The 57671-nt window shown below is 28.3% G+C and carries 64 protein-coding genes, 1 tRNA gene and 1 pseudogene (1 of these 66 running past the window's edge); 30 read left to right on the top strand and 36 right to left on the bottom strand.

What is annotated here, in order from left to right:
* The 3 genes from J4403_03285 to J4403_03275 all read right to left on the bottom strand — a co-directional run.
* Positions 1 to 1098, bottom strand: partial view of a hypothetical protein gene (locus J4403_03285; protein ID MBS3167207.1) — the start only. 1410 nt of this gene lie to the left of the window's left edge; only the first 1098 of its 2508 coding nucleotides appear in the window; its start codon is at positions 1096 to 1098; its stop codon lies beyond the left edge, outside the window.
* A 75-nt stretch (positions 1099 to 1173) separates the two neighbouring features.
* Positions 1174 to 2106, bottom strand: a complete 933-nt coding sequence (locus tag J4403_03280; GenBank protein MBS3167206.1) for a glycosyltransferase family 2 protein — start codon at positions 2104 to 2106, stop codon at positions 1174 to 1176.
* Between the two features lie 13 nt (positions 2107 to 2119).
* Positions 2120 to 2317: a hypothetical protein gene (locus tag J4403_03275; GenBank protein MBS3167205.1), complete on the bottom strand. Its 198-nt coding sequence runs from the start codon at positions 2315 to 2317 to the stop codon at positions 2120 to 2122.
* Positions 2318 to 2369: 52 nt separating this feature from the next.
* Here J4403_03275 and J4403_03270 point away from each other — a divergent pair, with 52 nt between their 5' ends.
* Entirely contained in the window at positions 2370 to 3089 is a 720-nt protein-coding gene (locus J4403_03270) for a 7-cyano-7-deazaguanine synthase (protein MBS3167204.1), read from the top strand.
* A gap of 272 nt (positions 3090 to 3361) precedes the next feature.
* Here J4403_03270 and J4403_03265 read toward each other — a convergent pair whose 3' ends face one another.
* The 6 genes from J4403_03265 to gatD all read right to left on the bottom strand — a co-directional run bounded on the left by J4403_03265 (position 3362) and on the right by gatD (position 8267).
* Complete coding sequence (locus tag J4403_03265; GenBank protein MBS3167203.1) at positions 3362 to 3553, bottom strand: hypothetical protein; 192 nt, start codon at positions 3551 to 3553, stop codon at positions 3362 to 3364.
* The gene (locus J4403_03260; GenBank protein MBS3167202.1) at positions 3550 to 3966 is read right to left on the bottom strand and encodes a DUF1003 domain-containing protein; all 417 of its coding nucleotides are present in this window, start codon (positions 3964 to 3966) and stop codon (positions 3550 to 3552) included. The genes J4403_03265 and J4403_03260 overlap by 4 nt, the downstream gene beginning before the upstream one ends.
* Before the next feature lie 21 nt (positions 3967 to 3987).
* Positions 3988 to 4569 (bottom strand): hypothetical protein, encoded by a 582-nt coding sequence (locus J4403_03255; protein MBS3167201.1) that lies wholly within the window; start codon positions 4567 to 4569, stop codon positions 3988 to 3990.
* Between the two features lie 74 nt (positions 4570 to 4643).
* Positions 4644 to 5489, bottom strand: coding sequence for an alpha/beta hydrolase (locus J4403_03250; protein ID MBS3167200.1), 846 nt, complete (start codon positions 5487 to 5489; stop codon positions 4644 to 4646).
* Positions 5490 to 5503: 14 nt separating this feature from the next.
* Complete coding sequence (gatE, locus tag J4403_03245) at positions 5504 to 6970, bottom strand: Glu-tRNA(Gln) amidotransferase subunit GatE (GenBank protein ID MBS3167199.1); 1467 nt, start codon at positions 6968 to 6970, stop codon at positions 5504 to 5506.
* A gap of 1 nt (position 6971) precedes the next feature.
* Entirely contained in the window at positions 6972 to 8267 is a 1296-nt protein-coding gene (gene gatD, locus J4403_03240) for a Glu-tRNA(Gln) amidotransferase subunit GatD (GenBank protein ID MBS3167198.1), read from the bottom strand.
* Between the two features lie 344 nt (positions 8268 to 8611).
* Between gatD and ftsZ the strand changes: the two genes are divergently transcribed.
* Positions 8612 to 9685, top strand: coding sequence for a cell division protein FtsZ (ftsZ, locus tag J4403_03235; GenBank protein MBS3167197.1), 1074 nt, complete (start codon positions 8612 to 8614; stop codon positions 9683 to 9685).
* 121 nt (positions 9686 to 9806) lie between these two features.
* Here ftsZ and J4403_03230 read toward each other — a convergent pair whose 3' ends face one another.
* From J4403_03230 to J4403_03215, 4 genes are all read right to left on the bottom strand, one after another.
* Entirely contained in the window at positions 9807 to 10979 is a 1173-nt protein-coding gene (locus J4403_03230) for a hypothetical protein (GenBank protein ID MBS3167196.1), read from the bottom strand.
* Positions 10969 to 12474: an AAA family ATPase gene (locus J4403_03225; GenBank protein MBS3167195.1), complete on the bottom strand. Its 1506-nt coding sequence runs from the start codon at positions 12472 to 12474 to the stop codon at positions 10969 to 10971. The genes J4403_03230 and J4403_03225 overlap by 11 nt, the downstream gene beginning before the upstream one ends.
* Positions 12458 to 14704, bottom strand: a complete 2247-nt coding sequence (locus tag J4403_03220; protein MBS3167194.1) for a hypothetical protein — start codon at positions 14702 to 14704, stop codon at positions 12458 to 12460. Before J4403_03220 ends, J4403_03225 begins: the two co-directional genes overlap by 17 nt.
* A 68-nt stretch (positions 14705 to 14772) precedes the next feature.
* Complete coding sequence (locus J4403_03215; protein MBS3167193.1) at positions 14773 to 15408, bottom strand: nitroreductase family protein; 636 nt, start codon at positions 15406 to 15408, stop codon at positions 14773 to 14775.
* Between the two features lie 46 nt (positions 15409 to 15454).
* Here J4403_03215 and J4403_03210 point away from each other — a divergent pair, with 46 nt between their 5' ends.
* Both J4403_03210 and J4403_03205 read left to right on the top strand, forming a co-directional pair.
* Positions 15455 to 17116 (top strand): ATP-dependent DNA ligase, encoded by a 1662-nt coding sequence (locus J4403_03210; protein MBS3167192.1) that lies wholly within the window; start codon positions 15455 to 15457, stop codon positions 17114 to 17116.
* A gap of 228 nt (positions 17117 to 17344) precedes the next feature.
* Positions 17345 to 18163, top strand: a complete 819-nt coding sequence (locus J4403_03205; protein MBS3167191.1) for a hypothetical protein — start codon at positions 17345 to 17347, stop codon at positions 18161 to 18163.
* Between the two features lie 15 nt (positions 18164 to 18178).
* Here the strand turns inward: J4403_03205 and J4403_03200 are convergent, their stop codons facing one another.
* Positions 18179 to 19195 (bottom strand): MiaB/RimO family radical SAM methylthiotransferase, encoded by a 1017-nt coding sequence (locus J4403_03200; protein ID MBS3167190.1) that lies wholly within the window; start codon positions 19193 to 19195, stop codon positions 18179 to 18181.
* Positions 19192 to 20013 carry a hypothetical protein gene (locus J4403_03195; protein ID MBS3167189.1) on the bottom strand — a complete coding sequence of 274 codons (822 nt, stop codon included), beginning with the start codon at positions 20011 to 20013 and terminating at the stop codon, positions 19192 to 19194. The genes J4403_03200 and J4403_03195 overlap by 4 nt, the downstream gene beginning before the upstream one ends.
* Positions 20014 to 20078: 65 nt before the next feature.
* On the opposite strand from J4403_03195, the gene J4403_03190 reads away from it, so the two are divergent.
* Together J4403_03190 and J4403_03185 are read left to right on the top strand one after the other, a co-directional pair.
* Positions 20079 to 20624 (top strand): arginine decarboxylase, pyruvoyl-dependent, encoded by a 546-nt coding sequence (locus J4403_03190; protein ID MBS3167188.1) that lies wholly within the window; start codon positions 20079 to 20081, stop codon positions 20622 to 20624.
* A 32-nt stretch (positions 20625 to 20656) separates the two neighbouring features.
* Complete coding sequence (locus J4403_03185) at positions 20657 to 21586, top strand: deoxyhypusine synthase family protein (protein MBS3167187.1); 930 nt, start codon at positions 20657 to 20659, stop codon at positions 21584 to 21586.
* On the opposite strand, the gene J4403_03180 is transcribed toward J4403_03185, so the two are convergent.
* Positions 21583 to 21726: a hypothetical protein gene (locus J4403_03180; protein ID MBS3167186.1), complete on the bottom strand. Its 144-nt coding sequence runs from the start codon at positions 21724 to 21726 to the stop codon at positions 21583 to 21585. The genes J4403_03185 and J4403_03180 overlap by 4 nt on opposite strands.
* A gap of 14 nt (positions 21727 to 21740) precedes the next feature.
* A complete protein-coding gene (locus tag J4403_03175; GenBank protein ID MBS3167185.1) occupies positions 21741 to 22322 on the bottom strand; it encodes a hypothetical protein in 582 nt (193 codons plus the stop codon).
* Positions 22323 to 22547: 225 nt separating this feature from the next.
* Here J4403_03175 and J4403_03170 point away from each other — a divergent pair, with 225 nt between their 5' ends.
* The gene (locus J4403_03170; GenBank protein ID MBS3167184.1) at positions 22548 to 22766 is read left to right on the top strand and encodes a hypothetical protein; all 219 of its coding nucleotides are present in this window, start codon (positions 22548 to 22550) and stop codon (positions 22764 to 22766) included.
* 2 nt (positions 22767 to 22768) lie between these two features.
* Here the strand turns inward: J4403_03170 and J4403_03165 are convergent, their stop codons facing one another.
* Together J4403_03165 and J4403_03160 are read right to left on the bottom strand one after the other, a co-directional pair.
* Positions 22769 to 23128: a hypothetical protein gene (locus tag J4403_03165; GenBank protein MBS3167183.1), complete on the bottom strand. Its 360-nt coding sequence runs from the start codon at positions 23126 to 23128 to the stop codon at positions 22769 to 22771.
* A gap of 13 nt (positions 23129 to 23141) precedes the next feature.
* Entirely contained in the window at positions 23142 to 24773 is a 1632-nt protein-coding gene (locus J4403_03160) for an AarF/ABC1/UbiB kinase family protein (GenBank protein ID MBS3167182.1), read from the bottom strand.
* A 95-nt stretch (positions 24774 to 24868) separates the two neighbouring features.
* Here J4403_03160 and J4403_03155 point away from each other — a divergent pair, with 95 nt between their 5' ends.
* The 4 genes from J4403_03155 to J4403_03140 are packed head-to-tail and all read left to right on the top strand — an operon-like array spanning position 24869 to position 28875.
* On the top strand, positions 24869 to 25450 hold the full coding sequence (locus J4403_03155) for a hypothetical protein (GenBank protein ID MBS3167181.1): 582 nt from the start codon (positions 24869 to 24871) through the stop codon (positions 25448 to 25450).
* Entirely contained in the window at positions 25440 to 27251 is a 1812-nt protein-coding gene (gene aspS / locus J4403_03150) for an aspartate--tRNA ligase (protein ID MBS3167180.1), read from the top strand. Before J4403_03155 ends, aspS begins: the two co-directional genes overlap by 11 nt.
* The gene (gene gatC / locus J4403_03145) at positions 27235 to 27522 is read left to right on the top strand and encodes an Asp-tRNA(Asn)/Glu-tRNA(Gln) amidotransferase subunit GatC (GenBank protein ID MBS3167179.1); all 288 of its coding nucleotides are present in this window, start codon (positions 27235 to 27237) and stop codon (positions 27520 to 27522) included. Before aspS ends, gatC begins: the two co-directional genes overlap by 17 nt.
* A complete protein-coding gene (locus tag J4403_03140) occupies positions 27523 to 28875 on the top strand; it encodes an Asp-tRNA(Asn)/Glu-tRNA(Gln) amidotransferase subunit GatA (GenBank protein ID MBS3167178.1) in 1353 nt (450 codons plus the stop codon).
* Here J4403_03140 and J4403_03135 read toward each other — a convergent pair.
* The 3 genes from J4403_03135 to J4403_03125 are packed head-to-tail and all read right to left on the bottom strand — an operon-like array spanning position 28865 to position 29998.
* Positions 28865 to 29275 carry a hypothetical protein gene (locus J4403_03135; protein MBS3167177.1) on the bottom strand — a complete coding sequence of 137 codons (411 nt, stop codon included), beginning with the start codon at positions 29273 to 29275 and terminating at the stop codon, positions 28865 to 28867. The two genes, J4403_03140 and J4403_03135, sit on opposite strands and share 11 nt — an antisense overlap.
* A gap of 41 nt (positions 29276 to 29316) precedes the next feature.
* Positions 29317 to 29793, bottom strand: a complete 477-nt coding sequence (locus tag J4403_03130; GenBank protein MBS3167176.1) for a hypothetical protein — start codon at positions 29791 to 29793, stop codon at positions 29317 to 29319.
* A 31-nt stretch (positions 29794 to 29824) separates the two neighbouring features.
* Positions 29825 to 29998, bottom strand: a complete 174-nt coding sequence (locus tag J4403_03125; protein ID MBS3167175.1) for a hypothetical protein — start codon at positions 29996 to 29998, stop codon at positions 29825 to 29827.
* 63 nt (positions 29999 to 30061) lie between these two features.
* Between J4403_03125 and J4403_03120 the strand changes: the two genes are divergently transcribed.
* A complete protein-coding gene (locus tag J4403_03120; protein ID MBS3167174.1) occupies positions 30062 to 30658 on the top strand; it encodes a 50S ribosomal protein L15e in 597 nt (198 codons plus the stop codon).
* Between the two features lie 2 nt (positions 30659 to 30660).
* Here J4403_03120 and J4403_03115 read toward each other — a convergent pair whose 3' ends face one another.
* Positions 30661 to 31557: a bile acid:sodium symporter gene (locus tag J4403_03115; GenBank protein MBS3167173.1), complete on the bottom strand. Its 897-nt coding sequence runs from the start codon at positions 31555 to 31557 to the stop codon at positions 30661 to 30663.
* 94 nt (positions 31558 to 31651) lie between these two features.
* Between J4403_03115 and J4403_03110 the strand changes: the two genes are divergently transcribed.
* The 8 genes from J4403_03110 (at position 31652) to J4403_03075 (ending at position 38117) form a co-directional block, all read left to right on the top strand.
* Positions 31652 to 31927 (top strand): hypothetical protein, encoded by a 276-nt coding sequence (locus tag J4403_03110; protein MBS3167172.1) that lies wholly within the window; start codon positions 31652 to 31654, stop codon positions 31925 to 31927.
* Positions 31924 to 32472: a hypothetical protein gene (locus J4403_03105; GenBank protein ID MBS3167171.1), complete on the top strand. Its 549-nt coding sequence runs from the start codon at positions 31924 to 31926 to the stop codon at positions 32470 to 32472. Before J4403_03110 ends, J4403_03105 begins: the two co-directional genes overlap by 4 nt.
* Positions 32469 to 33440, top strand: coding sequence for a hypothetical protein (locus J4403_03100; GenBank protein ID MBS3167170.1), 972 nt, complete (start codon positions 32469 to 32471; stop codon positions 33438 to 33440). Before J4403_03105 ends, J4403_03100 begins: the two co-directional genes overlap by 4 nt.
* Position 33441: 1 nt before the next feature.
* The gene (locus J4403_03095; protein ID MBS3167169.1) at positions 33442 to 34509 is read left to right on the top strand and encodes a hypothetical protein; all 1068 of its coding nucleotides are present in this window, start codon (positions 33442 to 33444) and stop codon (positions 34507 to 34509) included.
* A 40-nt stretch (positions 34510 to 34549) separates the two neighbouring features.
* Positions 34550 to 35314, top strand: a complete 765-nt coding sequence (locus J4403_03090) for an MTAP family purine nucleoside phosphorylase (protein ID MBS3167168.1) — start codon at positions 34550 to 34552, stop codon at positions 35312 to 35314.
* 67 nt (positions 35315 to 35381) lie between these two features.
* Complete coding sequence (locus tag J4403_03085) at positions 35382 to 35720, top strand: hypothetical protein (GenBank protein ID MBS3167167.1); 339 nt, start codon at positions 35382 to 35384, stop codon at positions 35718 to 35720.
* Between the two features lie 114 nt (positions 35721 to 35834).
* The gene (locus tag J4403_03080; protein ID MBS3167166.1) at positions 35835 to 37820 is read left to right on the top strand and encodes a transglutaminase domain-containing protein; all 1986 of its coding nucleotides are present in this window, start codon (positions 35835 to 35837) and stop codon (positions 37818 to 37820) included.
* Positions 37821 to 37859: 39 nt separating this feature from the next.
* Positions 37860 to 38117, top strand: coding sequence for a hypothetical protein (locus J4403_03075; protein MBS3167165.1), 258 nt, complete (start codon positions 37860 to 37862; stop codon positions 38115 to 38117).
* On the opposite strand, the gene proS is transcribed toward J4403_03075, so the two are convergent.
* On the bottom strand, positions 38083 to 39540 hold the full coding sequence (gene proS, locus J4403_03070; protein ID MBS3167164.1) for a proline--tRNA ligase: 1458 nt from the start codon (positions 39538 to 39540) through the stop codon (positions 38083 to 38085). The two genes, J4403_03075 and proS, sit on opposite strands and share 35 nt — an antisense overlap.
* A gap of 74 nt (positions 39541 to 39614) precedes the next feature.
* Between proS and J4403_03065 the strand changes: the two genes are divergently transcribed.
* Together J4403_03065 and J4403_03060 are read left to right on the top strand one after the other, a co-directional pair.
* Positions 39615 to 39688 (top strand) — tRNA-Arg (locus J4403_03065).
* Between the two features lies 1 nt (position 39689).
* Positions 39690 to 40052, top strand: a complete 363-nt coding sequence (locus J4403_03060; protein ID MBS3167163.1) for a nucleotide pyrophosphohydrolase — start codon at positions 39690 to 39692, stop codon at positions 40050 to 40052.
* Here J4403_03060 and J4403_03055 read toward each other — a convergent pair.
* The 5 genes and pseudogenes from J4403_03055 to J4403_03035 all read right to left on the bottom strand — a co-directional run bounded on the left by J4403_03055 (position 40049) and on the right by J4403_03035 (position 43728).
* Positions 40049 to 40984, bottom strand: a complete 936-nt coding sequence (locus tag J4403_03055) for a hypothetical protein (protein ID MBS3167162.1) — start codon at positions 40982 to 40984, stop codon at positions 40049 to 40051. The two genes, J4403_03060 and J4403_03055, sit on opposite strands and share 4 nt — an antisense overlap.
* Positions 40985 to 41019: 35 nt before the next feature.
* On the bottom strand, positions 41020 to 41913 hold the full coding sequence (locus tag J4403_03050; protein ID MBS3167161.1) for an FAD-dependent oxidoreductase: 894 nt from the start codon (positions 41911 to 41913) through the stop codon (positions 41020 to 41022).
* 154 nt (positions 41914 to 42067) lie between these two features.
* Positions 42068 to 42505 (bottom strand): hypothetical protein, encoded by a 438-nt coding sequence (locus tag J4403_03045; GenBank protein ID MBS3167160.1) that lies wholly within the window; start codon positions 42503 to 42505, stop codon positions 42068 to 42070.
* Positions 42498 to 43079: a nucleotidyltransferase domain-containing protein gene (locus J4403_03040; GenBank protein ID MBS3167159.1), complete on the bottom strand. Its 582-nt coding sequence runs from the start codon at positions 43077 to 43079 to the stop codon at positions 42498 to 42500. Before J4403_03040 ends, J4403_03045 begins: the two co-directional genes overlap by 8 nt.
* Positions 43080 to 43126: 47 nt before the next feature.
* Positions 43127 to 43728, bottom strand: a pseudogene (locus J4403_03035) (DNA alkylation repair protein).
* 51 nt (positions 43729 to 43779) lie between these two features.
* Here J4403_03035 and J4403_03030 point away from each other — a divergent pair.
* Genes J4403_03030 through J4403_03000 form a run of 7 tightly spaced genes read left to right on the top strand, consistent with a single transcriptional unit; the run spans position 43780 to position 49348 of the window.
* A complete protein-coding gene (locus J4403_03030) occupies positions 43780 to 44901 on the top strand; it encodes a GerAB/ArcD/ProY family transporter (GenBank protein ID MBS3167158.1) in 1122 nt (373 codons plus the stop codon).
* Between the two features lie 37 nt (positions 44902 to 44938).
* Positions 44939 to 45982: a hypothetical protein gene (locus J4403_03025; protein MBS3167157.1), complete on the top strand. Its 1044-nt coding sequence runs from the start codon at positions 44939 to 44941 to the stop codon at positions 45980 to 45982.
* A 38-nt stretch (positions 45983 to 46020) separates the two neighbouring features.
* On the top strand, positions 46021 to 46587 hold the full coding sequence (locus J4403_03020; protein ID MBS3167156.1) for a nucleotidyltransferase domain-containing protein: 567 nt from the start codon (positions 46021 to 46023) through the stop codon (positions 46585 to 46587).
* Positions 46584 to 47021, top strand: a complete 438-nt coding sequence (locus J4403_03015; GenBank protein ID MBS3167155.1) for a hypothetical protein — start codon at positions 46584 to 46586, stop codon at positions 47019 to 47021. Before J4403_03020 ends, J4403_03015 begins: the two co-directional genes overlap by 4 nt.
* 6 nt (positions 47022 to 47027) lie before the next feature.
* A complete protein-coding gene (locus tag J4403_03010; protein MBS3167154.1) occupies positions 47028 to 48614 on the top strand; it encodes a lysine--tRNA ligase in 1587 nt (528 codons plus the stop codon).
* A 42-nt stretch (positions 48615 to 48656) separates the two neighbouring features.
* Positions 48657 to 49052, top strand: a complete 396-nt coding sequence (locus tag J4403_03005) for a Holliday junction resolvase (protein MBS3167153.1) — start codon at positions 48657 to 48659, stop codon at positions 49050 to 49052.
* Positions 49049 to 49348 (top strand): hypothetical protein, encoded by a 300-nt coding sequence (locus J4403_03000; protein MBS3167152.1) that lies wholly within the window; start codon positions 49049 to 49051, stop codon positions 49346 to 49348. Before J4403_03005 ends, J4403_03000 begins: the two co-directional genes overlap by 4 nt.
* Position 49349: 1 nt before the next feature.
* Here the strand turns inward: J4403_03000 and J4403_02995 are convergent, their stop codons facing one another.
* The 7 genes from J4403_02995 to J4403_02965 form a co-directional block, all read right to left on the bottom strand.
* Positions 49350 to 50153: a hypothetical protein gene (locus tag J4403_02995; GenBank protein ID MBS3167151.1), complete on the bottom strand. Its 804-nt coding sequence runs from the start codon at positions 50151 to 50153 to the stop codon at positions 49350 to 49352.
* Position 50154: 1 nt separating this feature from the next.
* Positions 50155 to 53088, bottom strand: coding sequence for a right-handed parallel beta-helix repeat-containing protein (locus J4403_02990; protein ID MBS3167150.1), 2934 nt, complete (start codon positions 53086 to 53088; stop codon positions 50155 to 50157).
* Between the two features lie 71 nt (positions 53089 to 53159).
* The gene (locus J4403_02985; protein MBS3167149.1) at positions 53160 to 54191 is read right to left on the bottom strand and encodes a hypothetical protein; all 1032 of its coding nucleotides are present in this window, start codon (positions 54189 to 54191) and stop codon (positions 53160 to 53162) included.
* Positions 54192 to 54233: 42 nt separating this feature from the next.
* Complete coding sequence (locus tag J4403_02980) at positions 54234 to 54830, bottom strand: histidine phosphatase family protein (GenBank protein MBS3167148.1); 597 nt, start codon at positions 54828 to 54830, stop codon at positions 54234 to 54236.
* Between the two features lie 6 nt (positions 54831 to 54836).
* Positions 54837 to 55358 (bottom strand): hypothetical protein, encoded by a 522-nt coding sequence (locus J4403_02975; protein ID MBS3167147.1) that lies wholly within the window; start codon positions 55356 to 55358, stop codon positions 54837 to 54839.
* Complete coding sequence (locus J4403_02970) at positions 55346 to 56413, bottom strand: radical SAM protein (protein ID MBS3167146.1); 1068 nt, start codon at positions 56411 to 56413, stop codon at positions 55346 to 55348. Before J4403_02970 ends, J4403_02975 begins: the two co-directional genes overlap by 13 nt.
* 12 nt (positions 56414 to 56425) lie before the next feature.
* Positions 56426 to 56683 (bottom strand): hypothetical protein, encoded by a 258-nt coding sequence (locus J4403_02965; protein ID MBS3167145.1) that lies wholly within the window; start codon positions 56681 to 56683, stop codon positions 56426 to 56428.
* A 135-nt stretch (positions 56684 to 56818) separates the two neighbouring features.
* Between J4403_02965 and J4403_02960 the strand changes: the two genes are divergently transcribed.
* Positions 56819 to 57671, top strand: an 853-nt coding sequence (locus tag J4403_02960; GenBank protein ID MBS3167144.1) for a transposase, incomplete at its 3' end; no start/stop codon positions are given.

The raw sequence follows: 57671 nt of genomic DNA, 5'->3' as shown, positions 1-57671 counted from the left end.
CTCTAATTCGTTTACAAAAATTTTATATTCGGGCAGTTCATACGACAAGAAATTTTGACCTATTCTTTTAGGAAGCCCTTTAATAATTTGAGAGTCTTTTTTAACTACTAAGGTACCCCTAACTCTGTAAGAAGGTATACTTAACACAACCTTATCAGAATCCCCATATGCTTTTGGATTTTTAATAATAATACCATATTCCTCTCTATGGTCTTCATCTTTTGTACCTAAATTTACTAAACCATTTTGTCCACCAGTATAGGTTAATTCGTCTGCTTCAGCTAAATCAACATAGTTACCTAAACGAGATATCACATTATTTACTGTTACCCAGTTCATAGTTAAGTTATAAGTTGGATAAAGATTTATACTATTATAAAATTCATCACTATAATCTTGAGAAGCCAGCATAATTATTTTTAAGTAAATAATATTATTATAATTTTCTACAGCTAAAATAATCGAAGAATTAATTAATATAGGGTATTGATCCCGATCCCCTTTAACAGCTCCAGCAAGATATACTTTTTCATCATCAATATCTTTATAATAAATATATAATTCTGCAATATCAACCTTTCCAATTTTATTGTACGTGGATAACCAAATTTTATTTGTAGTAATATAATCTGGCTGTTCTCCATTTTTTATAATATTCTTTCCCAATATGGTTAAACCTGTTGAATCTGTAGTAGAAATTTCTATAGCTTCTGCAGAAGTAACTCCAATTGCATTATCTAAGTCTGCGGAATTTGTGTATTCGAAAGTATAAGTATTATAATCATCACTTTTAGGCTCTAAACTTTCAAAACAAATAGAAAGGTAATTATTTGGAAGATTTAAACATTCGCCCACACCAAGAGGATTGTCTTCACTATCATCCCAAACAAAATCATTTTTAATACTTATAGAAGTATCACTATTTTTAGAAGAAGAAGATTTAATATCCCAAACCCAATTAGGATTATTTGCATCTTCCCCAATATAAGCCTCGCCTGTTTTATAAGTTACACCCCTAACACTAACACTAAACATAATTGTTAACACAAAAACACAAACTAAACTCAAGAAAATCTTCACATTTTTATTATTATTCACTTAAAACACCCCTTCATTTTTAATATAAATATTAATTAATGATAAGAGAATAATACTACATATATATACTTTTTGTTAGTTTTTACCATCTAACAGACTTGTACTAGGAGTTTCTTCCTCTCTCCAACCATCTTTATATTTCTGTTTTTTGAATTTAGACTCATAAACAGCCAAGAACCAAACATACAATCTTAATATATATGGAAAAGGAATTAAGATTATAGTTCTAAAACTATTTGCATACTTAAACAAATAAACAAAAAACCATCTCACCCCCCTAAAAACCTCAGAAACAAATGTAGTTCCTTTTTTAAAATCCTTAGAAATCTCTAAACAATGAATATTCATGTGACCTTTAATATTTCTCTTCCTTTGAATTAAATAATCTTTTAAATTTTGAGGACAAAGAACATTTACATTGGCCTTTTCAGAATAACCGATTTTATATCCTTTTTTCCAAAAAATCATAGGTAGAATAGCATCTTCACATGCTTCTAAAGGAAAATCAGAAATAACTCCATTTCTAAATGCAAGTAAATATCCTGAAGTTTCAAAGAATTTTCCAGATTTAAATAATTTCTTTCTATTATAATTCATTTCTGTAAACAAATAATGTGCTAAAAATCCAAAACAACTTTTTTTATCATTCAAAGGAACTGGATGTCCACAAGCAATTCCAATTTTCTCATCTTTAAACATACTAACAATAGCATCGACAGAACCATTATTCAAAAACACGTCACCATCTGTAGTTATTATTATATCATTTTTATCTTTAGAATAATATTGCTCAATTAATAAATTCAAAGCATAAGATTTACCTTCACCAGGATCTAAAAAAAATTCAACTTTACCTTTAAACTTTTTCTTTAATAACTCTTCAATTTTAAAATCTGGATCAGAAACAATAACTTTAAAATTTTTCAAATCAACTTGTTTTAATACAAATTCAACTGATTTAACCATAGACTTTGGCTCTTTATAAGAAACAATAATTATTGTATGCATACTTCACCTTTAACTACAAAACCTCAACAGGATAATTTGAAGGTCTTATCAAAACTTTCAATTCTTTACTTTCAGACAAAGCTTCTATTCTGCACTTAACTACGCCATGTTTACCTATACTAGATAGTTCAATCTTACTAACGACTAAAACCCCTTCAGGCATTTTTATCTTTTCACCAACTTTAAGCTTTCCAGCCTCTTTCCTAACCATTAGCCTAAATCTTAGATATAACTTTATAAATATTTCTCAATATCTTTTAAATATGTCAAATATACCAAATGCAATCATTTTGCTTTCAGGAGGTTTAGATAGTTCTGTAACTGCTTTTTATGTAAAAGACAAATTTAAACCAAAAAATATAATCTGCCTTTTCTTTGATTATGGACAAAGAACTTTAAAACAAGAAGAGTCCTCATCAAGAATAATCTGCAAGCTAATCAATGGAACTTTTAAAAAAATAAATATTTCCTGGTTAAAAGAGTTTAATACTTCTATAATAAACAAAGATATTAAAAAAACCTCAAACTACACAGAAAAAGACCTAGGAAATATAAAAAAGACAAAACAAGAATTAGAAAATTGGTGGGTCCCTGCAAGAAATTTAATATTCATAAGTTCAGCACTTGCGCTTGCAGAATCTGAACAAATAAAAAAGAATATTCATTATAATATTTACACAGGTTTTAAATCAGAAGGACAAATTCCAATGAAAGACGCAACTCCAGAATTTTTAAGCTTAATGAACAAAATGGTTAAACACGCAACTTTAAAAGAAAATTATAAAATAATTGCCCCCTTAATAAATTATGACAAAGATAAAATTGTAGAAATTGGAACAAAACTAAAGGTTCCCCTTGAAAAGACATTTAGTTGTTATATTAGTAATAAAAATGGCCACTGCGGGAAATGTGAAGCCTGCATACTAAGAAAAAAAGCCTTCTACTGGGCAAATATTAAAGATAAAACAATTTATTTAAATTAGTTACATAATATAACCAATAAACAAGAATAAAAGATATTAATTATAAAATATGACAAAAAAGCTCAAATACTGCCCCTTTGTTATATTCCATAATAGAACTCAAAGAAATCTTAATACAAAATGTAAAGGGGCATTATAAAAATGCTCTTGAATCTGAAAGAAAATAAGAATATAATAAATAGCCTTTATCTTATAAGCATAAGAAAAAAGCAAAACCTATCTAGTTTATAGATTATAACCAATTAAGAATAATAATCTACTTCATTCTTTAATTAAGACATATCTATCCAAACAGGTATAGCTACAATCACTGCAATAATTAAATACAAATACCAATTTAAACTTAAAATTGGTGCCCATAATTTTGCAACCATTAATATAAATGCAGCAGATGCAATTTTTATTAACGATATATCATACCATTTCAATTTTCTAACTCTTTTTGCAATCCATTTAAAACTCATTTTTTAACACCTCTTTTTTTAATTAATTTTTTATTAGTTCTTATTAAGATTTTAATTTCTTCTAAGTCCTTTTGCATATCTTCGATTTCTTTCTCAGCCTTAACATTCACTTTATAATCATATTCAGCCCTTAATCTATCTCTTTGTGCTCCCCTATTTTGACTCATCAAAATTATTGGGGCCTGTAATGCTGCTAAACAAGATAAACCAAGGTTTAATAAAATAAAAGGATATGAATCCCAAGAAGAATTTATTCGCAAAAGAAGAACATTTGTTAAAATCCATAAACCAATAAAAATTAATAAACTAGAAATGAAAAACCAACTACCTGCAAAACCAGTCAATCTATCTGCTGCTCTCTGCCCAAAAGAGAGTTTATGCTTGAAGGGATGTTTAATAGATTTATAATTCATATTTATAAAAAAGAATAACTCTTATATAAATTTAGCCCTATCTAAACTAATTTTGCTATAGTTTTCATAACTTTTTACTAAATCATTAAAGATTTTACCATTTCTAAATAAGTAAGTCTCAATGGGTATATCCATTCTATAAAAATAATAATTTTTTCCAACTCCCACTATTTCAGGTATTTCTAAAAGAATATTAAGATTTTCATTAAGATTCATTTTTTCAAACCTAAAATGAGAATTTTTAGAATTTAACATAGATTTAATTAATTCTTCTTCTAATTTATTTCCTTTAGTTATAAATTTAATTCCTGAATTTTTAGAAAAATAACCGATTATACTATAAAATTTTTCAATGATTTTTCTTTCATCAACATTATTTTTTTTAACAACTCTACCCTTTTCAAAAATAAGATTTTCTTCAAAATAATCTTCATTTCTTATAATTCTATCTTTGTCCTGTATGACAATAGAAACTTTTGAAAAATTAAGAGCATCTTTAATATTTGCTCCTAATAAAGAAGAATTAATTTCTTCCCATTTCATAAACCTACTAGAATCCTCTTCCAACCAATATACTTCTTTAATTCCTGGAAATATTAACATAAAAAAAGAATTAATCCCTAATTTATAAAACTTTATAACTTATCCAAAATTTGCAATTCTTGTAAATCTAAAGTTTACAACTCTTGAAGAAAACCTTCCATAACTTTAACAGCAAGCTTTTTATCATCACTTGTCAAAACTCCATGAGTTGAATTACTTAAATATACAACATACTTTCTTTGAGAATTTACATTATTAAATATAACTTCTGCGCTCTCAACTTTAACAAGTTCATCTTTCTGAGATTGCAAAATGAGTATTGGCTCATCTATTTCTTGAAGTTTAATCTCACTTGTTAATTCCAACAACTCCTCAACACTAGAATAAGGCAAAGCATTATAACTTACCCTTTCCTTTTTAATTTCTAAATATTCATCAGAATTAATAACATTATAGGGTGTAAATAATTTAATTAAAGAAATAAATTTAATATAGGCTGACTGCAATTCTAATGGACTATTTAACAAAATCACACCTTTAAGATTATACTTCTGTGCAAAATATAAAGCTAATATACTTCCAGTAGATGTTCCAGAAATTATTGTTTTATCTTTATCCAGCATACTAAGAAGATGATCTACTTCACTAATCCATTCTTCATAACCTACTTTTGCCAAATCTTCAGGTGTAGTTCCATGCCCTGGAAGAAGTAAAGCATCAACATTATAATTTTTTCCAGCCAAATAAATCACTATATCTTTAAATTCTGCAGGAGAACCACCCAAAGAATGTAACATAACTATATTATCACCACCTCTATCAAAATGATAACTTTCTGCACCAACTAAAATCCCATCTTTGCCATATTTTTGTTGCTTTTCCCAAGATTTAATACTATAAATATTTACAGCTCTACTTATAATTATTAAAACCGCAAAAAAAGTAATAAGATATAATATTCTTTTAAATTTTTTTTTCAAATTTACCTCTAAAACTAAGATTTTAGAATTATTTTTATTAATTCTACTGCTCTCTTTCCATCAATTTTTCCTCTATACTTTTCCATCAATCTTCCCATAACCTCATTCATTTTTGGTTCTTTATCTTCACTTTCTAAATCTAAAATAATTTTTTTAATTTCTTTTTTGACTTCTTCTTCATCCACACTAAGATATTTTTTAGAGATTTCATCTAATCTTCTTCCAGTAGCGTTTAACTCAACCATAATCTCCAAAACCGCTTCTTTAGAAATCTTTCTATTATTATATAAATCTAATATTGAATAAATATCATATTTTATTTCTAAATTATATTTGGTTTTAATTTGTTTAGGATATTCAACTAATACTCTTGCAATAAATTCGGGTTCTATATTCTCTAATTTAGAAACATAATCTTCAAAATTAATTTTATTTTTTATTATCTCTTCAGCCAACACAGATGAAATTTTATATTTCTTTTCTAAACTTATTGTTTTCTCAGTTATCAATTCAGGTCTACTTATATTTTCTAACATCTCTTCACTTATTTTAATAGGTACATGATCTGTCTCGGGATACATTCTTGCAGCACCAGGCATAGGTCTTTGAAAAGTAGTTGTAAAATCGACATTAGCTTTTCTAACCTCGGCTTTTAAAGTTTTATTCTTTATATCTTCAATCTGCCTTTTAACCTCATTTTCAATAACTTTAGGCATACTTTTTAGTTCTTGAAAACCTTTAATTTCAATTCTTGGATGCCCCCTAATAGAAAGATTAACATCTTGTCTTATTGTTCCAATTCCTCTTTTTACTTTATTTGTAGATCTTAGAATCATTCCGATTATCGAAGCACATTCTTTTGCATGCTCAGGAGTTTTTATTTCTGGAGCAGTTGCAATCTCAACTAATGGAACACCTAATCTATCTAATCTATAAGTAATATAATTAGAATCTTCAGAAAGCTTTTTTGCTGCTTCTTCTTCTAAACAAACTGTATCTATATGAACATTTCCTAAAGAAGTTTTTATATATCCTCTTTTTGCAATTAACATTGTTCTCTGAAAACCAGAAGTTACTGAACCATCAACAACTGCTTTTCTCATTATTTGTATTTCATCAACTATTTCTGCATTGAATAATGTTGCAATTTCAAGTGCAATATTTAAAGCATATTTATTAATAGAGTGTGGCGGCTCTTCATCATATTCTACCAAACAAGAAGAACTTGAACAAGCTTCATATCTAATTACCTTATTTTTTTGCATCTCAAACTCTGCAACTATATCTTTCTCACCTTTCTCACTCAATACAGATCTAAACCTTCTTTCAAATTTGATATCTGCTTTGTTAGGATCATTAACTAAAGAAGGACATTTACAAAATAATTTATGTGTTTCTAACTGTTGATGTATTTCTAATCCAGCTTTAAATCCGAGTTCATTATAATACTTTAAATCCTCTTCCAAATTTTTTTCAGTCATTTTAATTAAATTGAGAAATATTCTGATACATTGTTCTTGAACTTATTTCACCACAAATATTTTTGCCTATTAATTCTTTAACTTGATTAGGATGATTTTTCAATAACCAAGCCAATTTAACAAAGGCGGTTTCAGTTAACATATCTTCACCCGGAATTACACCTAGCTCTTGTAACTCTCTCGCAGGTTTGTAAACATCCATATTAACTCTTCCAAATATACAATTAGAAGTCATTACAACCACAGTTCCAGACTCTATAACTTCTTTTAAAGCCTGTCTTATTTTTTCATGTTCTTCAGTAACCCCATCATTTTTAGTAAATGGAATTTGTCCTAAACCTGTCCCCTCAATTATCAATCCTTTGTATCCTTTATAAAATTTAAATTGTTCAAGGTTCATATTTATATGAATTTTTAAGATTGCAACTTTGTCCTCAAATTCTGGGAGTATTTTCATTTCTCCACTTGAATAGTTTTCTTGCTTCATACTCACTTTTCCAGTTTTATAATCTACCATTGCAATTGATTCAGTATTAATATTTTGGAAAGCATCTCTTCTTGAAGTATGCAATTTTTTTGTTTTAGTAGCAGAAAAAATATCGCAAGTTATATCAGAAGATTTTGAATGCATACAAATTGCAACACCTCTATAATTAGAATTACAAACAAAACTTGCTGCACAAACTAAATTCACTCCAGCATCACTGCTTCCCCTATCTGATGATCTTTGTGCACCAACAAAAATAATTGGAATATTTGAATTTTCAATGGCAAAGGATAATGCCGCAGCACCAACTGCTAAATTATCTGTTCCCATACTTATTATTATTCCTTTATATCCTTTAGAAATATTTTTTTCAATTTCTTTTGCAATTAAAGTTATGTGTTTAAATCTTAAATCATCAGACCAAATATTTCCAATAAAAACAGAATCGATATTTGCAATTTCGTGTAACTCTGGAAACATTTCAATTAATTGTTCAGGTTCAAATGAAGCATGAACTGCACCAGTTTTATAATCTACTCTTGATGCAATTGTTCCACCGGTATGTAAAATTAAAATCTTTGGAAGATTTTTATTTAATTCAATTTTTTTTCCATTAGGATTAGAAACCATTTCAGATTTTTCAACAACCCTTATATCTCTTATATTTGATTTTTCAATTCCAATATTATAACCATTATTTAATTTTAAAACAAGAATATCTTTTTTGTCATTTATCAAAATTCCTTCTACAACTTCTATGCTAGTTTTAACATTTATTTTATAACCTTGTTTAAGCCCTTTAAAGTCCATAATAAGCCATATTGTAAAAGCTCTTTAAATATCTTTTTATTAAATCAGAAGAAAGAAATTTATATATACTTGAAACTATATTTTAAAGCCTAAGAATATTTAAAAGTAAGTTTAAACAAAAAATAAGAATTAAAGTTCAAAATTCCTTTTTTTGGGCAATTAGGAAAGTTGAACACCATCAAACTCTAACATTGTAATCGGGCATTGGTAGTTAGATTTGTAAATTTAGTTTTGGGCAAAACCAAACTTGACGGCTTAACTAATTCTAAGTAGGGGTAATACTCACCACAATATAAACTTTGTGTTTTTGTGGATAAAATAATAATAAAAGGGGGTCAACCAAAATGGAGTTCCTTGTACAAGATGCAATAAAGCAAGCTGAAAAGCACAATGGTGCAGATGATGCACTAATAGGACAAGCAAATATAAAAGTAATTGGTACTGGTGGTGCCGGCGGTAATATAGTAACCTGGCTATATCAGAAAGGTATCAGAGGTGCAGAAATCATAGCTGTAAATACTGATAGACAACACTTAGATATACATGAAGCAGACAAAAAAATCCTTATAGGAAAGGATTTGACTAGAGGTCTTGGATGTGGAGGTTTCCCACAAAGAGGACAAGAAGCTGCTAAAGAAAGCCTTCAAGAACTTAAAGAGTCTCTTAAAGATTCAGATATGGTTTTTGTTTGTGCTGGTATGGGTGGAGGAACTGGAACTGGTTCAGCACCTGTTGTAGCAAAAATAGCTAAAGACATGGGTGCTATTGTTATAGGTACAGTAACTATGCCTTTTGATATTGAAAGAGCCAGAATAGACAAAGCTGAATACGGTCTTCAAGAACTTAGAGAAGTCAGTGATTCTGTTATAGTAATTGATAACAACAGATTAGCTTCAATCGCTGGAAATCTTCCAGTTCAACAAGCTTTTGCTGTTGCAAATGAATTACTTTCAACAATGATTAAAGGAATTGTAGAGACAATTGCTATTCCAAGTCTTGTTAACTTAGACTACGCAGATGTTAAAGCTATCATGACAGATTCCGGTGTTTGCGCAATAGGTATCGGAGAATCAGGATCAGAACATAGGGTAGAAGAAGCAACAAGAAGAGCATTAAGCAATCCTCTACTTGATGTCAGTTACAAAGGAGCAACTGGAGCATTAATCCATGTTGCAGGTGGACCAGACTTAACTCTTGATGAAGTAAATAGGGTTGGACAAATTGTTACTGAAGCTCTTGACCAAGATGCAAATGTTATCTGGGGAGCAAGAATCAGCGACGATATGAAAGGAAGACTAAGGATTATGACTATTATAGCAGGTGTTAACTCACCATATATCCTTGGAAAGTCTGACTACAAAAAATCAGCTGGACAAAGAAACAGAATGAGTCATGAGTTAGGCATAGACATGGTTTAAGTGTCTATTAAAGTCCGAACATACTCCAAAATCCCCCTATAGAATTTTGGACAATTTTTGGCCTTGCTAATGTGCTTTTTTGGCACATTAGCTGCTTTTTTCTTTTTCATATTTAATTTCACTAAGAATTTCCAATTACAAAATATTTTCCTGATTTTTTCAAACTATCTAAATAATCTCCAATTTCTTCAGCCTTTATTACTTTTCTGAGACTCCAATCTTTTCTTCTTTCAATTTCATCTTCTAACTCAACCTGCTTAAAAAAATCTTCATTTTTCCTTTCAATTACAGCTCTCCAAGGATTAACATAATCATTTGCTAAATCATTAAATAGTTTTATAATTTTTTCATAACCACCATTATGTAAATTGCGTTCTTTGATAACTTGATTAATCGCATTTACAGAAGGTAAAGAATTTAACAAACTTTGCTTAAAAACTTCGAATCTATTTGATAATCTTCTATATTTTTCAAAATTAAAATATTCTTTTAAAGATTTTTTTCCAAATCTTCCATTATTATAATCCCATTCTACCATTGCAGCAAAATTATTCCTTTCTTCAGGACTTAAAGACATAGCTAAAAAATGGGGAGATAAAGAATATCTGCCTTGAGAAGGATTCATAAAAACCGTATTAACAAAATCCTCTACAACCTCTCCCATTTGTCCCAATTTATCTACCAACTCCTTAAAATTCATCTCATCAGGCAGATTGTTATAAAAACTAGTTTTTAAAATAGTATCATCTCCAGTTTTTTGTTTTATAAATTCTGCAACTGCTTCTTTTCTAACAGGCCAACCCCAAATTTCTTGTATAAACTCAGGTTCATAATGTAATCCTCTATACAATACAACGGGCTTAACTAAAATTTCTTTTTGTGTATAAATAGTATTTATAACTTTATCATACTCTTTATCCCAAAGATAATCTCTTTTTTCTTGATCAGAATTTTCATGTTTTAAATAATTAGAATAAGCTGATTGTATAATACCCTCCATTTTCTCATTAAAATCCATAGAGTTTAATATTTGCTCAGAAACTTCTCCTTTAGGAATTTCAATTATAACTTTTTCAGGTTTATTATCTGAAGAAGCACCTTCTTCAAAAACAGAACCAACAACTTTAGGTATAACTGTTTTTGTCGCTTCATCTTTTTGTTTTTTACTAATTTTAGATTTAGGTTTTTCAGATTTTCCAAATTCTCTAAACATTCCACCCATAGATTGGCTTAATATATCACCATATTTTCCAGAACCCGGAACAAAATTATCTAAATCTATATTAAGAGCCATTTTTTCCACCGTAATTTAATTTGTGTATATTCATAAGTTGCACTAAATACATTCTTGCTTGGGGTTTAATATCTAAACTTTCAAAAATATTTTTCTCCATTATACTCAAATCATTTAAATCCAATTTTGCTCCAATCAACCTTTTGTAAAAAGTTTTAAAACTATCAGATTCACTTGCTTCCTTAAGTAAAGGTTTATAACCATACTCAATAACTAAATCTTTAGTAGGTGTATTAATCTTAGATTTATTAAAAGGCAATGCTCCAGATAAAACTTCATTCATATCAACTAATAAACTTTTAGTAGTGTTATAACCTTCATTTAATTTTTCAATTAAAGTTTGAGTAAATTTACCTTCCATTCCCCAATAAGGATCTTTTTTAAGTTGATGATCGTTGGGTGTAATTCTATGCGCAATTAAGTAAGGTAAAATTGATTGAATTATACTTAATTGAACTTCTGGTTTTTCAGATCTCTCAAAAGAATTTAAGAACCAAGAGTATGCTTTACTCCATCTTAAAACATCTAAAAATGCTCTTCCTGAAATTCCTTGTTGAGTCATTTCACAATACTGTCCTGAATATTCGCAACCTTTACATCTGGGGCCAACATCAATTGTGCTTTGATTTTTATCAAGCTGATCAGCCCTCACACACAAAGACATACCTTCAGTTGCATAAATAGTATATAATAAAGAATCAGTTGTGAAAGAAATATCTTCAATTATTTTTCTTCTTAAATTTACTAATTCATCAAATTTAAAAATACTTTTAAGAGCTAACTTATTTAATTTATCATCTTTTCTCTGTGAAAGAACAAACAAATCATTAACACCTGGAACTTGTGGTGCGTTTACGCGCATACTAAATCTATCTAAAAAAGGTTTTGGAAGTTTATACGTTCCTTCATCATTTGGATTCTCAGTAGCATAAAAAACATAATCATCTAAAGCCATAGTTTCACCTGTAACTGCAAAACCAGCACTACCCTCATTTAAAGGCTCAAAAAGCCCGTTTAATGTAGCTGGCAAAAATCTATTAACTTCATCAATAATCTTTACTTTTGAAGTTATAAAAGGTCTCCATCTTACTTCTTCTGCATGTTCTGGACCCAGTAACCTTCCAAGATTCAAAGATGCAACTAAAGTATTATATGTTTCATCATCATTTCCCCGAATCATACTTTTTCTAAGCTCTGCTTCAGAAATTCCAGTCATAGCAGAAGAAACTTTCATTATTAAACTCGTTTTACCACCACCATGTCCACCCCTAAAAAGCAAACCACTTTTCGGAACTAAACAATTAATAATTGCAGAAGAAACCATTGGATCTAGAAACTCCTTTTTTTCTTCACCAAAAACATCTCTGTACTCAAGAGGAATAGAATATCTTGTGTTTACATAAATTCCACTCGTAATTACTTCTTTATATACCCCTCTCACCTTTTCCCGCGCATTTTTATTTTCTTCAACATCTGCCTTAGATAATTTGCTCATCTTCCTCTCCATCAAATTCTAAATCATATTCTCTCATTGTTTCACCAACAACAATATTTTTCAGATCTTTATGCGTACGCACCACAAATAAATTGGCGCCATGAGATTTTAATTCTCTAGCAAAAGAAGTTAACCCTCCCCATCTTGAAGTTTGAAACACTGAAAATTTATCAAATTCAGTTAATTCATCCATCATACTCTCGATGGCTTCAGCAGTATTGTATAATTCGCAATCACTTAATATTGACACAAAAAGTTTATTTTTTGTGAGTGTCATCATCTTAGCAATTTCTTTACAGGGGAACATAGTACCCCCATCTTGCTTATTTAGTAATACTCTTTCAATATTATCAAGTTTATAAGTATAACTACAGAAAGCCAAATCGTCTCCACCTGAAAAGTTTATAACAGAAACCATTGCGCCACAATCTAAAGCATATAAAGCTTGAGCTTCACCAGCCAAAACAGCAGAGTCATAATCCCCCCTATTATCTGGCTCTTCATTATATGGATCAAATCCCATACTTCCCGAACTATCAATAACCAATAACAAATCTGCAATAGAATTATTCTTTTTTGGACCAGGTAAATTACGCAGCTTATTTTTCTTAGTATTTATATAAGGAATTATTTGTCCATGCGCAATTAAAGAATCAATTATTTTTAATCCCCTTTTTCCACCTATAGTATCAGAAGGATTCCAGTTTGTTCTTGTAAGAATAGTTTTTTTGTTTGATTTTCTTTTAACTTCAGATTTAAATTCTATAAGATATTCTTGTGCTCTTGCTCTATACAGATATCTTAAACAATCATCTAAATCCAATGAAGTCAAAGAACTCATTGCACCTGCAAATTTTTTTGGATTATTTTTGAACCTTTCATAAGCTGAACCTAACGCTTTTTCTAAACCTTGGTTTTTTCTCTTTTTTCCAAAATCCAATTTACTCTGAAAAGGATTTCCCCATAACTTAGTTACTTCTTTAGATAATTCTGTTCTACTATCATAATCTCTTCCTGAATAGTCTCCTTCGCCTGAATTCTGTCCTTCTCCTTGATCACTTTCAGAACCACTACCCTTTTCAGCCCCGCCATTTGAATTCTCTTTTTGACCACCCGAATTCTTTCCATTAGAACTCTTAGAACTTTGACTAGAACTTGAATCTTTATCAGAATTATCACTCAAACTTCTAAGCAAATTTTCTATACTATTCCTTTCCCTCTTAGATTTACCTTTACCTGGTTTAGAACTACCACTTCCAGAAAGATTTTCATTATCTTCAGAACCCTCATCAGATTGATCAGTCATAGAATTAATAATTTGCATTGCTTGTTGCAGAGGTATAACTTGAAAGATATAATCTTTAATTATGTTTGTAAAATCTTTAAGTTTTTCTTCCCAAGAAGATTTATTCATCCAAGTGTTCTCATCTAAAAGGTTTGTAATTTTTGCTATAGTTTCTTTTTCTTTTATTCTTAATTTAACCTCTTCCAACCCAAAATTAGTATTCCAAATTTGTTCATAAGAATTTAATATAACTTTTAAAAAAGGACTAATCTCTTTAGTTCCAGTTAAAATTTCTCTAACAGTACTCCTATACCTCATAGATGCCAAAGGTCTTGTATTAATAGCACCATATTTTCCGGAAAATAAATAACTATCACCCAAAAAATCACCAAAAATATTACTTACAAAATGAGTATAACCTTTAATTAATTCAAAATTATTTTCAATTTGTTTAACCTTACTTAATTCTTCACTTATAGTTGCTAAATAAATAATTTCATCAGCCCTTGATCTAGGATAAACAATATAATGCATAATCTCATGATCAAATATTCCTTCTGCAAAATCTAATTGATCTTTAAAGGAATAAAGATGTTTGGGAACGCTTTCTAAATCATAATAAACTTGCCAAGTATTAATATCTATATAAAAACCATTCTGAATATCATATATTGCAGACTGTGGAAGTTTCTTTATAGCTGGATCTTTTTTATCAGAATAATTATGAACTATAGGATCCTCAATTCCATGAACATAAAGATTAAAACAAGCCTTATTAAACTTCTTAACAACACCTTTTCTTAAAATTTGTTCTTTTGTTAAATAAGGACTACCATAAAGAATATCTTCTAAAGTTACACTCTGAGAATTTAACTTCTGAGGTCTATTAAGCCCCCTCACAAATCTACCTATTCCACCTAAGAGACTTCTGTTTATTCCCTCCATCGCATTCTTACATTGATTCTGAGTTTAATAAAGATTTCGTAACAGGTTTATATATAAGAACAAAGTATCTATTTCTTCTTCAAAGGTAACTTGGACAGCATTTTCTCTTTTATATTTTTAATCTTCTTTTCAATCTCAACTTCAACGTCTTTTAATCTTTTCACACTTTGATTATCCATTTGTCCCCACTTTTCAAAGAAAACTAAATCTTGAATATTATGTCTATGTGAAGGTTCAATTTCTCTTGCATAACCTAAGATAACTATAGAATAAACATCTGCATTATCAGGCACACCTAAAACTTCTCTTACTTTTTCTCTATTAAAAGGTGCAACTACACAGCTTCCTAAACCTAATTCAGTTGCTTTCAATAAAATATTGGCTGTAGCCAAAGCACAATCTTGAACACTGAACAAAGAATACAACTTAGGATACATTGTTTCTAAAAATTGAAAATCCGAGCATATTGCTATAAACACTGGTGCTTCTCTCATCCAATCCTGATTTAAACATGCTTCAGCAATTTTTTCTTTTACCTTTTCAGATCGTACTATTATAAATCTCCAATCTTGCATATTGCCTGCAGAAGGAGCCCATCTTGCAGCATCAATTAACTCACCGATAAATTCATCAGAAACACTCTTTTTATAATAGGATTTTACAGATTTTCTCTCAAGAATCAAATCAGATAAGCTTTTAACCATATTTGTATCAAAACCTTTTTATATTGTCAAATTTATATATTTTTCTATGGATTATTCAGACCTAGTAAATTATTATGAAAAGATAGGAAAGACTTCTAAAAGACTTGAAAAAACAGAGATAATTTCTGAACTATTAAAAAATTCAAGTAAAGAAGAAATCTCAATTCTAATACACCTACTTCAAGGAAAGGTTTTTCCAAATTATGATGAAAGAAAAATCGGTTTTAGCTCAAGATTAATGTTAAAAGGAATTTCATCTGCAATTGGAATCTCTCAAGAAGAAGTGGAAAAAATTTGGAAAAAAGAAGGAGACCTAGGAAAAGTTTCAGAAATACTCTCACAAAAGAAAAAACAAAAAACTTTATTCGCACAAAAGCTAACAATAAAAAAAGTATACTCTAATATACAAAAACTTGCAGAACTTGAAGGCGAAGGAACAGTATCAAGAAAAATTGCTTTGGTTTCAGAATTATTATCTAACTCATCACCCTTAGAAGCAAAATATATTACAAGAACTGTACTTGAAGAACTAAGAGTAGGTATTGCTGAAGGAATTTTAAGAGATAGTATTGCAAAAGCATTCAATTTTGAAATTAAAGATATTGAAAACCTATCAAACTCATTAGCAGATTATGGTGAAGTTGCAGAACTTGCCAAACAAGGAAAACTAAAGTCTTCTGGCCTAATTGTCGGACGTCCAAACAAGGTAATGCTTGCTATTAAGGTCAAGGATTTTAAAGAAGCATTCGAAGCTTTAGGAGAAGAAATACAATTAGAATACAAACTAGATGGTTTCAGAGTCACAATCCACAAAATAAATAATACTTATAAGTTTTTTACAAGAAGATTTGAAGATGTAACAACACAATTTCAAGAAATTATTCTCTACTTAGACAAATATATAAAAGGAAAATCTTACATTTTAGATTCAGAATTTGTTGGGTATAATCCAAAAACAAAATTATATTTACCATTTCAAAATATTTCTCAAAGAATAAGAAGAAAATACGATTTACAAGAAACAGCAAAAAAATTTCCAGTTGAAGTTAGTGTTTTTGATATATTAAATTATGAAGGAGAAGATTTAATTCAGAAACCACTAAAAGAGCGTAGAAAAATCTTAGAGAAAATTATTAAACAAGAAAAAACAAAAGTTATTCTTACTAATTGTATAATTACAAATAAAATTTCTGAAGCAGAAGCATTTTATAAAAAAGCCCTAAAAGAAGGTTTAGAAGGAGTAATGGCAAAAAATATTAATTCTCAATACACGCCAGGAAGATATGTAAATGGTTGGTTAAAATTAAAACCAATTATGGAAACTTTAGATTTAGTTATTGTTGGTGCAGCATGGGGAGAAGGAAAACGTTCAGATTGGTTGAGTAGTTTTGAATTAGCATGTAAAAACAAAAATGAATTTGCACTAATTGGAAAAGTTGGAACAGGTTTTAAAGAAAAAGAAGGGTTAACTTTTGAAAAATTAACAAAATTACTAAAACCCTTAATAATTAAAGAAACTGGAAAAATTATTTCAGTAAAACCAAAAATAATTGTTGAAGTAATGTATGAAGAAATACAAACTTCATCAACATATTCATCAGGATTTGCATTAAGATTTCCAAGATTCCTAAGATTAAGAAATGATAAAGGTTTAAATGGGGTTTCAGACATTGAATATATAAAAAAATTATTCAAATCTCAAAAATAAAATCAAACTTTGGTTCTATTTATAAATTCACCAACCATTTTAACTTTTTAAACACAAATAGTGCCATTATAAAGATACAAAACCAACAGCAAACTTTAAATAGTAATATACTTTAACTTGTGTTTAAGGTGAATTGATGTTGTTATGTTTAGTAACACCATCATATCTTAATTCAAGATTCACAAAAACACAATAAAAAAAATTAAAAACATTGCAGGAGGGTTTTAAATGATAGTTAAGGAAGAATTTTTAAATAAACTGCGTCAATTATTTGGTCTAAATTTGTATGAAGTTAGAATTTGGACAGCTTTACTTTCTAGGGGTGTTTCAACTGCTGGTGAACTTAGTGATATTGGAAATGTTCCACGTTCAAGAGCTTATGATGTTCTCGAGAGTTTAGAAAAAAAAGGTTTCGTAGTAATGAAACTAGGAAAACCAATACAGTACATTGCTGTTGATCCATCAGAAGTTGTAGAAAGATCAAAGAAGTATATGTTGGATGATGCTAAAGATAAAGTAAAAAGGTTAGAAGAGCTTCATGGAACTGATATTATTACAGAACTTGATTCTTTACATAAACAAGGTGTTCAATTTGTTGAACCTTCAGACTTAAGTGGTTCATTAAGAGGAAGAAGAAACTTATACACACATCTTGAAACCATGATTAAAGATGCTGAAAAATCAGTAACAATAATAACAACTGCAAAAGGTCTTATGAGAAAAGTAGAAGCTCTAAAACCTGAACTTGAAAAACTTAAGAAAAAAGGAATTAAAATAAGAGTTGCTGCACCAATAACAAAAGAATCCTTAGCAGCAGCAGAAGATATTTCAAGTGTTGCTGAAGTCAGACATATTTCAAAAATAAATGCAAGATTAGCTATAATCGACGGACAAGAAATAATGTTCATGGTTATGGATGATGCAGATGTACATCCAAGCTACGATATAGGTGTTTGGGTTAATACACCTTATTTTGCAAATGCTTTAGAAAGTCTATTTGAAATTGCTTGGACTGATTTACAGCCATATAATAAAGTTAAGGTATAAGCCTTAACATTTTCTTTATTTTTTATATTCTTTAATTAATTTATGCAGCACAACACTTCTTCTCTTAATATCTTGACTAGATAATTGCTTCATCGCACCCGCAACAGTTCCAGGCATTTTAGAATATTTAGAAACGTTAACAACTTCAATTTTTAATTTCTTTAATAAATTAACAGTTTCTAAAAAATCTTTTTCAGTTTCAGTAGGATATCCAACAATAATATCAGTCGCAACACTTACATCTTTAACTTTATTTCTAACTTGAGAAACAATTTCAACAAAATCTTTTACTTTATAATCTCTACCCATTTCTTTCAAAACCTTATTAGACCCAGTCTGAACTGGAATATGTAAGAATTTCATAAATAAACTAGAATTCAAAGCTTTAATTATAACTCCTAAATTCTTTTTTAGATAAGTAGGATTAGCCATTCCTAATCTAAACTTAACATTTAGGCTATTAAATTCTTTTAAAATTTGTTCTAATAATTCAGATAAACTTGTTTTAATATCAAAACCATAACAACCTGTATCCTGGGCAGTTAAATAAATCTCTTGACAACCATTTTTTATTTTACTATCAATTTCACCTAAAATCTCTGAAATAGTTTTAGATTTTAAATTTCCACGCGCAATTTTTGTTGCGCAATAATTACAATTATTTAAACAACCTTGAGAAATTTGAATTATTCCTATATCTTCTTTTAATTTTTTGATTTTCTTAGACTTTTCCTTTTTCAAGAGCTTATCAATCTCTGAGATTTCTTTAGCAATAACTAAATTTTTATTCAAACCTTGGAGCCTAAGTATTTTAACCAAACAGCCAGTTATAATAGCCTTTTTCTTTAATCCTTTGAGGTAATTTATTATTCTATTATGTGTGGCTCTTTTAACCCCACAAGTATTAATTATTAATAATTCAGCTTTATTCTCATCAACCAATTCTATATTCTTCTTAAATAATATCTCTTCAATTTTTTTAGAATCAGCTTTATTAAATGCACAGCCAAAAGTAATTACACACACTTTCATATTTTCTCCATCAATTTATAAATTTTATTAATCTCTTTTTTAGTATAACCTATTAAAGGAAACAGAGTATCACATTTACACAATTTTTCAATATCTCCAGAATTAATATTTGCAACTACTTTAGATTTTAAAGTATTTGAACTAAAAGTATTTCCATAAGAAAAATTTTTTATTAAAGAAGGAATTTTTCCAACACTATAAATACTGCATCCGCGCTTGAACATCAAAAATCCTGCAACTAAATCTTCCTTGGTTTTAAAATCCAATCTAACAACTCCTTGCGTTGCAACAGGCAATCCACCCAATCCTTCAATCCTTTCAGTAAATAAATAAGCTTCATCACTTATTATTTCAATGCCAATATCTAAATCAGGTTTTTCTAAAGAAACTTTAGCATTTTTGTACTTATCGAAAATAACTCCACCAACTTCACAGTTTAACTCATGAGAATTATATTCAAATTCTTTATTCAGTCTTTGAGTAGTTATTCTAAATGTTTTCGGAATCTTAGACCCATAAATTTCTAAAGCCTTCTGACTAATTTTATTAAAATTTGTCTCAATCCTAAACGCAGGACTTAAAGAAATAATACCAAAAATTCTTGTTAATTTTCTTACAACAACTTCAGCTTCTAAAACCCCCCTTATTATTATTCTTCCTCTTGGTCTTAAAATAATCTTAAAATCAGCCTTGATATCTCTTAAACAACTTCTTAAATTATCCACCAACCGATTCTCAAAATTACCTCTATTTTTACCTTTCAAACCTATCTCAGAATATCTTACTAAAATATCCATAACTTCAACTTCTTTTTTCATCTTAATTTAAAGACTAAATGAAAATATTTATAAATAGTTTGTTATTTCTAAAAGCTTGCACTGAAATGATTCCAACAAAAGTATTTTTTACTAAAGGCGTAGGAAAACACAAAGAAAGATTACATTCTTTTGAACAAGCACTTAGAGATGCAGGCATAGAAAAATTTAATCTAGTTACTGTTTCTAGTATATTGCCTCCAGGATGTAAAATAATAAGTAAAGAAGAAGGTTTAAAACAATTAAAAGCTGGAGAAATTGTATTTTGTGTTATGGCAAGAAATGCCGATAATGAGCCAAACAGACTTATTACATCATCTATTGGATGTGCAGTTCCTGCAGATTCTGAAAATAATTACGGTTATCTAAGCGAGCATCATTCATTTGGAGAAACTGAAAACAAAGTAAGTGATTATTCTGAGGATTTAGCTGCATCTATGTTAGCTTCAACCTTAGGTGTAGAATTTGATGCAAATGCAACTTGGGATGAACGTGAACAATTATATAAAATGAGTGGAAAAATAGTTAGATCCAGAAATGTTACTCAAACTGCAATAGGAGACAAAAATGGTCTTTGGACAACTGTAATAGCAGTAGCAGTCTTTGTACCATAGTTTTTTATATTAATCTATATTTCTTACAAAAAATGCAAAAGGTAAAACAAATTTCACTAAAAAACAAAACCTCTCTAAGAGAACTTACAAAAGAATTCTCAGAACTAGGTGTTTTTGGTGCAGGAAGAATTGGAAAAGCCTCTGATATTATGTATCAAATGGCTAAAGACAAAGAGTGTAAAATATTCTTAGGTATTGCCGGCCCTATGGTTCCAGGTGGAATGAAAAATATTATTATAGATACCCTAAAAACTTTAAAAGTCTCAGTTTTTGTAACTACGGGTGCAACTTTAACTCATGATTTAATTGAAGCATTAGGCTATTCACATTTTCAAGGATCAAAAGATGTTGATGACTCTAAATTATTAAAAAAAGGGATTGATAGAATTTACGAAAGTTTTATGCCCAATGCGGCTTATGAAAAATTAGAAGATTTTTTTATTAAATTCTCAAAGAAATACAACAATAAAGAATTAAACATAAAAGAATTTTTATGGTTAGTTGGAAGTGAGATAAAAGATGAAAATTCAATTTTATACACTTGTTATAAAAATAAAATTCCTATTTTTTGCCCTGCAATCTCAGACTCTGGAATTGGTTTAATGATTTGGGGAAGACTATGTGCAGGAATGAAACTCAAAGTTGATACTTTTGACGATTTAAAAGAAATAATTGATATTTCTTGGACTGCAAAAAAGAAAGGAATTATCTATGTAGGTGGTGGAGTTCCTAAAAATTATATTCAACAGTCATTACAATTCTCTGGAAAAGGTGCAGACTATGGTATTCAAATTACAACAGACCATCCTGAACCAGGTGGAAGCTCAGGTGCAGAACTAAGAGAAGGCATAAGTTGGGGTAAAATGAATTCTCAAGGCAAATTTGTAGATGTTATTTGTGATGCAACTATAGCTCTTCCAATTATACTCGGAAGTGTTAAAGAAAAATTAAACCAGAATTAATTTTTATTCTTTGGAAACTGAGAATTAATCAAAATATTTTGCTGTTTACTCCATTCCTCATCTTTACTATCCTTTATTTGTTGAACCCAGAATTTAATAAAATTAAGCCTATCTTCAAAATTGTTCTTTCCCGGTTTCATAAATTTAGTTTTATTCATTTTAATATAATACTTATTTCACTCTTGATTTTATTAATTTTACTATAATCTAGCTTATCTTTAAAAAGTTCTTCTATATGTAAAGCATCTTCTATATCTTTTTCAGACTTAAGATAATATTTTTTAATTGCAATCTGCCTTTCTAAAGAAGAAATATTTACTTCACCTTGTTTAAGTTTAACTTTTATAAAATCTTCAAAATTTTTTTGTTCTAATAGATTCTTAGAAAATTTAACTTCAAAATTAGGTATTGAATTTTTTTTCTCTGCAAATCTTATGCCTAAACCCTCAATCAAATAAGCATATGCTTCATCAACGTCATCTGTATTCAAACACCAAAAATTCTTATTTTCTAATTCTGCCCACAATTCAAAAAACTTTTTTTTATCTAATTTTTTGATAAAAACATCTATATCCTCTGTTGCTCTTGCTCTTCCAAGAAGAATAGAAACATAACCCGAAATAATAACATAACCCGTATATTTTTTAAGAATCTGAGTAAAAATTAAGGTTAATTCATCAAGTTTGTTTAACTCTCTATTTAGAGTAATTTGCCTTTTAAAAGGGATATATTCCATTTAACAAACAAAGACATCCTACTTTAAAAACTTAACTCAAAGGTTATTTAAGGGTTTAATGTGCTTTAAAAAGAAGGCACAGTCAACTTAATGGCGCAATTTGTATCTCCCATTTGTTTATAGCCCTGCAATTGCTGAAATCAGAAACCTGATATTTCTAACGCCCTTTAGTTGACTTAACCAAAAAGAGAAAGCTTTATAAAAGTCTTCTTAATCCTAAGTTATATGCCTAAAATACATACGAGAGAAAAAAGAAAATATAAAACAAACAAACTTAGACCAAGAAGGTTTTTAAAAAGAAAACCCTTTACCCAACCAAAGGCATTTAGAACAGAAGAACAAGCACATACCTGGGCTAAAAAACTAAAACTTAAAAATTATATTCTAGAAAATATTGGAACAGATAAAGTTAAAAAAATAAAAATAAGAAGACATAGAAAATAAAATTATTTCTTCTTTTTAGATTTAGCTTTCTTTTTTGATTTTGGTTTACAACAACTGCAAGAGCCCATTTTAACACCTCTTTTTTCATTTAATTTTCTTTCCATCTTCTCAATTTCTTGTCTACTTAAACTTAAAGCCTTACTTACTATAACACTTAACTTAGATTCAATCTCATCTGCAATTATTTTTCCTTGTTTTTTATTTTTTCTTAAAACTGATTCAACTAATTTTCTTCCTTCTTTAACACTTAAACCTTGTTGCTTTGCAGTCTCTTTAATCAACTTCTCGGTTTTTTCTTTGGTTAAATCTAATATACCTAAACCGAGTAAAACTCCTTTCTTAACTTTTGTTTCAACACTCATTATAGCTCACCTCTTATTCTCTTATTACAGATATAATTAATAGTAACCCTAAAACTCCGGCCATTAAAAATGCAAAATATGCAAATATATCATAATCACCCATTCTTAAAACCAAGGCCCCACCAATAATCAAGGCGGCAATTATTAAACCCATAGTCAATCTATTGCTACTGGTATTAATGTCGGTTCCAAGTTTTTTAACATCTCTATCATTAACGTCAATTTTAATTTCTCCTTTTTCAGCTTTAGATAATAATTTATCAATTCTATCAGGCAATATAATTATATTATCTCCAAGTTTGTTAAGTGTATCCTTTAATTTCTTGAATCTATAAGTCATACCATTTCTGTCTATATATTCTCTCGCATATTCTGACATTTCAGCGCCTAATTTAAAATCAGGATCTAATTTCTGGCCAAATCCTTCACTGGTTGCAATTGCTTTTGCTAACAAAACAAAATCAACAGGTAATTTAAGTTTATATTTCCAAGACATATTTACTAGTTCATTAAAGAGATTTCCAATCTTAACCTCTTTTATAGCTAAACTCCCATAATCCTCTAAAACCAATAGTAACGCCTCTTTTATCCTAGGATTTTCCTGTTCCATTATCCCTAATTGTAAGAATGAATCTGCAACTCTATCCATATTTTTATGAACTAATGCCAAAAATAACCGTGCTAATTTTTCTTTGGTTTCTTCAGAAATCCTTCCAACAATACCATAATCTAAAAATGCAATTTTATTTCCATTCAATACAAAAATATTTGCTGGATGTGGATCTGCATGAAACAAACCATATTCAAAAACTTGCTTAAGCATTGCTTGTGCAACATTATGAGACACAGCATGCCGATCATAACCAAATTTATCAAATTGTTCTAGATTATCAATTTTAATTCCGTCTATAAACTCCATCACCAGAATTTTCTTGGTAGTATAATCATTATATAATTTAGGAATCTTAATGGTTTTACTCCCTGTAAAATTATGATAAAACTTCTCAATATTTTTTGCTTCAATATAATAATTCATTTCATCATTTGTATATCTTTCAAACTCTTGAACAATCGCATTTAAATCATAATCATTTAAATTAGAAATATGTTTTTTTGCTAATTCAGCCAAATGATATATCAAATTTATATCAGTTTCAATTACTTCTTTTATATCTGGCCTTTGAATTTTTATAACAACAATTTCTCCATTCAATAATCTTGCTTTATGAACTTGCCCGATTGAAGCAGAAGCTATTGGTTGTTTAGAAATTTGTAAAAAAACTTCATTCCAAGGCCTTTTTAATTCTTTTTCTATTAATTCCAAAGCAGTTTCATAACTAAAAGATTCAATAGAATCCTGCAATTTTGCAAACTCATCACAATATTCCTTAGGAATTAAATCAGGTCTTAAACTCAAAAATTGTCCTAATTTAATAAATACTGGGCCTAACTCCTCAAAAGCATTTCTTAATCTATAAGGCATTGAATTAGGTTTATCGGTCTTATAAGTCCTCATCCTCCCAGGAACATGATGCTTTAACTGCATCTTTTCCACATAATAACCTAACTCATTCTTTAGAAGTACACCTACAATTTGTCTTAAACGCCTTAAATCTCTATATGCAGTTCTTATATTAGTAAACATTAGGTTTTAAAAACAATACCTCATTTAAATAGTTTTTGACTAGTTTATTACGAAAAGTATTTAAAAGTAAGTTATAAAAGAAGATAAGATTAAAAATGCTTAAACAAAAGGAATTTGAGTCTATAAAGAAAGAGATTGATTCTTACAACGAAGAACGTGAGAAGATTATTCAAAAGGCCCATAAAATAATACAAACTTCAAAAAAAATAATATATTCTTTAATTAAAGGAGATACTCAAGAATCTCAAATAAAAGAAATTAAAGCACAAGTAAAAGATCTAAAAAAAACAAAAGGTGCCTTAGAATTCTCATCTATCTATAAAGTGGCATTACAAGAATATGTAGAAGCAATTGCATTTTATATTTTTATAAAAGAAAAAAGATTAATTACACTAAAAGAAACAGAAGTTGGTATTGAAGAATATTTACTCGGAATTTGTGATCTAACAGGAGAATTAATAAGAAAAGCAGTAAAATCTGTAATTGATGAAAATTATAAAGAAGTTTATTTAATACAAGAATTTATAGATTTAATTTATAGACAATTCTTAAATTTTAATTTTGCAAATGGAGAATTAAGAAAAAAATCAGATTCAATAAAATGGAATTTAAATAAAATTGAAAATATTATCTATGAATTAAAATTAAGAAAATTAGGTGAGAAAAATGGCGTTTGAAACGCATTACAGAACACATACTTGCAATGATTTAAAAAAATCAGATATTGACCAAAAAGTTAAATTATCGGGTTGGGTAAGAAGGATTCGTGATCATGGTGGCTTAATATTTATAGATTTATGGGATAATTACGGTATAACTCAGATAGTCTTTGATCCTAAAAAAGATAAAAGAATATTTGAAAGTGCTTCTAAACTCAAACCTGAATCAATAGTATTTATAGAAGGCACAGTAACTGCCAGACCCAAAGGAACAGAAAACAAAGACATTCCTACAGGAGAAATAGAAATTAAATGTACTCATTTAACTATTGATTCTATTGTTCCTGAATTACCATATTCATTAACAGGAAAAACTGAAATTGCTGAAGAGCTCCGTTTAAAATATAGATTTATCGATTTAAGAAATGATAGATTACACAAAAATATTATTTTAAGATCTAAAGTTATTGCAGAGATGAGAAAATACATGATTAATGCAGGTTTTACAGAATTCCAAACTCCTATTCTAACAGTAAGCTCACCAGAAGGAGCAAGAGACTACTTAGTTCCAAGCAGAATTCACCCTGGAAAATTCTATGCTCTACCTCAAGCACCCCAACAATATAAACAATTAATTATGTGCTCAGGATTTGATAAATACTTCCAGATTGCACCTTGCTTTAGAGATGAAGATGCTCGTGCAGATAGAAGCCCTGGAGAGTTTTATCAATTAGATATAGAGATGTCATTTATAGAACAAAATGATTTGTTTAAAATAATTGAAGGTTTGTTAGAACACTTAACAAGAATATTCTCAAAAAGAAAAATATTAAAATTCCCCTTCCCAAGAATTACATTCACAGATGCCATGAATAATTATGGAACAGATAAACCAGATATTAGATATGATATGAAAATTCAGGATATAACGGATATCTTCCCAAAGTCTAATTTTAAAGTTCTTGCAGAAAATACAAAAAAAGGACATTGTATAAAAGCAGTTGTTTTAGAAAACTCTGCAGATGAACCAAGATCATTCTTTGAAAAAGTTGAAAATTTCGTTAAAGAATTAGGTGCAAAAGGAATAATCTATGCAACTTATAAAGATAATATACTAAAAAGTCCAATTTCAAAATTCTTATCTGAAGATGAAAATAAAAAATTAGCTTCAAAACTTAAAAATGGGGATGCAGTATTTATCTCTGCAGGAAAATGGCTTGAAACTTGTAAAATAATTGGACAAGTAAGAACTTTCCTAGCTAATGAAAAAAATATTATTCCAAAAGATATTTTAGCTTATTGTTGGGTTGTTGATTTCCCTATGTTTGAATTTAATGAAGAAGAACAAAAAATAGACTTTTCACACAATCCATTCTCAATGCCACAAGGTGGATTAGACTCTTTAAACAACAAAGATCCTTTAGGAATTTTAGCATATCAATATGATATTGTATGCAATGGTATAGAATTATCTAGTGGTGCAATTAGAAATCATCGTCCAGATATTATGTACAAAGCATTTGAGATTGCAGGATATAGCAAAAAAAGTCTAGAAGACAAATTTGGACATATGCTTAACGCATTCTCATTCGGAGCACCCCCACATGGCGGTATAGCTCCAGGTGTAGATAGATTAGTAATGATATTTGCAGAAGAACCCAACATTAGAGAAGTTATTATGTTCCCTATGAACAAAAAAGCTCAAGAATTAATGGTGGGCTCACCTTCAGAAGTTACTGAAAAACAATTGAAAGAACTTCATTTAAAACTAGATTTATCTAAAAAGATAGATCTTAAAAAAGATGTCTCAGATAAATAAAGAGTTGATGAAAAAAATAGCAAAGAATGCTATGTTAGATTTATCTGACGCAGAAATAAAAGAATTTCTTCCTCAATTGGAAGAAATATTATCTTATTTTAAAGAATTAGATTCTGTCAGCACTAAAAATGTTGAGCCTTCTTTTCATCCAATTAAAATTAAAAATGCTCTAAGAGAAGACATTCCAGAGTCTTCATTAACAAAAGAAGAAATATTCTCATTAACAGAACACAAAAAAGACTCTCATTTCAAGGGTCCTAAGGTGATTTAATTGTTAAAACAACATATTAATTCAGTTAAAAATGATGAAGTTAATATTCTTGAATCTACCTACAAAGTTCTAGAAAAAATAAAAAAATTAAATTCAGAATATAATTGTTTTAATACAATTTCAGAAGACCTAGCAATACAACAAGCTAAAAATTTACGAAAAGATAAAGGAATAAAAAAGAAAAAAATTCCGGGTTTATTTGTTTCAGTTAAAGATTGTCTATGTGTTAAAAATGTAGAAAGCACAGCAGGTTCTAGAATTTTAAAAGGATATAAACCATTATTCAACGCAACTGCAATTCAAAAATTAATAGATGAAGGTGCAATTATCATAGGAAAAACTGCACAAGATGAATTTGGTTTTGGTGGTTTCTCAACTAATGTTGGTTTAGGTTATCAAATTCCTAAAAATCCAATAGATAAAGAACATTCTTGTGGTGGTTCTTCAGGTGGTTCAGCTTGTATTACTCAATTAGCAGATTTCCCACATATTTCAGTTGCAGAATCAACAGGCGGTTCGATTGCTAACCCTGCTTCATTCTGTGGAGTTTATGGTTTAACACCAAGTTATGGTTTAATCTCAAGATATGGTTTAATTGATTATGGAAATTCATTAGATAAAATTGGTTTAATGTCTAAAACTCCAGAATTAATGCAAGAATTCTTAGATATTATGTCTGGAAAAGATTTAAAAGATTCTACTTCACTACATTCACAACCAACTAAAACAAAAATAAAAAAAGTTGCTTTAGTCTCAGATTTAATGGACGGAGTAGAACCTGAAATAGAAGAATCAACTCTAAATTACCTAAAAGATTATGATTATGAAGAAATAAAATTGCCAATAACAAAGAAATATTCTCTTGCAGTTTATTATATCCTTGCACTTTCAGAAGCATCAACTAATTTAGCAAAATATTGCGGTCTAAGATATGGACAGCATGAAAAATTAGAAGGAAACTTTACAGAATATTTCTCAAAAACACGTTCAAAACATTTTGGAAAAGAAGCAAAAAGAAGAATTATAATAGGAACATTTGCAAGAATGGCTGGTTTCAGAGATGCTTATTATATGAAAGCTGCAAAAGTTAGAACCTTAATAATAAATGAATACAAAGAAACTCTAAAAAAATATGAAATTATCGCAACGCCAACTATGCCTATTTTCCCACCAAAATTCAAAGAAATAGAAAAACTAACTCCACTACAAAACTACTTAATGGACATTTTAACTGCAGGTCCTAATCTTGCAGGTTTACCACATTTAAACATTCCACTAAAAACAAAACTTCCATCAGGAATTCTACTTACAGCAGATCATTTTAATGAGAATTTGTTAACTTCTAATTATTAATTATTTTTAAAGCAATTGCAAAATAAAGGATTAATAAGAAGATTAAAGAATGAATTATTATACTGACTAAACCAAAAACAGGAGATAAAAAATTAGCAAAATTCAAAACTAAAACAATCATAAGAGTTAAACTTCCAAAAAGACCTAAAATTAAAATAAGATTAGCTATGCTTTTCTTATTTATCTTAACCAAGTGATTAATAAAAAAGCTTAATCCCCACAAAGCAATTATGCCTACAATTATAATCCAAATAGGCCAGACTATTAAAAAAATATAACCATCGTGTGACTCAAAAGGCAAACTTAATAAATAAATAGAAAAAATAAATAACACAAAAATAACTACTAAAGAAATCACACCAAGTATTTTAATCCATCTTAACAAAGATTTAATATCCATAAACAAAAAAAGAATCTAAAATATATAAAAGTTTCTTAAATCTATTTGATCTTCTTCCTTCGCACACGTATTAACAACATTAGATAAACAACGGCTAACAACAACCAATTAACAACCATAAAATCTTTCTGCCCCCAACTATAACCATTAAAAGTTACATCAGATAAAGGATACAAAAAGTGTGTTGGAAAAAAATCTCTTGCATGTGTTGGGATATCCATCAAAATATGCAGACCCCAACCAGTTAAATACCAATAAAATTTTTTAGTTAAAAAATAAATTCCAAATATAACTCCTAAAAAGATAACTAAACTATGGCTTAAATTATAAAGTGCTTGGACAAAACCCGGAATATAATCTGGCTTTCCAAATTTTACTCCATCAATAAAAAAATATAAAATAAGCATAGGCCCAAAAGCTACAACATCAGGTAATATTCCAAACAATCCAGCTAACCAAGCTTTTTTTCTTTTATAAAAAAGAGCATTTATCCATAAAAAATGTGCTAATACATCCATAAAAAAAGAATTCTATCAAGATTATATAAATTTAGTCTTTATTTGCAATTCTAATAAAATAAATGCCTAACCCAATTACAATCAAACCTATAAAACCACCAAGAACATTAAGTAAATTACTTAAAAGAACAGGCCATTGTACATAACTATATATACCCATTCCAATCAACAAAACACCTAACGCATATTTGATATAATTTTCCATAAATACAGATTAAGAGGGAAAGTTTTATAAAAACCGCGTTTTTAAAACAAAATAGACTTAAAAATGGGCCTTTATACACGTTTAAATCAAACTTGGAGCAATCTTAGCAAGGATCTAGAAAGAAAAAGATTCACAGAATGGTCTCTAGAGCCGGCAGTAATAAGGGTTGAAAAACCTACAAGACTTGATAAAGCAAGAACTTTAGGCTATAAAGCAAAACAAGGCTATATATTAGCAAGAGTCAGAGTTATTAGGGGCGGTCATGAAAGGCCTAGACCAAACAAAAAAGGAAGAAAATCTGGTAAAAACACACCAAAAAAAGTTTTACAATTAAATTATCAAAATATTTGTGAAAGAAGAGCTGCTGAAAAATTTAATAATTGCGAAGTTCTAAACAGTTATTATCTTGGAAAAAATGGTAAATATTATTGGTATGAAATTATATTATTAGATAGAGCGCATCCAGTTATACTTTCGGATATTAAAACAAAATGGGTTGCAAAAGGTAGAGGAAGAGTATTCAGAGGAAAAACTTCATCTGCAAGAACTTCAAGAGGATTAAGATATAAAGGTAAAGGTTCTGAAAAAACTCGACCAGGATACAAAGCACAATTAAAGAGAAAACATAACAAAAAATTCAAATATTCAATGAAAATTTAGTTTTAATTTATTTTTCTAAATATTATTCCTGAAAACATTAAAGCAATATTTACTGGAATTTGATATAAAGTAACTATTACTAAAACTTTTGGACTAAAAAAACTTGCTGCAAATACAATTGCAAGAGTAGAATTCATATAAGCTATAGCTAAAGAAGAAGTTATTCTTGTCTTAATATCTCCCCTAACAATAAAGAAACCAATTATATGCAAAACAAAAGCTAAGACAAATAACAAAATAAAAGGATAAACTAACTCACTACCTTTTAAAACTTCTAAAAAATCTATTTTAGCTATTGCTCCAGCCATTAAAAACATTGAAACAAATAAAGATAGAAAAGAATAATATTTTTTAGTTTTTTCAATAAAAACCAAAGCAAACTTTCTAATTAAAATTGAAACTAAAAACGGGATAAAAATAACCAAACTTAACATAGTCAACATATCTAGAAAATTTATTGAAAAGCCAGTACCTAAAAAGAATTTAATTAATAAAGGTATAGTAAATGGACAAAGCAAAGAGGTAATTACTGTTAAAACTAAAGCCAACTCCATATCTCCCTTAAATAAACTGCTATAAAAAGGAATAGTCATACCTGCAGGCATTACTAATAAAATTAAAATTGCAAGGCTTACATCTAAATCTAAAAATACTCTAAGAAGAATGTATAAAAGAGGTAATAATATTAAAATCCATAAAACTAACCAAAATATTAATTTATAATTTTTTATTCTTACAAAAAGGTTTCTTAAATCAATTTGCAAACAACTTAAAAATAATATAAAGATGAGCATATATAAAATATAAGGAGATAACTTTTTTGAAAACCCAGAAAACACCCCAAAAAACATGCCAATTAAGAAAGTTAACCAAAAATTCTTAACTATAAAATTTGACATATATGCCCAATAAACCCCGCAATTATAAAATTTTCTAATCTCAAACCAAGGAAACAAGATAAACTTTTTAAATCCCAATTGCAATCCTTTAAATATGAACAAAGAGGTACTTAAGATTTACATAGATGAAATGATTTTTGAAGGTTATGAAATTGATCAAATTAAGAAGAATCTTATAAATAATGGATATTCTCTTGAATTAATAAATGAATTATTACCTGATAGAAATATCCAAATAATAAATTATATGAAGGATAACTTTGAAAAGGGATTTAATAAAGAAGAGATTATGCACACCCTAATTATTTCAGGATACAACCTTCCTGAACTAAATCAAAATTTCAAATTTATAAGCAAAAAAGAGAAATGATATATTTAACAATAACTGGATTAGAAAATGTAGGCATTGATTACAAATTAATACTTCTAGTTTTAGGTATAATTATACTTATAATAATTATTATTGCTTTAATTAAATTTTTAAGACCGTCAAAACCCACTAAAATAGGAAAAATAAAATTACCTTCAATGAATCCAATACTAATTTCAAAAAATTCTCCTAAAAAAGAAATAGTAACTGAAAAGATACTTAATAAACAAGATTTTAAAGTTGAGTCTCCTATCAAACAAGAGGATGAATTTAAAAAACTGAAAGAATACATTAAAACAGTATTAGACCTAAGATATAGCGAAAACGAAATTAGAAGCGTAATTACTGCTCAAGGTTGGAAGGCTATAGATATTGAAAGAGCATTTGAAGAAGCAAAAAAAGAAGATGCCCTAGAAAAAGCAAAACAATATGTTAAACAAAATCTTGCAAAAGGATTTTCAAAATTCCAAATAGCTTACATCTTGAAAAATTCGGGTTGGCCAGAATCTTCAATAAATAATTTATTTGGGGAGATGAAATTGTGAATATTCTCATTTTTAATGTAGGCAGCTCTTCATTAAGATATGCCTTCTTTCAAGATGATAAAAAAGTTCATGAAAAGAGGATAGAATCTAAAAATCTAAAAAAAGATGTTAATTTTATACTAAAAAATATTAAAGAAAAAATAGATATAATCGCCCATAGAGTTGTTCATGGAAAAGATAATAAAAAACCCCTAATTATTAATTCTACAACAATAAAAGAATTAAAAAAATACTCAGAATTTACACCATTACATCAGCCCCATGAAATAAAGATTATAGAACTTTGCAAACCTTATTGTAATAAACATAAAATAAAACAAATTGCTGTGTTCGACACTTTATTTTACAAAGATTTACCAGAACTTGCAAAAATCTACCCTATACCCAAACAATTCAAAATAAGACGTTATGGGTTTCATGGATTATCTCATACCTATATAGCAAAAATGTTTCCAGGAAATATAATAAGTTGCCATTTAGGAAATGGTTCTTCAATAACTGCAATTAAAGACAGGAAACCTCTAGATACTTCAATGGGATTTACTCCTTTAGAAGGCATAGTTATGGGTACTCGTCCAGGTTCAATAGATCCAGGAATCATCTTAAGTTTATTTAAACAATTTAAGAATTATAAAAAAGTTGAAGATATTCTTTATAATAAATCAGGGCTCTTAGCAATTTCAGGATTTAGTAATGATTTCAGAGACTTAAAAAAATCAAAAAAAGGAGACTTTGCAATAGAATATTTTAAGTACAGTCTAATAAAGCAGATTTGTGCTTATCAAGCAACACTTGAAAAAATAGACAAAATAGTATTTACTGGTGAAATTGCTATAAACAATCCAGAAATAATGAATTCTATAATGGCTTCCCTCCAGAAAAGGTTAAGAATAAAAAGCTTTGCAATTATAAAAACAGATGAAGCTTTGATAATAAAAGAAGAAGTTAATAAGTTTCTAAAGAATTAAAATGATTACAGATACAGAAATTAAAGAAATAAGAAAAATTCTAGAATCTAGTAAAAATCCTTTATTCTTATTTGACAATGATCCAGATGGTTTATGTTCTTACTTACTCTTAAAAAGATTAATAAAACGTGGAAAGTATACTATGATTACTGGAAATCTAGATTCTAATTATTTAAGCAGAGTAGATTATTTAAAACCTGATATAATATTTGTTTTAGACAAATCTCCAATACATCAAAGTTTTCTTGACGGATTATCTGTTCCAGTTGTATGGATAGATCATCATCCCCTAAATAAAGAATTAAATTATAAAGATCTAAAAATATTCAACCCCCATCTACATAATGGTGGAAAAGATAGTTTTCCAACAAGCTATTGGTGTTATAAAATCGCCCAACAAGACTTATGGATAGCTATGACTGGTTGTATTAATGACTGGACAATTCCTGATTTTAGTGAAGAATTTATAAAACAATATCCAGATTTATTTTCAAACAAAATAAAAGAACCCAGTAAGGCTTTATTTGAAACCCTCATAGGGAAATTAGGAATAACTTTATTTTTCTGCATAAAAAATAAATCTTCAGAATTGAAAAAAATATTCAATACACTAGACAAAATAGAATCTCCTTATGAAATAACGAATGAAACAACTTCAAGAGGAAAATTGATTGTACGTGAATCAAAATATGCAGGAAAATACGCTGAAAAAATAATAGAACAAGCCCTAGAAACAAAACCAGATGGAAATTTAATTGTCTTTCCATACAAAACCACAAAAGTAAGTCTAAGCGGATTTACAAGTAATTACATGCTTTACAAATTTCCCGACAAATATGTTATAATTGCAAGAGATACAGGAGAAGAAATGATATGTAGTTTTAGAGCTCCAGCATCATCAAAGTTAAACCTGCCCGATATAATTGGAGAAGCCTTGGAAGGTCTCATTGGACGTTTTGGAGGACATTCAAAATCATGTGGCGGAAATATTTCAAAACAAGACTTCTGGATTTTTATAGATAGATTTAAAAAAATAATAAATAAGAAAGAGATTTCCTTTAAATACTAAACATTAGCTTTAAATAATTTAAATTATTCTAAATAAGATAATGATAAAAGTAGGTATAATTGGTGGAACAGGCCTAGAAGATCCTGCGATTCTAAAAGAACAAAGTGAAATTGAAATTTCAACACCTTATGGTGCACCTTCTTCAAATTTAATTTTAGGAAAAATAAATAATATTGAAGTTGTTATTCTTTCAAGACATGGAAAACAGCATGAAATTTCTCCAACCTTAGTTAATAACAAAGCAAATATTTATGCTCTAAAAGAATTAGGTGTAACTCATATAATTGCAACAACTGCTTGTGGTTCTCTAAGAGAAGAAATAGAAAGAGGAGATTTGATTATACTTGATCAGTTTATTGAATTTACAAGATTTAGAGAACATTCTTCATTTAATGTTAATTTCACAGATGGAATAAAACACTGTGCAATGCCCGCACCTTTTGATGAAAACTTAAGAAGTGTTCTTTGCACAACAGCACAAGAAATGAACTTAAAATTTCATGAAAAAGGAACTGTAATTACAATTGAAGGCCCAAGATTCTCAACAAAAGCAGAATCAAAAATGTATAGAATTCTTGGAGCAGATGTAGTAAATATGTCAATTGCGCCAGAATGTATTCTTGCAAATGAAATTAAAATACCTTATGCAGCAATTGCAATCTCAACAGATTATGATAGCTTTAGAGATGATGTAGAACCTGTTTCTTGGGACACAATCTTAACAGTTTTTAAAGAAAACGTAGAAAAAGTAAAAGATTTGATTATAAACACAATTTCTAAAGTGCAAGAACAAGAAAAGGTTTAATTCTATTTATAAATCTCCTTTTTAAAGCAAAGATTAGTTTTATAAACTTAACAAGGTAAAATAAAGTATGAATGAAAATTTTAAACCAAGTTATTTAACTCCTATTTTTGAAGAAATTATTGGATTAGAAAAAGGAATGAATAAAGATGCAACAACTAAAGAGCAAATTGAAATTCTTTATTCTAAACTACCTGACTTATTCATAAAAGAAGAGGTATTAGAAATAAAATCTGTTGTTGAAGGGGGCAGGGTTATTAAAAATAATCAAATTAATAAGGACATAACTGACAAATTCAAAAAAGACTTTCTTATAGCAATAAGATGGGAACTACCTCCTAGAGTATATCAAATAATTGAACCTATATTAATCAAAGCTTATCAAGATGTTATAAAAAGAATGGAATAAACGAGCTTAATAAAATAAGGCGAAGAACCGAATTAATATATACTCCTATATATAGAAGATATTCTTTCTAAACAAACCCTAAACCTTTAAAAACTCTTAAATTATTCTTATTTTATGAATAAATATTTCCTAAATTTTATACTTATTTTAATAGTTTTAACTCTATCTACAAGTTTATTAGCTACAGACGCAGACTATTCAGATTCTTCATCTTTAAACTTAAACTTAAAAACAGAAGCAAAATTTAAAATTAATAATGCAGATTCTGTCTCAGCAGATTTGCAATTCTATCCAATAAACACAGAACTACAAAATGTAAATAATATTAATTTCTATTCAAATCCACAAGCAGAACTTTCAAATAAGAACGATTCAATGGTTTACTCATGGAAAAAACCGTCAGGAGAATATTTATTTGGCTATGATTCCAAAATAAGTACATTTAACACACCCGTAATAATAACAAAAAAGATTGAATTTCCGAATTCAAATAAACTAAATTTAGAATATGTAAAAGAATCTGAAAATATAGATTATAATGCTCCGATAATAAAACAAAAAGCTCTAGAAATTGCAGAAAATGAAGATGATTATTATAAATTAGTTTATAAATATGCTAATTGGGTATCAACTAATATTAAATATGATTTAGATTATGTTCAAACCTCTGGAAAAACAACCTATTCAACTTCACAAGGAGTTCTAAAAGCGTCTTGGGTCTTAGAAAATAAAGTTGGTGTTTGTGATGAATTTGCTTCATTACTTGCAGCATTCTTAAGAAGTATGAATATTCCAGTAAGATTTGTTTCAGGAATGGTTTATTCAAATTTAGTAGGAGACTGGGGTCCTCACGCATGGGTAGAAGTTTATTTCCCTAATCAAGGATGGGTTCCATTTGATCCAACTTACAAACAATTTGGATGGATAGATTCTTCACATATTGCTTTAAAAAGATCTTTAGATGGCTCAGAAGGAGTAATTGAATATTCTTGGTTAAGCACTAATAATGCGCAATTAGAAAAAATTGGAGAAATCTCAAACAAAATTAATTTAGTTTCAGAAAATAAAGGTCTTGAAAAATTAGTTTCAACAAGCTTAAATATTCCTTTTGAAGATTATAAGGCAGGAAGTTACCTTCCTCTTGAAGTAACTCTTCAAAATTCAAAACCTTATTATGTTTCAACTTCATTATACTTAACAAAGGCTCCAGGAATAGAAGGAGATAATACAAAAACTATACTTCTTGAACCTTATGAAAAAAAGAAAATTTATTGGATTATAAAATTAAGCGAAGATGCGGAAAAAAATTATATTTATAAAACAAAAGCAGAAGTAAAAACTTTATTTGGAGAAACAAAAGAAATTGAAATAGAATATTCATTAAAAGGAAAATTATTCACACTAGAACAAGCAAAAGAATTAATTCCAAAAGAGTTAACGAATTCATTTGAATATCTCAACACAATTTGCTCCTTAGATAAATCAGAATATTATGATTATGAAAAAGCAAATATTAAATGTACAATTTCAAACAGTTATTCAAAATCACTAACAATAGAAGCCTGTGCAGAAAAAGAATGTAAAACCTTAAATATACCTTCTAAATCCTCTCAAAATTTAGATTATCAATTTGAATTAGACAAAAGCAGAGAAATTGTTATTTCTTTTAAAGGCAAAATAGACAATAAAGAAATTTTAAAATATTATACTTTAGACTTAATAGTTAATGGTAGACCTGAAATCTTAATTTCAAATTTCAAAGCTTCTGAAGTAGATTATGATAAGAAAGGATATATTTATTTTGAAGTCAAACCAATTTTAGACTCAAAAAATATTAAAATAAGTATGAATGACAGAGATATTTTAAAAATACAAAACTTAAATGAAACTAAAATATTCAAAGTTCCAATTCATGGTTGGGAAATAAAAGACAATAAATTAAGATTTGATATTTCTTATCAAGATCAAAATGGAATTAACTACACAGGTTTAAGTGAGTTTGAAGTTAAAGTAAACGATGTAAGTTTCTTAAGAAAAACAAGTGCTTTCTTCCAAAGATTATTCTTTTCACTTTCAAAACCTGAAGTAACCAGTTTCTAAAAAGATTATATTTAAAAAGTTAAGGGTTAACATATACTTATGACTAACTATAAACTATGTTTTTCAATATCTCAAAGTCATACTAAGATTAAGCCTATGTTAAATTACATAGAAAAACAAGGATATAACCCACTTAAAACAGAAATAAGCCAAGATCAACTTTCAGTTATATTAACTACCGACAAACCAATTGCCTGGGAGACTATTGAAACCATTCTAAAATCACCACACACAAAAAGTGTAGGTAAACTAGCCGAGAATTTTAATAACTTTTTCCAAAATACATTATACACTTAGCAGATTTCCCACACTTAATACACTTCTCAGAAGAATGCTCAGAAATCATTACTCTTGAACTTGCTCCACCAGATTCATCTTTAATAAAATCTTCACATTTAGGTTCATTACAGAATGGAGCAATTACACCTTTTTTATTTTTAATTGCATCTTTAAAATCTTTAAAGGTTTTAACTTTAACAACTCCATCTTCAAACAATTTCTTAGACTTATGATGCATCTCTTTCTGCATCTCATCTAAAATAATATTAATTCTTCTTTTCAAATCTATAAATTTAACAACTTCTTTATGAAAATTATCTCTTCTTACAACAACAACTTGTGAATTTTCTATATCTTTTGGACCTATCTCAATTCTTAATGGAATTCCTTTTAATTCCCAATAATTAAACTTATATCCCGTACTATACTCTTCTCTTTTATCTAATAAAGCATCAAAAGCACTTAATTCATGAACTAATTCTTTTGCTTTTCTCAAAACCTTATCTTTGGTATCTTTAAATAATATGGGAACTATAACAACTTTATTTGTAGCCATCTTTGGAGGTAAAACTAAACCTTTATCATCACCATGGACACCAACTAAAACTCCTAACATTCTTGTTGTAATTGCCCAAGTATTTTGATAAACATATTCCTCAGCACCTTCTTTGTCTAAAAATTTAATATTATAAGCTTTTGCAAAATTCTGCCCATCGGAATGTGCATCTGGACCTTGTGCAAATCTTCCATTTAAAAAACATTCATGTGCATAAGTTGCTAATGCTCCAGCAAACTTTTCTTTTTCAGATTTTTTTCCAGCAACACTAAATAAAGCTAAATAATCATTAAGAATCTCTCTCCAAATTTCCATTATTTGTTTTATTTCTTCATCTGCTTCTTCTAAAGTAGCAAATGCAGTATGTCCTTCATTCCACCAAAATTCTCTTGTTCTCAAAAGTAAAGTAGGATGTTTAAATTCCCACCTTACAACATTATTCCACTGATTTAATTTTAAAGGTAAATCTCTCCAAGATCTTATCCATTTTGAATATGAATCATACATTATAACTTCTGAAGTTGGTCTTATTGCTAATCTTTCATTTAATTTAGTATCTCCTGCGTGAGTTACCCATGCAACTTCAGGTGAAAATCCTTCAACATGTTCTTTTTCTTTTTGTAATAAACTTTCAGGAATAAACAAAGGAAAATAACAATTTTTTACACCTAATTTTTTTATTCTTTCATCAGTTAATTTTACAATTTTTTCCCATAACTCATAACCTAATGGTCTCAAAACCATACATCCAGAAACAGCACTATAATCTGCTAACTCTGATTTAACAACAACCTGTGTAAACCACTCAGAAAAATCTTCAGATTTTTTTACTGTAATCCCCAAATTATCTTCTTTTTTATTCTTTTGGCCTTGCTCTTTTTGCATATCATTCTCAAAATATCGCTTTTTTATAAAGATTATGGTAAGATTTAAGAAATCTCAGCATTTTAAAACAATTTGGGCCTATGATGTAACCTGGATAGCATACTTGGCTTCGGACCAAGATATAGGGGTTCAAATCCTCTTAGGCCCATATGGACTCAAAAACCACAATTAAAGAATTAAAAGAGAAAATGAAAGTTTTCTCTGAAGAACGCGACTGGACTCAATTTCATGGTGCAAAAGATCTAGCTATTGCAATAAGTATAGAGGCAGGAGAACTTTTAGAACATTTTAGATTTAAATCAGAAAAAGAAATAGAATTAATGTTTAATAATTCAAAAAAGAAAGAAGATATTTGCAACGAAATAGCAGATATACTAACTTACTTAGTAAGACTTGCACAAAAATATAATATTGACTTATCTGACGAATTTAATAAAAAAATAGAAATATCTAAGAAAAAATATCCTATAGAAAAATTCAAAGGTTCAAACAAAAAATATAATGAAATTTAAAACACTAACTTATCTCTATGCACACTTAGACCTTCATTATCAATTGTCATTGGAAATATTTGTAAAGGATAATTAGTAGATCTCATTTTTAAAACTTCTAATGCTCTTGTTCTTATATTTCCCTTTCTAATACTATACAATAAAATCACACTATCAACTTCAAATTCTTCAGTTAAAGGATCATGCTCATCAGGATCAGTTTCATGCTCAGCAACAAACAAAGCTGTACAATCCCATCTTTTTATATTTTGAAACAAAGACATACAAGCCGCTCTTTGTGCTAATCCTTCCCTATGTAACATACTAAATGCACTCAAAGAATCGAACACGATTCTCTTAGGATTAATCTCTTTAATTACAGATTCTAAAATACCTCCCCCTTCTAATAAAATCTTTTCAATTTGAGCAGGTGTATAAGCTAAGATTGCTAATTTATTACTTTCTATTTTTTCTTTTAACTTCCAACCAAAACAATCCATATTTTGTAAAATCTCTTCTCCAGTTTCTTCAAATGAAATATAAACTCCCGCTTCATCATACTCTTCAATCCCTGTAACTAAAAATTGCATAGCAAATATACTTTTTCCAGAACCGGGACCACCTATAACCAAATTCATAGAATCTTTTCTAAAACCACCAGAGATTATTGGATCTAAACCCATTATTCCTGTAGCTAATCTAACACTAAAATTTGCACTTAAATCTCCCAAACCTTTTCTTAATTTATGTTTTATAGAAATATCTTCACCAGCTTCTTTTTTAGTTAATAATTGTAAACTTCCTTCGGGCCTATGAACAGAAATCTTTTTTCCAAGATGAACATGAACATCTTCAACATGCTTAGATTGCTCAACTTTAAATCTATTTTTAAGATGAGATTTAATAGCATTTATATGCTCTCTTTCCATATCTTTATACGACCCCCTTCTCATATTATTATCTAAATATCTTACATTTATAACATTTACTACTTTTTTAAATAATTATATGCAGAAACACCTGCAACAGCACCTTCACCAACTGCAACAGAAACTTGTTTAACTTTAGATTTACTAGTTATATCGCCTGCAGCAAATATTCCTTTAATATTTGTTTTTTGTTCATCATCAACTTTAATAAAACCTTTTTCAGTTTTAACTTTTAAATTATTTAATAATGAACTGACAGGAACAAAACCAACTTCTATAAACAAACCCTTAACTTTAATTTCTTTTCCACTATCTAAAACAACAGATTCCAAAAAGTTATTTCCTTTTAACTTTTGAATATTAGAATTATAAATAATTTCAACCTTCTTTCTTTTTAACAACTTATCAACTTCTATACCTTCTCCTTTTAATTTATCCCCTCTATAAATCAGATAAACTTTTTTTGTAAGTTCAGATAGATTTAATGCTGCAGCAACTGCAGAATTTGCTCCACCAACAACAGCAACTTCTTTTTTAGAGAACATAGCACCATCACACAAGAAACAATAACTTACTCCTTTTCCTAAGAACTTTTCTTCGTCTTTTAATCCTAATTGTTTATGCCTTACACCTGTAGCAATAACTAAAGATTTACTTTCATAAAACTTCTCAGCACAATAAACTTTAAAACCAATTTTAGTTTTTTCAATTTTCTCTACAACTTCTTCTTTTATTTCAACTCCAGATTTTTTAGCTTGTTTAAGAAAATCTTGCTGTAACTCCACCCCAGAAATTTCCTTAACACCCGCATAATTATGAATCCATGGTGCGGTTACTAACGTTCCACCACCAGGTTCATACAACATTAAAGTCTTTAATTTATATCTAGAAGTATAAATACTACAACTTACACCTGCAGGTCCTCCCCCAATAACAATTATATCATAAGTCATACTACTATTAAAATATGAAAGCTTTTAAATATTTGCATATATTCTAAATAATATGGAATACGCAACTCCAACTCAAAGATCAAGCAAGAGTCTTAAAAAGAAATTTAAATTCTACAAACACGGCGGACCAACACGTTCTAGAAATAAGATTTAATTATTTTTCGATTTCCTTTTTTAAATTTTTAATAATCTCCTCTCCACAATTATTCCAAAAGTTTAATATTTCTTCTGCTTGTCCCAAACTAGCCCTAAATCCTCTATAATTAATATCATGCCTTATTCTCTTGAATCTATCAAGGGAATTTAATTTGATTTTTTCCTTGATATCTAAATCTTTTAGACTCTCCAAACTTATTTCATGATTTGAAGGTTCATAATTTAAAAGTCCCCATTTAACTTCTCCAAGTTGTCTTATTGACTCATAAGTTTCCCTAAATATTAAAGTAGCCGATTCATCAGTAATTGAGATACATTTAACAACAGCCATATTCATTTCTGCAGAATTAATTAAAGATTTTATTTTTTCAAAATCACTTTGTTTCTTTCTTAAAATACCTGCTTTCAACCAAATAGAAAGAAACTCTTTATTCATTATTCACCTCTAAAAATCCATATAATATAATACCATTAACTAAATTGCTAAATAGGTTAGAATTTATATTTTCTCTGTTAAACAAATGAATTTGTATATTTCTATGAATATATTCTTCAAAAACAGACAATTCTTTTAGATTTATAGTATTATATTCTGTATCTTCAGTTTCTATAGCAATATCAATATCTGAAGTAGAAATATCCTCTCCTTTTCTAAAACTACCAAATAAAATAATTGATTTGGGATTATTAAAATGGGCTCCAAGAAACTCAACTAAACCACTGTTATAAATAAAATTTAAGTTATAAACAATTTTGTTTTTAATATAATTCCAGTTTTGTAAATTTGCTTTTACTCTCCAAATCTTACTTAATTTTTCAATAGTAATAATTTCTAGTTTAAATAATTCATCTAATATCTTGCCTAAATTAGCTTTTGCAACACCCGCTTCTCTAGCAATATCGCTAAGACTAAACTCTTTCTCAGGATACTTAAATAAGAGGTTATATACCCTAGTTATAGCATTTTCTTCATATAACTTTAGGTACTTCTTTTGAATTAATGGTTTCATTATAGAACATATGTTATATAATAGAACTATTTAAATCTTTTGCTTTTTTACGATTTTTTCAAATAAAACTTCCTTTTCTCTTCTGAAAACTTTTCAATAGCATACCTTAACATTGTTCTTGGCATTACTCTATAATACCTCCTTAAGAAATCCTCTTCAACTTTTAAATTTCTCTTTCCAATCTCTCTTAACATCCACCCAACAGCTTTATGTATTAAACCCACAAACTTTTAGATTTAACAAATTTAGATAAAATAGATTTATCTTTATCATAAAGATAGTCTCCAATTATATTTGGAGCAGATAAATCAACTAAATCCCAATTATTAATATATTCAGTATTTTTTAGATACTCTTGAAATATTCTTTCTTTAATTTCAAAACTTCCTTTTTTATACTTATCAATTAAAATAAACAAAGCAGTTAATCTACACTCATGAATTCTAGATTTTAATAAACTTAAACACTCTTCTAAACTTATCGCTCTATGTTTTTTAGCAATTATCCTTTGTTTTGGAACAACTATACCCCAAAAAACATCTCCTTCACCATATTCACCTTTTCCAGTTTTAAAGAATCGCATTAAAATCTTTGCTTTCTTAGGATCTGCGACCTTTTTTATATCTGCCATTAATAAATTAAGAGTCATAGTATTAAAAATAAAAAAGAGTTTATAAAACCTGCCGTATTAACTCTAAATATGTTTACAGACAGCCTTAAAAGAACCTTATTTGCTTCTTCAACACTTATAGGTATGACTATTGGTGCTGGTGTTCTTGGATTACCTTATATTATTAACAAGGTTGGCTTATCAACTGGCCTTTTAGCAATTATACTTGCAGGTTTAATTTTCTTAATAGTAAATCTCTTTATGGGAGAAATTGTCTTAAGAACCTATCACAAACATCAACTAAGTGGTTATGCTTACAAGTATCTTGGAAACAAAGGAAAAAATTTACTAACTTTTTCTTTAATCATTTTAACTTATGGTGCTTTATTAGCCTATATTATTGGTGTGGGTGAAGTATTAGCAACTCTCTTAAACTTACCAATAATAATTACAGCTTCAGCTTATTTTGCTTTAATGTTAATATTTACTTATCCCAATATTAAAAAAGCAGAAGGTTATGAAAGTTTATTCGTATTCTTAAAGATAAGTTTGATTTTAGCTCTAGCAATTATTCTAATTCCAAAAATGAATGTTTTAAATTTAAAAGATTTTAATTTTTATAAAATTTTAATTCCTTTTGGTATTGCTTTTTTCTCTTATGGCGGAACTTTAGCAGTCCCAGAAATGATAAATGAATTAAAAGATAAAAAACAACTTAAAAATTCTATAATTTTAGGAATGTTAATAACTATGATTATTTATATTATATTCTCAGTTTCATTTATAGGCGCATTTGGTTCAAATATAAAAGAAATTGCAGTTTTAAATCTAGATTCTGAACTTTTATCTTTATTAGGAAATTTGTTTATTTTCTTTGCACTAAGCTCTAGTTTTATTGTAGTTACAATTGGAATGAAAGATTTATTTCATTATGATCTAAACATCAGAAAAAAACTAGCTTGGTTATTAGTAATCATACCTCCCTTTATTCTATTTATACTTGGATTTAATAGTTTTATAGAAACTATTTCAATCGCGGGAAGCTTTGCAATGGGTTTAGAAGGCATTCTTATTATCTTAATGTATAACAGTGCTAAAAAACACTCAGAAAGAAAACCTGAATATGAAATTAAGCATTATAACCTATTAAGTTATGTTCTTTTAATTGTATTCTTATTAGTAATTGTTTATCAAGTAATTAGTTTAATCTAAGAAAACCTTTATAAGCCTTTTAACTAATAATCTCAAAATGATTAAAGCGTATGCTAAAACAATCCAAGGATTAGAAGAAATAAGTATAAAAGAGATTAAAGAACTATTAAATATCTCATCAAAAATTCTTTATCCAGGTATGCTTACTTTTGAAACTAAAACTTTAGAAGATATTGCTAAATTAACCTATCATTCTCAAAGTCTTCTAAAAACAGGAGTATTACTACAAACAGGAAAATTCAAAGAATTAAAAGATATTGTAAAAGAAATAAAATCAACAAAATTAGATTGGAAATATGAAACATTTGCAATAAAATCTACAAGACAAGGAAAACATAATTTTAGTTCAAAAGAAATAGAACATGAAATTGGTTCAATTATAAAAGGAAAAGTAAACTTAGAAAATCCACACACTCTTTTTGCAATTGAAATACAAGATAATAATTATTTATTTGGAATAGACTTTGCAGGATTTCCCCTAGACAAAAGATTTTATAGAGTAAAAATGAGTTTCAGTGCATTAAACTCAATAGTTGCCTATGCAATGATAAGATTAAGTGATTATAAGAATATACTCTTAGACCCTTATTGTAGAGATGGAATAATCTTAATAGAAGCAGATTATTTTAACTCTAAATTATTTATACATCAAAAAAAATTAGCTTATGAAAATTTCTTAAAATTAAAAATAGAAAATCCACCAAAAGCAAACTCAAGAATTATAGGCTTTGCAGAAAACATTGGCTCTTTAAAAAATTCAAAAATAAACATTTCAATGGCAGATGCAAAAGTCGAATTAGCAAAAAGAGAAGTAGAATGGATAGAAACAATGTTTAAAGATAATGAATTAGAAGCAGTAGTTTCATTCCCACCTTATATTTGTAAAAGGAATAAAAAACCAGAAGTTTTAAACTTCTACAACCAACTTTCAGAAGCTCTAAGAAATACCTTAAAAAACAAAGGAAAATTAGTTATTAATACTCCTAATCCAGATTTGAAAATACCTGATTTTAAGCAAGTTAAGAAATTAAACTATCAAATTGGTGACTTAAAAAGCTTTATTTATGTTTTTGAGAAATAGAAAGGTTTATAAACTAATATAGACACGTGTAATTATTAATGGACACATACCATATAAAATGGACAAACCTGCAATCTGAAATATTTAGATTATTATGTATAAAAGCAGGAACTAGCTTAAATTTAAGAAGTATAGCCAGACACTTAAAAAAATCTCCCACTGCAGTTTCAAATGCCTTAAAAGGATTAAAAAAAGAAGAACTAATAAATGTTAAAAAAATAGAAAATTTAAACCTACTCTCAATTGAATTAAATAGAGACAATTCAACAGCCATAGAATTAAAAAGAGTCGAAAACTTAAAGATAATTTATGAATCTCAAATAATAAAAACCTTAAGAGACAATTTTCCAGGGAGCACAATAATCCTCTTTGGAAGTTATTCTAAAGGAGAAGATATAAATTCTAATAAAACAGAAGAATACCATTCAGATATAGATATTGCAATAATAGGAACAAAAGAAAAGAATATAAACTTAACAAAATTTGATAAATTACTTGAAAGAAGAGTTGTCCTTAATTTTTACCCTTCTTTTAAAGAAATACATAAACATTTAAAGGATAATATTTTAAATGGAATAATCTTATCAGGAAGTGTAGATTTATGACCTTGCCTAAAGAATTTGAATATTATATAATCAAAAAAAGAATTAAAAAGTCTGCCCCAGATAAACCAAGAGCTGAATTCTTACTTAAAGAATCCGAAACTTCATTAGAAGGCCTAAAAGAAAGAATAAATATTATTGGTATTAATGATAAAAATGCAAATTCAATAATAAAAGATTGTTATGATATAATAATGGAAAATATAAGAGCTAAACTCCTTTTAGGGGGGTATTCTGCTTCAGGAAGTTATGCGCATGAAGCTGAAATTGCTTACCTTAAAAAACTCAAATTTCCAGATAGCGAAATTTCATTTTTAAATGAACTGAGGTATTTTAGAAATTCTGTAACTTATTATGGTAAAATATTAAATCAAGAATATGCAAAAAAAGTATTTAATTTCTTAAATCAGATTATTAAAAAACTAAAGGAGACTTAAAAAATCATGCCCTCTAAAACTATTAAAGAACCAAAAGAAGAAGCTGAAAACTTCCATTGGACTAAAGCAGTAATTGAAAAAATAAAAAAAGAGCATGGAAACAAAAAATCTTATGTTTGTGCTTCTGGAATCTCACCTTCAGGTTATGTTCATATAGGACATTTTAGAGAAATATTAACTTCAGAATTTGTAGCTAAAGCCTTAAGAAAAGAAGGTAAACAAGTGAGATTTATTTATTCTTGGGATAATTATGATAGATTTAGAAAAGTTCCACTAGATATTCCAAAAGAATTTGAAAAATATATTGGATTGCCTATTTCAGAAGTTCCAGATCCATGGAAATGCCATAAATCATTTGCAGAACATTTTGAAAAGACTGCTGAAACAGATGTAAAGCAAGCAGGCATAGAAGTAGAATTTATAGATCAGAGTAAAATGTATAAAAGTTGTAAATATGCTGATGATATCAAAAAAGCTCTGCTAAATAAAGCAGCAATTAAAAAAATATTAAATAAATATAGAAAAGAACCACTAGAAAATGATTGGTATCCTACAACAATTTATTGTGAAAAATGCAATAAAGACAACACCAAAATTTTAGATTATGATAATAATTACACTTTAAGTTATGAATGTACTTGTGGCTATTCTGGAAAAATTAATTTCAAAAAAGTAGGTAATGTTAAACTTTTATGGAGAGTTGACTGGCCTATGCGTTGGCATTATGAACAAGTAAGTTTTGAACCGGGTGGAAAAGATCACTCTTCTCCTGGAAGTTCATATGAAACAGGAAAACAAATACTTCCTGCAATCTGGGGAAATATACCTCCAACTTATCAAGTATATGAATGGATAGGTATTAAAGGCTTGGGCGGTAAAATGTCTAGTTCAAAAGGTAAATTAATTCTTCCAAGAGATGCAATGGAAATTTACGAACCAGAAATTATAAAATGGTTATTCGCAGGAACTCGCCCAAATAGAGAATTCTCAATAGGCTTTGATTTAGATGTTTTAAAAATATATGAAGACTTTGATAAATGTGAATCAATTTATTACAAAGAAACAAAATTAGAAAATAAAAAAGAATATGAAAAACAAAAAGATATTTATGAACTATCTGTAATTAATCTAGAAAAGAAAAAACCAGAAAGACCACCATTTAGACATTTAGTTTCTCTAGTTCAAATGTACGAAGGGGATTTAAAGAAAATAGAAGAATTATATCCAAAAAACAAATATGCTTTACAAAGAGCAAAATGTGCTTTAAATTGGATTAATAATTATGCTCCAGATCAAGTTAAATTTAGTGTTCATAAAGAAGTAACTAAGGAAATACTAAACAAATTAACAGTTTTAGAAAAACAAAGTATTCAAGAACTTTCCAGCTATCTTGAAAAAAACATTAAAAAAATAAAAGAAGAAGAATTATTTAATAAATTCTATGAAATTTGTACAAAATATAAAATAAATAATCAAGAATTTTTCAAAGCAGTTTACTTGATCTTAATTGGAAAAGAACGTGGACCGAGACTAGCAGGTTTCTTGTTATTATTAAATGAACGTGCAATTAAACTATTAAAACAAGTTAAATAAAACTTAAACCTCTAATTTAGGTTCTTAAATTCGGAGAATTTAATGAAAAAGAAAGGTTGCAGGACAGAACGTGAATTAGTCCATCTATTTTGGGATAATGGGTGGAGTGCATCAAGGGTAGCTGGTTCTGGAAGCACAACCATACCTGCCCCAGACATCATTGCAGGTAAATCAGGAAGAGTTCTAGTTATTGAATGTAAAGCAAGAAAAGAATCAACAGCATATCTAACAAAAAAAGAAGTTGAAGAATTAACCTTATTTGCAAATATTTTAGGTGCAGAACCCTGGATAGGTGTTAGATTTAATAACACAGAATGGAGATTTATTGAAACTTCAAAAACAAAATTAAGTAGAGGAGATAATCATGTTATTACTTTAGACGAAGCAACTAAAGAAGGTTTAACTTTTAAAGATTTAACTTTGGGAGGCCAAAAATGATAAATTACAATGGAATAAATGACCTTAAAAAAGAAGAAATTTCAAAAATAAAAGAAATTTCAGAGCACGAATTAACAAAATTAGAACATTGTGGAAAAATCTCAGAAGCGCGATTAACTTTAAAAGTGCACCCGCTAGAAAAAAAAGCAAAACAATATACTATTAGTTTAAATGCTAGATGTAAAGAGGTTTTCTTTGAATCAAGTGCCTCAGACTGGGAATTATCAACTGCAATTCATGCATCTTTTCAAAAAATGTTTAATGAAATTAAAAAGAAATTAAAATTAGTTGGATAGTTTATTTCACATAAACTATTTTTATTTTTTGTTTATTAGCCACACCCAAATAAACACCGGAACTTAATTCCATTCCCAAACCATTAGTTCCATCCCATTCTACTTTTCCATTAGAATCAGTTTTAAGATTGGTAATAAACTCTCCTACAACACTATAAATCATAACATCTGAATTAGCATTATATTTCAAAGTAGTTTTATCTGTAAAAGGATTTGGATAATTTATTAGTTCAGTTGAAGGGCTATCTGTATTAGGATTTGTTGGTGTAACTGCTTGCCAATTTAACAATTGTGCAACAGTATCAACTTTTGCTTTAATTTCATCTGAATTTGAAATAATATGTTCTAATCTATTTTGTCCTATTATAGAAAGTATATTTGCTTCATCATATTCTTGCTGAGGTTTTTGTTCAGTAGAATACATTAAATTTATCCAGGTTTTATCTCCATTACTTGCTTCATAACAAATACCATCAATTGTATCTCCATTAACATCAGCTTGATTATATTCATAACAATTTGGCTCTAGAAAATCTACATTATAATTTATCTTTGCAGTATTTACAAATTCTTTATACAAGTCAGAAACAGTTACTGCCAAAGCATCTTTAGCAGATAATAAAGCAAGTCCTCCTGCTAAAACTACTGCACCAATTTTTCTTTTAAAGGGAATTTTTCTTATCCAATCATATTTACTCCCTTCTTCACCACTTTTATCCTTCCTACTTCTAAAAAATCTGTTTCTACCTTTCTCAATAGCTTGATCTATTTTTCTCTTTCCACTAATAGCTTTATCCCATTGCATTTTAAATATTTAAAACTCCTACATTGTTTGTTTCATCATCTTCACTTACTAAACTATCTGGATCCACAGTTGCAGTTACAGTATAACCTGGAGCTTTATAATTCCAGTAAGCAAATATAGTAGTATAAGAATTTCCTGCAACAGTCACTTTATTACTTAAAGTTGAAGTTCCGGTATTAACACTCCATTTAATCTCTTCTTGGGTATTTCCATTATTATAAATATTAAAACTAATTACAGTATTACCTGAAGAAGTTTGCAATTTATCTAATTTTAAATTTAAAATCTGAAAATCTTTTCCAGAATTAATATCATTAACAGTTACTGTCCATTCAACAGCTTTAGAATTATCAACAACTGCTCTCAAAGTATGAACTCCTGCACTTCTTGAATTTGTACTTAGAGTGTAACTTTCTGATTTTCCTTTATACAATCCGTCTAAATACCAAGCAGGATTTTTTTGTGCTTTTACATTAAAGATTTGTTGCTCACCTTCATTCAAAGTCAAACTTAAACTTGAAGGAGAATATTCACTTATTGTAATTTCATCACTTGTTACAGTAATTGTTTTTTTACTTGTGCTTAAATCTCCATCTTTATCAGTAGTAATAAATTCAACTTCATAAGTTCCTTGAGTTTGGAAAGTATGTGTTATATCTTTTTGTGTTGAACTTGAACCATCTTTAAAATTCCAATTATAAGCAACTGGAGAATTTCCACCAACAACCATACCAGTAAATTTAACAGTAAATGGTGCTTTTCCTTTAATTAAATCTGCTGAAGCAATTGCTAAAGGATTTTCATTATTATAACTATCACATGCATCACCATTACCATCTCCATCTGCATCTTGTTGATTTGGATTTTTATTATTAGGACAATTATCTAAATTACCACAAATTCCATCTTTATCATAATCATCGTCTTTATCTAAAGGACAAGTATCACAAGCATTTCCTTTTTTATCATTATCAGAATCTTCTTGTCCTGGATTACCTAGACCTAAACAATTATCAATAGCATCATCAACACCATCATTATCTGCATCTACAGCTTGTTGACCCCAAGGCAACCAAGGTGAATAATAAACCCTTCCTCTTGTTGCATCATCAAAGATATCATAGATTAAGGTTTGAATAACATTTTCATCATCAGTTCCCCATTGATTATTTTCTAAATGAATGTCTTGATTTCCATAATTATACACAGCATATTCTTTTGCACCTAAAATAATGTTGTCATGAATATTATCTGTATAATTATAATTATATAAACGTAGCCCATATGTACAATTTTCAATTCTGTTCCCATAAATTTCATTATTACCATAATCATAAGGACGTGAATCACTTAAAGTTATTCCCTCCCCGTAAATTAAAATATTATTTTTAACTAAAACATTTTTTGTATTATAAAGCCTAATAAAAACATTATCACTGGGTTCGTCGTTATTTATAGGAAAATAACTCTTACCAGAAAGATAATTATTTTCAATTTGATTATTATCTCCTCTAATAAATAAAGAGGAATTAACAAAAGCATTTGTTGAAACAAAACCATTCTTCCCACTAATAATTAAAGAAGAATTAGTCAAGGTATTGTCAAAGAAATTAACATTGTCAGAAGTTCCTCCAATACTCAACCCACCCATACCCTTAAACTCATTTTCAGAAATATCTAAATTATTACCTGAAAAATAAATATCTGAATTATCAAAAGTATTACTTCCTATCTCAGAATCATTAAAATTGTAAAAAGCATAACTTCCACCACTAATAAAATGGTTGCTTATAATTTTTGAATCCTTTCCACTTTTTAAGTCAACAGTTCCATTAAAAGTATTATCTTCAAAAATAACATTATCAAAATATCCGCTTAAATCCCCATCCAAACCAAAATAGTCTATAGCAAAATTATTATTTTCTATAATTCCATTCTTAATATTACCAATACTTGCTCTACCTGATGAATGAGTTATAGATAAGTCTTCTACATTAAAAGCTCCAATCTCTTGTTTAATGTTTTTAAAAGTAACATTTTTATTATTAATCCAATATCCTGAAAAATCAGGATTATCAATCCATAATCCATATGCTCCTGCACCTTCGGCATTTTCTATATAAATATTTTCTCCACCAGAAATACCTCCACTTCCACCATAAATATAAACATCTTTAGCCCCATCAGCGTTAAAATATGAATTAATTACAGTTATATTCTCTACAAAATTTGCACTAAAACCTAAAGGACTATTAATAATATAAGTATTATTTTGTAATCCATCCGTATAGCCACTTATTCCAAATCCCGAAGTATAATTAGAAGTCATATTGGAAATATAAAAATCAGAAGCATCTAAATAAACGCCATAATAAACCCCTTCTATATAATTATTGGTAAATCTACCCCCCTTACCCGAAATAAATATACTTCTATCATACTCTGTTCCATAATCCATAAACTGATTAGAATCAAAAATATTATTTTCTCCATTAGCATAACTATAATATTGTGCACTAAAAATATTATTCTGAATTAAATTATTATTAGAATTAACTAAATTTATACCACCAAACATTCCTTTAACATAATTGTTAATTATGATATTATTATTTGAATCTGAAAACCAAAGAGTTGCGCTATCAAAAAGATTACAATTTTTAACAGTTACTCCAGAAACACTTGTAAAATTAAACCCTGAATCATAAATTCGCTTACCTTTAATATAATAATTATCACAATCTAACTCAACATCTGAATGAGTTATTTGAGGATAACCATAAGAAGTAAAAGAAATATTCGAAATAAGCTTAACACTATTTCCAGCATTTAATTGCATAGTCACACAGTCAATTGTAGAACATTCTGAGTAAGAACTAACAAAACAAGCTAGTAAAAGTATCCATATTCCAAAAATAAGGAATTTTCTGCTCATTTAGTATTTAAAGACCATTTGCTTTAAAAAACTAACCCAAAAATAAGCTTAAAACAGCTTATTTAAGGCATTTACCACGCTGAAACAGACACATAAATAGTTTCTAATTTATTTCCACCCAAATCCACAAAACCTTCTGGATCATAAGAAGGATCATCTTTAATTAATCTTAAAGGTAATTCATAAGTATATACTGGAATACCTGCCGAAGGTTCTGTATACGTTAAAGAATCTTTAGTTTTACAAAGCTTACTCGAATCAATTTTTAATTTAAATCCCCAAAGATCACATTTTTTTTGATCAAGTGAAGGAGTCATACAATTAGGCAAATAAATATTTCCTTGATTATCTCTCAAACATATTTGGAAATTTCTTCCAGATGGATAATTCCAATTAGTTTTAACCTTTAAATAATTATTTTGGGTAACCTCATAAATTCCGTCTGGATTTTGAGCCCATTTTAAAAAACCATCTGTACAACTCGCGGGAGCCCCATCACTTTCAGCACACATTACAAGTTTATATAACTTCTCCAAGCTTACTCCACTAAACTCAACAGTTCCTGTTCCAAGATCACAAGTTAAAGGGTCATCACATTCATCCGTCCCAGAACCAGAAGAGGAAGTAGGATTTAATGAAACTTCATTATTCTTATCATAATAAATATCATAATAACCTTCACCTAAGGTAGGCAAACTAAGTTCATTTGATAAAATAGAAAAACCTACTTCATTATTATCTTTATCTTTTATTTTAAAATAATCTTTTTGACAAGAAGTTTTACAATCAAAATCAGATAAATCTATTGTATAGCTCCCTGAGATCTTAACATACACTCTCTTCCTATAGAAAACTGAAGTTACACAATATAAATCAGTTGTAGGATCATCACCACAAATTGGATGTCCTTTTATATCATAACTCCCACTATCATCAGGACCATACAAAAAATTATCCATAACAATATGAGTTAAAACATCTCCTTCCCAATCATCTTGACTTGACCAAGGTTGCCAAAGAATAAACAAAGCCAACATCCCAGTAATAAATATACCCATACTTATAGCCCAGTCTATATGGCTCATACCTCTTTTATTGAACATATTTACAATTAAAGAAAGATTATTTATAAAGATTTGTGAGAATTAATTAAGATAATGCGTATCATTAAAAAAATTTATTCTAAAACCACATTTATATTTTTTATCAAAATCTATTTCAGTTAAAGAACACTCATGTATTTTTAATTTAAAAATTGAATCCTGAATGTTTATTCCAAGTAAATACCCTATAAATATCTTCAAAAAGCCTTCATGAGAAACGATTAAAATAATTTCATTCTGACTAATTTCATTAAAAATATAATTCAAAAATTGTTTTGCTCTTTCTTGAACCATTAAAAAGCTTTCCCCATTTGGAGGACATAAATTTTCAATTTTATCTCCCAATCCTTCCCAATTTATTTCATCTTTAGATTTTCCTTCAAAATCACCACTATTTCGTTCATTTAACAAGGGATTATATACTATTGGAACATTAATTAAATCCTGGATTATTTTAGAAGTATCTTTACATCTCAAAAGATTACTCGAAATAATTAAATTTAATTTGTATAACTTTAAATATTCAGCCAATTTTTTTGTTTGTAAAATTCCTGATTCAGTTAAAGTTAAATTGCCATCTAAATTTATTATAGAAAAATCATTTTTAACTTCTCCATGCCTTGTTAAAAGTAGTTTCATTTTATATTATTTTTTAATTAAATTTATAATTTGATTGGCAACTTCCTCTGCACTTAGCAGATTATTATCTATTAAAGTTTCATTTAAGTTATATGGTTTATTTTTTTCAAATAAATTGTTTATATAAACAATTTTGTCAATACTTCCAGGCCACATCCGATTGGGACATTTATTTCTAATTAAATTTTGTTCTAATGAACAAGATAATCTTATTAATTTACCCTCTCCACTTATTTGTTTTTTCATTTGGTCTAATAAATCTTGATCTGCTAAAACCCATTCAAGAAGCGTAAAATATCCTTCTTGAATAAAACTATTTGCTAAAAGAATAGTATTTTTTGCACATAAAACCCTATTTTTATAAGAAGGTTCTTTATCACCAATATATTTTCTTAATTCCCCACAATCTATTAAAGCAAAATTTATGCGACTTTTATGAAAATAAGGGATTAATTTCTTAAGGGTAGTAGTCTTTCCTACACCTATATTTCCTCTTAAAATAAGGTAATCATATTTTATTTCCAACATTGTGGATCCCTCTCAAAATAATTTTTATTTTCAGACCAGGCAACAGCCCTACATCCTCGACATAAAGAAATAATTTCACAATCTGAACAAGCCTTGATTTTATGAATTTCTCTATATTTATTCATCTCTTCTGAAGAGATAAAAAAATTTCTTATAGAGGTTTCTTTTATATTACCTATTGGTTCCGAAAGTCTTCTACAAGCATACAAAGTTCCATCAGGTTCCATACAAAATCCATTTCTACCTATACTACATCCTCCATAAATCTTTTTATCTTGAGGAATTTGATTTAAAAAAGAAGGATTTTCTTTATTTAATTCATAAAAAAATAGACTCCATAAAGGATCTTTAAAACCGAAAGTATTAATATCAAAACCTTGATTCTTTAACTTTTTATAAACAGAATATACTTGTAATAAAAAAGTTTTGTACTCGAATGGTTTAAAACATTCTTCTTTAATCCTCTTACCCTGCCCAATAGGAACTAATCTGGCAAAATCAAAAACTAAAATATCTCTAGGGACGAGAAATTCAATCAATTCAGGTATATCTAAATAATTTATTTTAGAAACTGTACTCATAATCATTACTGGAATATCATGGCTTCTTAATTTAATAATTCCTTCTAAATTTTCATCAAAACTACCTTTTCCACGTATAAAATCATGCGTATCCTTTAATCCATCGAAACTTAATTGATATTTAGAAACATTATTCTTTTTAAGCATTTCAAGATTTTTTTTATTTAATAAAGAAGCATTTCCTAACATAACTATCTTCACTTTATTTTGATTGGCATAAGCCAATAAATTATTGATATCTTTTTTTAATAAAGGATCTCCACCCGTAAAAGAAATACTTGGAATTAAATTAATAAGTTCAGAAAATTGCACTAAATCATCTATTACTTTAAAAGATTCACTTAAACTAAGCTCATCAAGATTACTTGATTTTTTATTTATATAACAGTGTTTACATGAATTATTACATTTATTAGTTATATGCCATTGTAAATTAAATTCATTCTCGAATCTCCTACCTTGAATTGGATCCATATTAAAAAAAATTTATTCTTGAATATAACTTCTACAAGAAGCCTGACAAGCTCCCCCAGTACAAAAACTTTCACAATCTCCACAATAAACCAACAATTTTTGAAGAGAACCCTTAATTTTTATGGATTCGCTCCAAAAGGCATAAACAGACAATTTTTTTGTTTCTTGTGGGGTCAATCTCTTTATAGAAGGAATTCCAAGTACTTTCTCTTCAACTTTAGAAATACAATTTAAATTATTCTGAAATACCTCAAGAAATTCTAAGCTCATATAAGTCCCTCCCGTAGATTTATTTTTTGATTATTATTAACTAAATGGCTTTGGTGCAATCCTTCTAAAAATTTAAATAAAAGAGGGTTTTACCCCTCTTTATGGTTCGCAAGAACACAAAAAGAGGTAAACCCCATGAAAGATATATATTCAGATTATTTAAAATTTGTTAAAAATGCTTTAAAAATTGCTACAAAAATTCCAAAATATTTTTCAAAGTTTTCAAATAAAATATATTGCAACTATCAAAAGTGTGCAATATATTTGTTTATGCAAAAGCTTAAAACAACTGCACGAGGTGTAATCTCGTTAATTAAAGCATCTTCAGAAATACAAATGCTTCTTGAATTAAAAAGAATCCCAGTTCATACCACTATAATTCGATTTGGTAAAAAAATTGAAAAGCGAATAGACAGGTTGTTAGATATAAGACAAGCAAATAATGTTGCAGTTGATTCAACTGGCTTTGAAACTGAATCAAAAAGCTACTATTTCAGAAATATTCAAAATAGCGATAAACCTCAGAAAACAAAGAGATACGTTAAATTAAGTGTGTGCGTAGATACAGATAAACTATTTATTTTAAAATATAAAATAAGAAGAAAATTGAGAAATGATCACATTGATTTTAAAAAGGTATTACAAAATATTGAAACAAAAAAAGTTTTTGCTGATAAAGGATATGACAGTAAAAAGAATAGGCAGTTTGTTTTAAACAAATTGCGAGCTATACCAATTATACCTGTAAGAGGGCATAATAACTTTTATGGCTATTTAAAGCTTGGAAAGAAAGTTGATGGTCGAGATTATCATCAAAGAAGTAAAGTTGAGACTGTATTTTCTATGATTAAAAGAAAATATGGTTCTGTTTTGAGAAACAAAACCTTTGCAACTCAGAAAGTCGAACTTATAAGCAAGTTAATTGCCCATAATATTGACAGAATGCAATATTATTTTTTGTTCTTATCAAGAGGGTTGCACCAAAGCC

The sequence above is a fragment of the Candidatus Woesearchaeota archaeon genome, assembly GCA_018302225.1.
Classification (GTDB): domain Archaea; phylum Nanobdellota; class Nanobdellia; order SCGC-AAA011-G17; family JAGVZY01; genus JAGVZY01.
Note: the sequence above shows the minus strand (reverse complement) of the source record. Positions and strands in the feature narration are given on the sequence as shown.

Coding starts and splice junctions, on each gene's coding strand:
- J4403_03280 (MBS3167206.1), bottom strand. CDS start 2,106: ATGCATACAATAATTATTGTTTCTTATAAAGAGCCAAAGTCTATGGTT.
- J4403_03275 (MBS3167205.1), bottom strand. CDS start 2,317: ATGGTTAGGAAAGAGGCTGGAAAGCTTAAAGTTGGTGAAAAGATAAAA.
- J4403_03270 (MBS3167204.1), top strand. CDS start 2,370: ATGTCAAATATACCAAATGCAATCATTTTGCTTTCAGGAGGTTTAGAT.
- J4403_03265 (MBS3167203.1), bottom strand. CDS start 3,553: ATGAGTTTTAAATGGATTGCAAAAAGAGTTAGAAAATTGAAATGGTAT.
- J4403_03260 (MBS3167202.1), bottom strand. CDS start 3,966: ATGAATTATAAATCTATTAAACATCCCTTCAAGCATAAACTCTCTTTT.
- J4403_03255 (MBS3167201.1), bottom strand. CDS start 4,569: ATGTTAATATTTCCAGGAATTAAAGAAGTATATTGGTTGGAAGAGGAT.
- gatE (MBS3167199.1), bottom strand. CDS start 6,970: ATGACTGAAAAAAATTTGGAAGAGGATTTAAAGTATTATAATGAACTC.
- gatD (MBS3167198.1), bottom strand. CDS start 8,267: ATGGACTTTAAAGGGCTTAAACAAGGTTATAAAATAAATGTTAAAACT.
- ftsZ (MBS3167197.1), top strand. CDS start 8,612: ATGGAGTTCCTTGTACAAGATGCAATAAAGCAAGCTGAAAAGCACAAT.
- J4403_03230 (MBS3167196.1), bottom strand. CDS start 10,979: ATGGCTCTTAATATAGATTTAGATAATTTTGTTCCGGGTTCTGGAAAA.
- J4403_03225 (MBS3167195.1), bottom strand. CDS start 12,474: ATGAGCAAATTATCTAAGGCAGATGTTGAAGAAAATAAAAATGCGCGG.
- J4403_03220 (MBS3167194.1), bottom strand. CDS start 14,704: ATGGAGGGAATAAACAGAAGTCTCTTAGGTGGAATAGGTAGATTTGTG.
- J4403_03215 (MBS3167193.1), bottom strand. CDS start 15,408: ATGGTTAAAAGCTTATCTGATTTGATTCTTGAGAGAAAATCTGTAAAA.
- J4403_03210 (MBS3167192.1), top strand. CDS start 15,455: ATGGATTATTCAGACCTAGTAAATTATTATGAAAAGATAGGAAAGACT.
- J4403_03205 (MBS3167191.1), top strand. CDS start 17,345: ATGATAGTTAAGGAAGAATTTTTAAATAAACTGCGTCAATTATTTGGT.
- J4403_03200 (MBS3167190.1), bottom strand. CDS start 19,195: ATGAAAGTGTGTGTAATTACTTTTGGCTGTGCATTTAATAAAGCTGAT.
- J4403_03195 (MBS3167189.1), bottom strand. CDS start 20,013: ATGAAAAAAGAAGTTGAAGTTATGGATATTTTAGTAAGATATTCTGAG.
- J4403_03190 (MBS3167188.1), top strand. CDS start 20,079: ATGATTCCAACAAAAGTATTTTTTACTAAAGGCGTAGGAAAACACAAA.
- J4403_03185 (MBS3167187.1), top strand. CDS start 20,657: ATGCAAAAGGTAAAACAAATTTCACTAAAAAACAAAACCTCTCTAAGA.
- J4403_03180 (MBS3167186.1), bottom strand. CDS start 21,726: ATGAAACCGGGAAAGAACAATTTTGAAGATAGGCTTAATTTTATTAAA.
- J4403_03175 (MBS3167185.1), bottom strand. CDS start 22,322: ATGGAATATATCCCTTTTAAAAGGCAAATTACTCTAAATAGAGAGTTA.
- J4403_03170 (MBS3167184.1), top strand. CDS start 22,548: ATGCCTAAAATACATACGAGAGAAAAAAGAAAATATAAAACAAACAAA.
- J4403_03165 (MBS3167183.1), bottom strand. CDS start 23,128: ATGAGTGTTGAAACAAAAGTTAAGAAAGGAGTTTTACTCGGTTTAGGT.
- J4403_03160 (MBS3167182.1), bottom strand. CDS start 24,773: ATGTTTACTAATATAAGAACTGCATATAGAGATTTAAGGCGTTTAAGA.
- J4403_03155 (MBS3167181.1), top strand. CDS start 24,869: ATGCTTAAACAAAAGGAATTTGAGTCTATAAAGAAAGAGATTGATTCT.
- aspS (MBS3167180.1), top strand. CDS start 25,440: ATGGCGTTTGAAACGCATTACAGAACACATACTTGCAATGATTTAAAA.
- gatC (MBS3167179.1), top strand. CDS start 27,235: ATGTCTCAGATAAATAAAGAGTTGATGAAAAAAATAGCAAAGAATGCT.
- J4403_03135 (MBS3167177.1), bottom strand. CDS start 29,275: ATGGATATTAAATCTTTGTTAAGATGGATTAAAATACTTGGTGTGATT.
- J4403_03130 (MBS3167176.1), bottom strand. CDS start 29,793: ATGGATGTATTAGCACATTTTTTATGGATAAATGCTCTTTTTTATAAA.
- J4403_03125 (MBS3167175.1), bottom strand. CDS start 29,998: ATGGAAAATTATATCAAATATGCGTTAGGTGTTTTGTTGATTGGAATG.
- J4403_03120 (MBS3167174.1), top strand. CDS start 30,062: ATGGGCCTTTATACACGTTTAAATCAAACTTGGAGCAATCTTAGCAAG.
- J4403_03115 (MBS3167173.1), bottom strand. CDS start 31,557: ATGTCAAATTTTATAGTTAAGAATTTTTGGTTAACTTTCTTAATTGGC.
- J4403_03110 (MBS3167172.1), top strand. CDS start 31,652: ATGAACAAAGAGGTACTTAAGATTTACATAGATGAAATGATTTTTGAA.
- J4403_03105 (MBS3167171.1), top strand. CDS start 31,924: ATGATATATTTAACAATAACTGGATTAGAAAATGTAGGCATTGATTAC.
- J4403_03095 (MBS3167169.1), top strand. CDS start 33,442: ATGATTACAGATACAGAAATTAAAGAAATAAGAAAAATTCTAGAATCT.
- J4403_03090 (MBS3167168.1), top strand. CDS start 34,550: ATGATAAAAGTAGGTATAATTGGTGGAACAGGCCTAGAAGATCCTGCG.
- J4403_03085 (MBS3167167.1), top strand. CDS start 35,382: ATGAATGAAAATTTTAAACCAAGTTATTTAACTCCTATTTTTGAAGAA.
- J4403_03080 (MBS3167166.1), top strand. CDS start 35,835: ATGAATAAATATTTCCTAAATTTTATACTTATTTTAATAGTTTTAACT.
- J4403_03075 (MBS3167165.1), top strand. CDS start 37,860: ATGACTAACTATAAACTATGTTTTTCAATATCTCAAAGTCATACTAAG.
- proS (MBS3167164.1), bottom strand. CDS start 39,540: ATGCAAAAAGAGCAAGGCCAAAAGAATAAAAAAGAAGATAATTTGGGG.
- J4403_03060 (MBS3167163.1), top strand. CDS start 39,690: ATGGACTCAAAAACCACAATTAAAGAATTAAAAGAGAAAATGAAAGTT.
- J4403_03055 (MBS3167162.1), bottom strand. CDS start 40,984: ATGAGAAGGGGGTCGTATAAAGATATGGAAAGAGAGCATATAAATGCT.
- J4403_03050 (MBS3167161.1), bottom strand. CDS start 41,913: ATGACTTATGATATAATTGTTATTGGGGGAGGACCTGCAGGTGTAAGT.
- J4403_03045 (MBS3167160.1), bottom strand. CDS start 42,505: ATGAATAAAGAGTTTCTTTCTATTTGGTTGAAAGCAGGTATTTTAAGA.
- J4403_03040 (MBS3167159.1), bottom strand. CDS start 43,079: ATGAAACCATTAATTCAAAAGAAGTACCTAAAGTTATATGAAGAAAAT.
- J4403_03030 (MBS3167158.1), top strand. CDS start 43,780: ATGTTTACAGACAGCCTTAAAAGAACCTTATTTGCTTCTTCAACACTT.
- J4403_03025 (MBS3167157.1), top strand. CDS start 44,939: ATGATTAAAGCGTATGCTAAAACAATCCAAGGATTAGAAGAAATAAGT.
- J4403_03020 (MBS3167156.1), top strand. CDS start 46,021: ATGGACACATACCATATAAAATGGACAAACCTGCAATCTGAAATATTT.
- J4403_03015 (MBS3167155.1), top strand. CDS start 46,584: ATGACCTTGCCTAAAGAATTTGAATATTATATAATCAAAAAAAGAATT.
- J4403_03010 (MBS3167154.1), top strand. CDS start 47,028: ATGCCCTCTAAAACTATTAAAGAACCAAAAGAAGAAGCTGAAAACTTC.
- J4403_03005 (MBS3167153.1), top strand. CDS start 48,657: ATGAAAAAGAAAGGTTGCAGGACAGAACGTGAATTAGTCCATCTATTT.
- J4403_03000 (MBS3167152.1), top strand. CDS start 49,049: ATGATAAATTACAATGGAATAAATGACCTTAAAAAAGAAGAAATTTCA.
- J4403_02995 (MBS3167151.1), bottom strand. CDS start 50,153: ATGCAATGGGATAAAGCTATTAGTGGAAAGAGAAAAATAGATCAAGCT.
- J4403_02990 (MBS3167150.1), bottom strand. CDS start 53,088: ATGAGCAGAAAATTCCTTATTTTTGGAATATGGATACTTTTACTAGCT.
- J4403_02985 (MBS3167149.1), bottom strand. CDS start 54,191: ATGTTCAATAAAAGAGGTATGAGCCATATAGACTGGGCTATAAGTATG.
- J4403_02980 (MBS3167148.1), bottom strand. CDS start 54,830: ATGAAACTACTTTTAACAAGGCATGGAGAAGTTAAAAATGATTTTTCT.
- J4403_02975 (MBS3167147.1), bottom strand. CDS start 55,358: ATGTTGGAAATAAAATATGATTACCTTATTTTAAGAGGAAATATAGGT.
- J4403_02970 (MBS3167146.1), bottom strand. CDS start 56,413: ATGGATCCAATTCAAGGTAGGAGATTCGAGAATGAATTTAATTTACAA.
- J4403_02965 (MBS3167145.1), bottom strand. CDS start 56,683: ATGAGCTTAGAATTTCTTGAGGTATTTCAGAATAATTTAAATTGTATT.